Raw genomic sequence first — 56,781 nt, 5'->3', positions numbered from 1 at the left:
CGCCGGGCGGCAGCCGCGCGGGCCTGGCCGGCGGCTACCGGGTGGCGGTCTCACGGGCGGCGACCTGGCTGACCAAGGCGCTCTTCCCGCGCCGGCTGCGCGGCATCAGCGACCCGATGAGCGGCTTCTTCGCGATCCGCCGCGCCGAGGTCACCGTGGACGCGCTCAAGCCGCTCGGGTACAAGATCCTGTTGGAACTGGCCGTCCGCGACCGCCCCGGTACGGTCGCCGAGGTGCCGTTCGTCTTCGAGGAGCGGTTCGCCGGGGAGTCCAAGTCCACCGCGCGGGAAGGGCTGCGCTTCCTGCGCCACCTGGTCGGGCTGCGCACCGTCGCGCCGATGGCCCGCATGATCGTGTTCGGGCTGATCGGGCTGAGCGGCTTCGTGCCCAACCTGGCCGCCCTGTGGGCGCTGACGTCGGCCGGGCTGCACTACCTGCCGGCCGAGATCGTCGCCAACCAGTTCGGCGTGGCCTGGAACTTCCTGCTGCTGGAGCGGCTGCTCTTCCACGACCGGCGAGCGCACCGGCACTGGGCCGACCGCACCCTGCGCTTCACCCTGATCGCCAACGCCGACCTGGTGCTGCGCATCCCGCTGATCGCCCTGCTCGTCGGCCAGTTCGGCCTCGCCGTACTGCCGGCCACCGCCCTGGCCCTGGTCATCACCTTCGTCCTGCGCTTCGCCGGCACGGAGGCGCTGGTCTACCTCCCGCGAAGGCGCCGCGGCGACCGGCGTCCTCGCTAGGCCCCGTCCCGCCCGGCGTCCGCGAGGGCCCGTGCCACGATCGCCTCCAGCTGGTCGTGGTGGGCGCCCTTCCAGTACGCGCGGCCGCAGTCGCCGCACCGGGCGAACACGTCGTACGACCGCTCGGTGCCGCCCTTGAGCTGGTCGGCCACCTCGGCCTTGGTGGCCGGCGCCAGGGGGCCGTTGCACGCGGTGCACCGGGTCCACGGGCGCAGCTCGGGCCGGAACCGGGTCAGGACCTCACGGAGCTGTTCCTCGGGGCGGGTGCTGTAGACGTAGGCCCCGGCCCACAGCTCGCGGCGGCGCAGCAGGCCCCGGTCGCGGCTGAGCATGACCCGCCGCTCGGCCGCCGAGAGGGAGGCGAGGGCCGGGTCGCCGAGGTCCGCCGACTGGTACGCCGTGTCCACGCCGAGCAGCCGCAGCCGGCGGGCGAGCGTGCCGAGGTGGACGTCGAGCAGGAAGCGCAGGGGAGCGCCGGGTACCTCCTGGGGGTGCGCGACGGCCCGTACGCGCACCGACTCGCCGCCCGCGGGGACGTGTCCGGGCGGGACCTCGCGGCCGTCGACGAGGAGGGCGCCGACCTCGGTCAGCGGGACGCCGAGGGACTCGACGACGTGCCCGAGGGTGGAGACGCCGTCGGCGGTGGCGCGGGCGACGCCGGTGGGGCGGGCGCGCGGTACGAACAGGTGCAGTTCGGGAGGGAACTCGACGTGGATCTCGGGACCGTTCACCCGGTGGCCTTCCTCGTGCCGCCGGCCGCCTAGTAGGCGACCAGCGAGATCCCCACGTAGTGGGCGATGAACGCGGCCAGGGTGAACGAGTGGAAGACCTCGTGGAAGCCGAACCAGCGGGGGGACGGGTTGGGGCGCTTGAGGCCGTAGATCACGCCGCCGGCGCTGTAGAGCAGGCCGCCCGCGATCACCAGGACGAGGACGGCGATGCCGCCGGCCCGCATGAACTCGGGCAGGTAGAAGACGGCCGCCCAGCCCATGGCGAGGTAGCACGGGGTGTAGAGCCAGCGTGGGGCGCCGACCCAGAAGACGCGGAAGACGATGCCCGCGGCCGCGGCGGCCCAGATGCCCCAGAGCAGCCACTCGCCCTGGGCGCCGGGCAGCAGCAGCATCGTGAGCGGGGTGTACGTGCCCGCGATGATCAGGAAGATGTTGGCGTGGTCCAGGCGCCGCAGCACGCCGTCCATGCGGGGGCTCCAGTTGCCCCGGTGGTAGAGCGCGCTGACGCCGAAGAGCAGACAGGCCGTCAGGATGTAGATCCCGCAGGCGACACGGGCCTGGGTCGACTCGGCGAGGGCGGTGAGCACGAGGCCCGCGACCAGCACGGCGGGGAACATGGCCAGGTGCAGCCAGCCGCGCAGCTTGGGCTTGACCGGATGCGGCAGGGAGATCGCCACAGGGCCGCGGCCGTCGGCCGGCGTGTCCCTGGGCTCGTCGGGGACGGACGCAGTCATGAGCGCATCGTACCTACGGTTCCGTAAGTTACGTATCAGTACGGACGTATGACGAACGGCGAGTGGCCATCGTCTCACGGGCCTCCCTGCCCCGCATCCCCGCCGCGTGCACGTGGCGATCCTCACTCCGCTCAAGTGTGACGCCCTCTGGACAGATGGGCGCTCGCGTCGGATGATCAAATGAGTGCGGTCGACACCGGATGAGCGCCCACGAGGTCAACGTCACGCGTCCGGGTCGCAGCCCCCAAGGGGCCTCCAACCACAAACCCCTCAACTAGGAGCAATCGTGGCGCGCGACATCGCTGCTCCCCCCGTCCCCACCAACCACCAGGAGCTGATCTCGTGGGTGAACGAGATCGCCGAACTGACCCAGCCGGACGACGTGGTCTGGTGTGACGGATCCGAGGCCGAGTACGAGCGCCTGTGCGGGGAGCTCGTGGCGAAGGGCACCTTCCGCAAACTCGACCCCATCAAGCGGCCGAACTCCTACTACGCCGCCTCCGACCCCTCCGACGTCGCGCGCGTCGAGGACCGGACCTTCATCTGCTCCGCCAAGGAGGAGGACGCCGGCCCCACCAACCACTGGAAGGACCCCGCCGAGATGCGGGAGATCTTCAGCGGTGAGAAGGGGCTGTTCCGCGGCTCGATGCGCGGCCGCACCATGTACGTCGTGCCCTTCTGCATGGGCCCCCTCGGCTCCCCGCTCTCCGCGCTCGGCGTGGAGATCACCGACTCCGCGTACGTCGCGGCCTCCATGCGCACCATGACCCGCATGGGACAGCCGGTCCTGGACGAACTGGGCGCGGAGGGCTTCTTCGTCAAGGCCGTGCACACCCTGGGCGCCCCCCTGGCCGAGGGCGAGAAGGACGTGCCCTGGCCCTGCAACAGCACCAAGTACATCTCGCACTTCCCCGAGGACCGCGAGATCTGGTCCTACGGCTCCGGCTACGGCGGCAACGCCCTGCTCGGCAAGAAGTGCTACGCCCTGCGCATCGCCTCCGTCATGGCCCGCGACGAGGGCTGGCTGGCCGAGCACATGCTGGTGCTGAAGCTGACCCCGCCCACCGGCGAGCCCAAGTACGTCGCCGCCGCCTTCCCGTCCGCCTGCGGCAAGACCAACCTCGCCATGCTGGAGCCCACGATCTCCGGCTGGACGGTCGAGACGATCGGCGACGACATCGCCTGGATGCGCTTCGGCGAGGACGGCCGCCTGTACGCCATCAACCCCGAGGCCGGCTTCTTCGGCGTCGCACCCGGCACGGGTGAGCACACCAACGCCAACGCGATGAAGACCCTGTGGGGCAACTCCGTCTTCACCAACGTCGCGCTCACCGACGACGGCGACGTCTGGTGGGAGGGCATGACCGAGGAGACGCCCGCCCACCTGACGGACTGGAAGGGCAACGACTGGACGCCCGAGTCGGGCACCCCGGCCGCGCACCCCAACGCCCGCTTCACCACCCCCGCCGCGCAGTGCCCGATCATCGCGCCGGAGTGGGAGGACCCCAGGGGCGTGCCGATCTCGGCGATCCTCTTCGGCGGGCGCCGCGCCACCGCCGTACCGCTGGTGACCGAGTCCTTCGACTGGAACCACGGCGTCTTCCTCGGCGCCAACGTGGCCTCCGAGAAGACCGCCGCCGCCGAGGGCAAGGTCGGCGAGCTGCGCCGCGACCCCTTCGCCATGCTGCCGTTCTGCGGCTACAACATGGGCGACTACATGGGGCACTGGATCGACGTGGCCAAGGACAAGGACCAGTCCAAGCTGCCGAAGATCTACTACGTCAACTGGTTCCGCAAGGACGACGAGGGCCGGTTCGTCTGGCCCGGCTTCGGTGAGAACGGCCGCGTCCTGAAGTGGATCGTGGAGCGTCTGGAGGGCCGCGCGGAGGGCGTCGAGACGCCGATCGGCGTGCTGCCGGCCAAGGGCTCCCTCGACACCGAGGGCCTCGACCTCCCCGACGCCGACCTGGAGTTCCTGCTCAGCGTCGACAAGGAGGTGTGGCGCGAGGAGGCGGCGCTGGTGCCCGAGCACCTCAACACCTTCGGCGACCACACGCCCACCGAGCTGTGGGACCAGTACCGGGCCCTGGTGCAGCGCCTGGGCTGATCTTCCGCCTCTTCTGCTTCGCGGCCGGTTCGGCTAGCCCTGACCAGTGAAGTCGTCACGAAAGCCGGCCGCGATGGGGTTCTGCCCGCTCCTGTAGCTCGATGTCCTGGAGCCGGGCGGACACCCCGCTCGGGCCGGGTCCCCGCACAATGGCGTGCGATGGACCCGGCCCTTCGGCGTACGAGGGCTCCGTCCATCGGCGTACGTCACGAGGCCGACGCGTACCGCGGGGCGAGGGCGGCGGCGTGTACGTCCATGCGCTCGGCGGTCAGGATCGCGGCCGCCGTGTCGGCGCGGGAGGCCGCCACCACCAGGGCACGGCCCGCCAGCGTGTGCGCGCGGCGGTGCAGGGCCGGCGGGTGCGGCTCGGGGTGGGCGGCGGTCACCGGCACGCGGACCGGCGCCCGGCCGCCGCGCAGCCGGGCCACCTGCCCGGCGAGCCGCTCGGCCGCGGCGTCCAGGTCGGCGTCGGGGGTCAGCGCGCGCAGCTCGTCCGTGACGGCGAGCAGGGCCGCGAGATGGCCGGCGAGCTGGATGTCCAGCTCTTCCTCCCGGGACCGGTGCGGGAAGTCGGAGGTGGTGCCGGCCGCCGTGCTGTGGACCGACTTGCTGCGGATCGCTTCGTACATGGGACGGCCTCCTGTTTGCTCCAGGAAGCCATCCTACATTGGAACCAATCTAAAGTTGAGAGAGTTCAGGATCTGGCTGGGCTCAGGGCTGGCTGTAGCCCTCCAGGAAGTTGCCGATCCGGTCCACGGCCTCGCGCAGGTCGCCGGCCGTGGGCAGCGTCACCACCCGGAAGTGGTCCGGCTCGGGCCAGTTGAAGCCGGTGCCCTGGACGACCATGATCTTCTCCTGCCGCAGCAGGTCCAGGACCATCCGCCGGTCGTCCTTGATCTTGAAGACCTTGGGGTCGAGCCGCGGGAAGAGGTACAGCGCGCCCTTCGGCTTCACGCAGGTCACGCCGGGAATGCTGGTCAGCGCCGCGTGCGCCGCGTCCCGCTGCTCACGCAGCCGCCCGCCCGGCAGCACCAGCTCGTTGATGGTCTGCCGCCCGCTGAGCGCCGCGACCACGCCGTGCTGCCCCGGCATGTTGGCGCACAGCCGCATGTTCGCCAGCACCGTCAGGCCCTCGATGTAGGACTCGGCGTGCGCGCGCGGACCGGAGATCGACATCCAGCCGACCCGGTAGCCGGCCACCCGGTACGCCTTCGACATGCCGTTGAAGGTGAGGGTCAGCAGGTCGGGGGCGATCGCCGCGGTCGGCGTGTGCGTGGCCTCGTCGTACAGGATCTTGTCGTAGATCTCGTCGGAGCAGATCAGCAGGTTGTGCCGGCGCGCGATGTCGGTCAGGCCCCGCAGCACCGCCTCGTCGTAGACCGCGCCCGTCGGGTTGTTCGGGTTGATGATCACGAGCGCCTTGGTGCGGTCGGTGATCTTCCGTTCCACGTCGGCGAGGTCCGGCATCCAGTCGGACTGCTCGTCGCAGCGGTAGTGGACCGCCGTGCCGCCGGAGAGCGAGACGGCGGCCGTCCACAGGGGGTAGTCGGGCGCCGGGACGAGGACCTCGTCGCCGTCGTCGAGCAGCCCCTGCATCGCCATCACGATCAGCTCGGAGACGCCGTTGCCGATGAAGACGTGCTCGACGTCCGTCTCGATGCCGAGGGTCTGGTTGTGCATGACGACCGCGCGGCGGGCGGCCAGCAGACCCTTCGCGTCGCCGTAGCCGTGCGCCGTCGAGACGTTGCGGAGGATGTCCTCCAGGATCTCGGGCGGGCACTCGAAACCGAAGGCCGCCGGGTTGCCCGTGTTCAGCTTGAGAATGCGGTGCCCGGCCGCTTCCAGCCGCATCGCCTCCTCGAGCACCGGGCCCCGGATCTCGTAACAGACGTTGGCGAGCTTGGTCGACTGGATCACCTGCATGTCCGTGAGCTTACGACCCGGTTACGTTCCATGGGTCGTGTTATCCGCCACTTGAGACGGTCGGTATGGGCGGGTTTGGTCACTCACCGGGAACTCCGCCGCACCGAGCGCCCCGCCAGCACGTCCGTACGCCGGCCGTCCGCCATCACGAACCGTCCGTCGACCAGCACGTACGGGATGCCGGTCGGCAGTACGCGCGGGTTCTCGTAGGTGCTGCCCGCCGCGACGGTCGCCGGGTCGAAGAGCACCAGGTCCGCGCGGTACCCCTCGCGGACCAGGCCCCGGTCCGGCAGCCGCAGCCGGGCGGCCGGGCGCGAGGTCAGGTGGGCGACGCACTCCTCCAGGGACAGCACGCCCAGCTCGCGCACGTAGTGGCCGAGGTAGTGCGGGAAGGTGCCGTAGGCGCGCGGGTGGGGCTTGGTGCCCTGGAGGATGCCGTCCGAGCCGCCGGTGTGGACGCGGTGCCGCATGATCGCGCGCACGTTCTCCTCGTGACCGACGTGCTGGAGGATGGTCGGGGCCAGCCGGTCGGCCAGCAGCAGGTTCCTGGCGACCGTCCACGGGGCCTCGCCGCGCGCGGTGGCCGACTCCATGACCGTGCGGCCGACGTACTCACCGAGCGCCGGGTCGCCGGTGCCGGAGATCTCGATCCTGTCCCACTCGATGGGCACGCCGTGGCAGCCGTCGGCGCCGATCTCCTCCATGTGGTGCCGGATGCGTTCGGCGGTGTCGTCGTCCGACAGCCGCTTCATGATCTGCTCCGGGCCGCCCTCGCTCGCCCAGCTCGGCAGCATCGCCACGAGGGTGGTGCAGCCGGGGGTGTAGGGGTACGTGTCGAGCGTGATGTCGGCGCCGGCGGCCAGCGCCTCGTCGAGCAGCGTCAGCAGCTCGGGGGCCTTGCCCTTGTTGACGCCGAAGTTCATGGTGGCGTGCGCCAGGTGCAGCGGGCAGTCCGCCTCCCGGGTCAGCTCCACCATCTCCTCGTACGCCTGGAGCGCCCCGGCCCCGTACGAGCGGTGGTGCGGGCAGTAGTAGCCGCCGTACGACGCCACCACCCGGCACAGCTCGGTCAGCTCCGCGTCCTTCGCGTACATGCCCGGCGTGTACGTCAGCCCGGACGACATGCCGACCGCGCCCTGCTCCATGCCCTCGGCGACCAGCCGCCGCATGTGCTCCAGCTCGGCGTCGGTCGCGTCCCGGTCGTCCCAGCCCACCGCGAGGGCGCGGACCGTGCCCTGCGGGATCAGGTACGCCGCGTTCACCGCGATGCCCCGGTCGAGCCGGTCCAGGTACTCGCCCACCGACCGCCAGTCGAAGTCGATGTCGTCGCCGGGGCCGTTCCACCCGGCGATCGCGCGGCGCACCTCGCCGAGGGTGCGGTCGTCGACCGGCGCGTACGAGAGCCCGTCCTGGCCGATGACCTCAAGGGTGACGCCCTGCGCGGCCTTGGCGCTGTGGTCGGGGTCCCGCAGCAGCGCCAGGTCGCTGTGGGCGTGCATGTCGATGAAGCCGGGGGAGAGGACCAGGCCCTCGGCGTCCAGCTCGCGGCGCGCCTCGGGGCGCTGGCAGCCCGCGGCCGCCGCCTCCTTGACGATCGAGACGATGCGGCCGCCGTCGACCACGACGTCGGCGCGGTAGGAGGCGGCGCCGGAGCCGTCCACGACCTCCGCGTCCCGGATGACCAGCTCTTCCATGTCCCGGTCCCTTCCTGAAAGAACGTGCTTCTAGAAGAACGTGCGGATGTACTCGACGACCGTCCCGTCCGCCTCGGCGACCGGGATGAGCTGCCACTTGTCGAACGACGTGCAGGGGTGGGACAGACCCAGGCCCAGCCAGTCCCCGACCGCCAGCTCCGCCTCCGGGGCGGTGCGCAGCCACGCGTGCTGGTCGGACAGGCCGGTGACCGTGATGCCGGCGGCCGGGCGCTCGGGCCCGCCGTCCGCGGGGCGTACCACCTGGGCGAACGGCAGGTCGAGGTCGTACGCCGCGTCCCGCTTGCCCGCGTTGGCGAAGGCCTGCTCGGGGGAGGGGCGGGAGACCACCTGGGTCCACAGCCGGAACGCGGGCTCCAGGGCGCCCTCGGCGGGCACGCGGTTGAAGGGGGTCACCTCCCGGTAGTGCCCGTCGTCGTGGGAGACGTAGGCGCCCGAGCGCAGGAGCTTCAGTACGGGCAGGGACAGGCCGGGGACCTCGGCGAACACGTCGGCCACCGCGTCGAACCAGGCGCTGCCGCCCGCGCTCAGCACGATCTCGTCCAGGCCGCCCGCGCCGAACCGTCCGGCCTTGTCGAACTCCGCCGCCAGCGCGACCAGCCGCCGCAGCCAGGCGTGCACGCGCTCCGGGTCGGCGTCGGGCACCTCGCCCTCGTACCCGGCTACCCCCGCGAGCCGGAGGGTCCGGGTGGCGGCCACCGCGTCGGCGACGGCCGCGCAGTCCGCCTCGGTGCGGGCCCCGGTCCGGGCCCCCTCACCGGCGGCCAGCTCGACCACGACGTCCACCGGCCGGGCGGCCCCCGCACCGGTGAGCGCCGCGTCCATCAGCTCGACGCCGCGCACGGAGTCGACGTAGCAGACGAAGCGGAAGTCCGGGTCGGCGTCCAGTTCGGCGGCGATCCAGCGCAGGGCGGCGGCGTCGACCAGCTCGTTGGCGAGGAAGATCCGCCCGATGCCGAAGGCACGCGCCACCCGCACCTGGTGCGGCACGGCCAGGGTGATGCCCCAGGCGCCGTGCTCGATCTGGCGGTGGAAGAGCTGCGGGGCCATGGAGGTCTTGCCGTGCGGCGCGAAGGCGAGGCCGTGCCGGGCCGCGTACGTCTCCATCAGCGCGAGGTTGTGCTCCAGGCGCTCGGCGGACAGGGCCAGCACGGGGGTGGCGAAGCCGTCGGTGAAGAGGTTCCGGCGCCGGCCCGCCAGCTCCGCGACGGTCAGGCCGTCGGCGTCCGGCGGAAGGCCCTTGAAGCGGTGGTCGACGTGCTCCTCGGCCAGACGGGCGAGGGCATCGGTGCCGGTGTCGAGGGCCATGGAGCCTCCATGAGTTGCAGTGTTGCATTGTGTGCAACGGTCATTGCGTATGTCGCTTACTGGTGTCTAACATCTCGGCCAACGCGGGGTCAACGGATCCCCCGAGACCCGAGAGGCCCGCGCGAGCCGCGGACCCGCGGACCCCGAAGACCCACAGAGCCGCAAGGGAGCCCCCACCATCGTGACCGCCACCGGACCCACCAGCACCGCCCCCGACGTCGTGGACGTCGTCGCGCTCGGCGAGTCCATGGTCACCTTCCTGCCCTCGCGGCCGGGGCGCCTCGCCGACGTCCCCTCCTTCGACCGGGCCATCGGCGGCGCCGAGTCCAACGTGGCCTGCGTGCTCGCCGCAGCCGGGCACACCACCCGCTGGGCCGGCCGGGTCGGCGCCGACGGCTTCGGCGACCACCTCGTCGAGGCCATCGGCGCCTGGGGCGTGGACGTCTCCCTCGTCCGCCGGGACCCCGGCCGCCCCACCGGGATCTACTTCCGCACCGCCGGCGACCGCGCCACCGACGCCCACGAGGTCGCGTACTACCGGGCGGGCTCCGCGGCCTCCGCGATGTCCGTGCACACCATGGACCTCGACGCCCTCCGCTCCGGCCGCGTCCTGCACGTGTCCGGCATCACGCCCGCGCTCTCCGCGGACTGCCTCGGCCTGATGCGCGAACTCACCGCCCGGCACCCCGGTCGCGCCCGGGGACCCCTCGTCTCGTTCGACGTCAACCACCGCCCGGGCCTGTGGCGCGAGTCCGGGGAGGCCCCCGAGGTACTGCTCGAACTGGCCCGCGGCGCCGACATCGTCTTCGTCGGCGACGACGAGGCCTGGGGTCTCGGCGGCCCCGAGGCCGTGCGCGCCGCGCTGCCCGAGCCCGCCGTCCTCGTCGTCAAGCAGGGCGCGACCGGTGCCACCGCCTTCCACGGCACGGAGGCCACCTCCGTCCCCGCCCTCACCGTCGACGTCGTCGCCGCGGTCGGCGCGGGCGACGCCTTCGCCGCCGGGTTCCTCTCCGCCACCCTGCGCGGACTGCCCGTGCGCGAGCGGCTGCGCCACGGCCACCTCATGGCCGCCGCCGCCCTCACCGTCCCCGGCGACCTCGCCACGCCCCCCGCCCGCGACCACGCCGACCGCCTCGCCGCCCTCGACGACGCGGCGTGGGGGAGACTGCGACTCGGCCCCGGCTGGACCCAGGCCGGCGAGAGGGCCGACGAGGAGGCACGCACACCATGAGTCAGACCGTCGACCGCGCGCTCAGCATCCTGCCGCTGCTCGCCGAGGGCCCCGCCGACCTCGGCCGGGTCGCCGACCGCCTCGGCGTGCACAAGTCCACCGCGCTGCGCCTCCTGCGCACCCTGCACGACCACGGCTTCGTCTACCGCCAGTCCGACCAGCGCTACCGCCTCGGCGCCCGGCTCATCTCCCTCGCCCAGGAGGCGATGGAGAACCTCGACGTCCGGGAGATCGCCCACCCCCACCTCGTACGCCTCAACGAGCAGGTCGGACACACCGTCCATCTCGCCGTCCACGAGGAGGGCGAGGTCCTCTACATCGACAAGGTGGAGAGCCGCTACCCGGTCCGCATGTACTCCCGGATCGGCAAGCCCGTCGCCATCACCGTCGCCGCCGTGGCCAAACTGCTCCTCGCCGACCTCCCCGAGAACGAGCGCCGAGCCGTGGTCGAGCAGCTCGACTACCCCATGTACACGGCCCGTTCCACACCGAACGCCGACGGCTTCCTCAAGGAGCTGGCCAAGGTGCGCGAACAGGGCTGGGCCACCGACCTCGGTGGCCACGAGGAGTCCATCAACTGCGTAGCCGCCCCCATCCGGGGCGCCGACGGCAGGGTGGTCGCCGCGATGTCGGTCTCCGCACCGAACGTCGTCGTCACCGCCGACGAACTCCTCACCCTGCTCCCGCTGGTGCGCCGTACGGCGGACGCCATCAGCGGCGAGTACTCCGGCAGGACCCCAGTCAAGGAAGTCACCACATGACCGACAAGATCGCCCTCACCCCGGCCACCCACACCACCCCGCCGGCCAAGTTCTCCCACGGCGTCCGCAAGGGCAACATCCTCCAGGTCGCCGGCCAGGTCGGCTTCCTCCCCCACGAGGAGGGCAAGGCCCCCACCCCGGCCGGCCCGACCCTGCGCGAGCAGACCCTCCAGACCCTCGCCAACGTCAAGGCGATCCTGGAGGAGGGCGGCTCCTCCTGGGACGACGTGATGATGATCCGCGTCTACCTCACGGACGTGGACCACTTCGCCGAGATGAACGAGATCTACAACGCGTACTTCGCGGAGCAGGGCCTCACCCAGCCGCCCGCCGCGCGCACGACCGTCTACGTCGGCCTCCCCGCCGGCCTGCTGATCGAGATCGACGCGCTCGCCGTCCTGGGCTGACCCTCCCCTCGGCCCTCCGCGTTCCCGAACCGCCTGTCGCACGGCACGGCGCTCCCCGTCCCCAGGGGGCGCCGTGCCGCGCCCCGCCCTGCCCGAAAGCACCATGTGTTTAGCCAGAGGACCCCCGAATGCCCCCTGTGTCCCTCCAGCTCGCCGCCGCCGAGACCCCACCGCACACCGGCGGTCTGCTCACCCTGATCGACGGCACGGCGGGCCTGCTGACCGTCGCCGCGATCGGCATCGTGCTGCTGCTCTTCCTGATCATCAAGGTGCGGCTTCAGCCGTTCGTCGCGCTGCTCGCCGTCTCCATAGCCGTCGGCCTGCTGGCCGGCCTCTCGGTCACCGAACTCTTCGGCACCGTCCAGAAGTCCGACGCCGTCTCCACCATCGAGTCCGGCATGGGCGGCATCCTCGGACACGTCGCCATCATCATCGGCCTGGGCACCATGCTCGGCGCGATCCTCGAAGTCAGCGGCGGCGCACAGGTGCTGGCCTCCCGCCTGCTCGGCCTCTTCGGCGAGAAGCGCGCCCCCCTCGCGATGGGCCTCACCGGCCTCATCTTCGGCATCCCGGTCTTCTTCGACGTCGGCATCTTCGTCCTCGCGCCGATCGTCTATGCCGCCGCCAAGCGCTCCGGCAAGTCGGTGCTGATCTACTGCCTGCCGCTGCTGGCCGGCCTGTCGATGACCCACGCGTTCCTGCCGCCCCACCCCGGTCCGGTCGCCGCCGCCGGGCTGCTGAAGGTGGACCTCGGCTGGGTGATCCTCATGGGCATCGTCTGCGGCATCCCCGCCGTGCTCGCCGCCTGGGTGTTCTCCGCCTGGGTCGGCCGCCGCATCTTCGTGCCCGTCCCGCAGGACATGGTCGAGGCCGCCGACGAGGCCAAGCAGGCCGTCATCGACGAGCAGCGGGCGTCCGGCGTCGAGCCGCACGAGAGCCCGGTCGCGCTCGGCACGGTCCTCGGCATCATCGGCACCCCGCTGGTGCTGATCCTCGCCGCGACCTTCTCCTCCATCGCCCTGGACCCGTCCACGCTCCGCTCGGTCATCGAGTTCTTCGGCAACCCGTTCGTGGCGCTGACCATCGCGCTCTTCCTCGCCTACTACCTGCTCGGCATCCGGCGCGGCTGGTCCCGCAAGTCCCTGGAGACCGTGTCGACGGCCTCGCTGAAGCCGGTCGGCAACATCCTGCTGGTCGTCGGCGCGGGCGGGGTGTTCGGTGCCGTCCTCAAGGGCAGCGGCGTCGCCCAGGCCCTCTCCGACACCTTCAACGACGTCGGCCTCCCGGTGATCGTCCTCGCGTACCTGATCTCCCTGGTGCTGCGGGTCGCGCAGGGCTCGGCGACCGTGGCCATCGTCACGACGGCGGGCATCGTGGCGCCGCTGCTCGCGGAGGGCGACCACTCGCAGGCGTTCGTTGCGCTGGTCATCATGGCCATCTCGGCGGGCTCGATCTTCGCCTCGCACGTCAACGACGGCGGCTTCTGGATGGTCGCCAAGTACTTCGGCATCAGCGAACGGGACACCCTGAAGACGTGGACCGTCCTGGAGAGCGTGCTGTCGCTGGCGGGCTTCGCGGTCGCGGCGGTTCTCAGCCTGTTCGTGTAGGCGCGTGTGTAGGCGTCTGATAACGAAGTCGGGGCCGACTGTGTCCGGCACAGGTTTGTCGACCATACTGCCCGCTGTGGAGCAGCGCAGAGGATCGAGCAGCCAGCCCCTGGAAGGCGCCGGATTCGACCCGGCATTCATCCCCGGGCTCACCGCGCCCGTGTCCGGTGGGCCCGAGGACGTGAGAGGCGAGAAGCCGGACGCGGACGCCGAGGCGGACGCGGACCCGGAGACGGACGGCGTCGAGGACGCCGTACCGTCCGCCCGGGAGTCCGCCGAGGACCTGGCGGAACCGGAGGAGGAGGCGGCCCCGGTGGACGGCCCCGTCTTCGAGGCCGCCGACCGCCGCGCCCGGATCGTCGCCGACCACAAGGGCGTCCGCCTCTCCCTCGACGACCAGGCCTGCGAGTTCCGCTGGGACGAGGTCGGCGCCGTGGAGACCGAGACGGGACGCTTCGGGAAGCGGTTCACCGTCACGGTGCACACGCCGGACCGGCGCTGGTACCCGATCGAGATCGAGGCGGACTCCCGCGGCCGCTTCGCGGAGTGGGAGTCCGCCCTGGACGAGGTCCTGGACGCGTACTTCGAGGACGGCGAGGCGGCAGCGGACGCGGAGCCGGACGCGGAGTCCGACGAGAAGCCCGGCGCGGCCTCGCTCTCCAAGTCCGACGCGAAGCCCGAAGGAAAGTCCCCGGCGGAAGCCGAGGAGTAAGCGCATCGGGTGAAGATCCGCGCACGCCCTCTTGTCCGACCGGCGGCCATGGGCTTTCTTGACCCTCATGGCGGACCTCACGGGCAACACCAGAGACGCGGGCGTGGCGGGCGGGACCGACTCGGCTCCGCGTAAGTCCAGTTGGCGCTACATCGGCCCCGGCATCGTCGTCGCGGCGACCGGGGTCGGTGCCGGCGACCTCGTGGCCACCCTGATCGCGGGCAGCAACTTCGGCTACACGCTGCTGTGGGCCGCGGTCATCGGCTGCCTGGTCAAGATCTCCCTGGCCGAGGCGTGCGGCCGCTGGCACCTGTCCACCGGGACCACGCTCTTCGAGGGCTGGGCGAGCCTCGGCCGCTGGACCACGTGGTTCTTCGCGATATACGCCGTGATCTGGGGTTTCGTCTACGGCGCGGCCGCCATGTCGTCCAGCGCGCTGCCGCTCCAGGCCCTCTTCCCGGACGTGATGGACCTCGAATGGTGGGGCATCGCCTGCGGTCTGGTGGGCCTGGTGTTCGTCTGGTTCAACAAGTACAACGTCTTCGAAAAGGTCATGACGGTCCTGGTGGGCGTCATGTTCGTCGTGACCGTCTACCTGGCGATCCGCGTCACCCCCAACCTCGGCGACGCCTTCGCCGGCCTCCTCCCGGTCCTCCCGGACGAGAAGGACTCGATCCTCAACACCCTCGGCCTGATCGGCGGCGTGGGCGGCACCATCACGCTGGCCGCGTACGGCTACTGGGTCAACGCCAAGGGCTGGACCAACACCGGCTGGATGAAGGTCATGCGCCTGGACAACCGGGTCGCGTACGCCACGACGGGCATCTTCGTCATCGCCATGCTCTTCGTCGGCGCGGAACTGCTGCACTCGGCGAACATCGCCATCGCGAGCGGCGACAAGGGCCTGATCCAGCTCGGCGACATCCTGGAGCAGCAGTACGGCACGGCCACGGGCAAGCTCTTCCTGATCGGCTTCTTCGCCACCTCCTTCACCTCCCTGATCGGCGTCTGGCACGGCGTGAGCCTGATGTTCGCCGACTTCCTGGCGCGCCTGCGGGGCGAGCGCGAGGCACGCGGTGACGAACTGGCCTCCGGCCGCCGCGAACGCTCCTGGGCGTTCCGCGCGTACCTGCTCTGGCTCACCTTCCCGCCCATCGTCCTGCTCTTCCAGGACGAGCCCTTCCGCCTGATCATCATCTACGGCGTCCTGGGCGCCGCCTTCATGCCCTTCCTCGCCCTGACCCTCCTGTGGCTCCTCAACTCCGCCCGCACCCCGCGTGAGTGGCGCAACGGCTGGCTGAGCAACGGCATGCTGACGGTCGCGGGGCTGCTGTTCCTGGTCCTGTGCGTGAAGCAGGTCTGGGACCAGCCGTGGTCGGAGTTCTTCTAGGGGCGCAAGGGGCTGTGGTCAATGCCCGCGAGCACCGTCCGGCACACCCGTAACTCCTTCCAAGACGCCGGGAACGGGGGGAGGATGGCCTCAACCACCGTCCTTGTGGAAGGAATTGCCGTGCACCACCGTGACGCACACCCCTCGCACGCGGCTGACCGGGCCCGCGCCCACTCGACGGCCGCCCGCCCGTCGGCCAGGACCGGCGGGCCCGCGACCGTCCTGCAGAGGCTGCAGCGCGATGCGGGGAACGAGGCTGTGGCTCGCGCGGTGACAGCTGCCAGGACGGACGGGCAGCGGCCCATGGCGGCCGCTCCGCCGGTGCAGCGGGCGGAGTGGAACATGCAGGCCGCGCCCACGGGTGAGTCGACAGGCTTCGGCGGGGCGCTCGACGACACCGACGTCGGGCTGCTCACCGCGGCGGCCCAGAAGGTCCAGGACATCATGGCCAAGGCGCAGGCCAGTGAGAAGAAGGTCCTGCTGTTCATCGGTGTGGGAACGGGCAACCCGGCGGAGGCCTGGGGCAACCCCACCTCCGGCGGCACCGGCGGAATCACCGACGAGAGCCAGCGCTCCCCCGGCTTCCTCTCGAAGGCCGGAGAGGGCTACACGGTGATCTCGGTCAACTTCAACGTCGGCTCCAGCAAGGAGATATCTCAGTCGGGCGACTCCGGCCCCGTCGTGAATCTGACGGTGCCCGCCCGGTTCCCGCTCGACGCGGACGGCAAGAAGAAGGCGGGCGACGCCATGCAGCGCCTCCACCAAGCGGCTGGTATGGCCACCCGTTTCGCCGTCATGAACGCCGTCACACAGGCCGACTACCAGCCCCTGATCGACCTGGTGAACGAAAAGAAGAAGGGCGAGTCCGCCTACCTCAAGTCGTACATGCAGAACGGCGAGACCAGCGCCTTCTCCCCGATGACCAAGAAGAAGGGGATGCACCTCCAAGGCAGCGCGTTCGCGTCCATGGGCGACGTCTTCGCCGCGGACCAGGAGTAGTAGCCAGGCACCCCGGGGGGCGGGCGCACTACCCGGTCACATTCAACGCTTGTTCCACTTATGGCCCGCCCCCTGCCAGCCGGCCTTGTCGGGCGGGGACAACAATGCGCCGTTGTTTGTCGACCGGTGGAGATTCTGTGCCTCGCGGAGGGCATCCGCGAGCTTTTTCCAGTCGATCGCCGCCGCGTTGCCGATCTCCCCGGCCTTCTCGAGATGGGCCGAACGAGGCGTCAGTGAGCCACTCTCAGTCCTGTTGAAGTCGAAACCTGCTCCCGGATCATCTGTCCGATGCTCTCCCAGAGGGCCGAACTCCAAGTTCGCGGGTATGTTCTGCAGGACCTTCGTGAGCGACGCGGTGGATCCGTTGAGATCTCCACGAATCTCATCCACGAAATCGATGAAAGGCCTTGCGGCGGGGTCACCCTCTGCCTTCTTGGCCAGTTCGGCAAGCCAGCTTCGTGAGAGCTTGTGGTGGAGCGAGGTGTCGCTTCCCCACTGGTTGTCCTTGTGCTGCCTCAGTTCCTTGTGAGCGGTACTGACCGAACCGGCGGCCCAGTCGCTGCTGCCGCCGCCGGTCACATCGAACTGCGGCCCGTACTGACTCTTCTGGATTTCCTCGCTGATGTCTTCATTGCAAGCGCCGCCGCGGATCTCCGCAAGGGAATAGACCAACTCCCCGCCCGCGTGGACCCCTGCGTCAGCCAGGATGTCTTCCACCGCGTTGGCGCTCAACTTCCCGAGGGAAGGGAATTGCTGAACGAGGTAGTCCAGGGCCTGCTCGTAGTCGCTCTTCGGTGCGGGCTCGCTGCTGGATTTCGAGTTTTTGGGAGCCTTCTTCTTGGAGACGCGCTGAATCGTGGTTCCCGCAGAGAGCGGGTGACCAGGCTGGCCGAGCATCTGGGCGACTGCGGCATTGCCCGCGTCGGCCTGCAGCGCTGCCAGTCCCGTTGACGGTGCACCGGCCCGAACGGGAAGGGTGGCCCGGCTGCGAGGATGCTCAGCCTGTGTTCGTCCTGGGTCGCTGTGGAAGTGCCTGGTAGTCACGCATATTCCCTTCAGTGCACCATGGAACTGTCGTGCAGCGCTGCTGACTTGTCCAAGGCCTCCGCCGCCTTACGGGGAAGGCACTTTGTGCGTGCACACTACCGGGTCACGTCCCCGGCCCGTCGTCTCGACCGCCGGTCGTGGGGCGGTTGGCCACCACACTCCAGCCACCCGGCCAATTTCCCAGCTCAGGGCCGTCGGCGCCCGGAGAGAAAAGCGCCGCCAAGGCTGTTCTTCCGGGCAGACGGCCATGCCCCGGGGATTGCTCTTTCGGCCCTTGAGAACCTCGCGGTCACCGCGCTATCGCAACGCGTCCCATTCCTCGCTGAGCGCGATCTTCCGCAGCTGCTCCATGGTCAATGCGGGGGCGTCACGGGTGGCGTCCTCGTTCTGGTCGCCGGTGTTGAAGGCGCTGACGACCACGCGGAAGCCCTCCGAACCGGCGCGCAGTGTGTCGGCGGTCCACATCACGACGCCTGAGCCGCCCTTCTCGCCGGGGCTCTGCCGGGTGGCGACGCGAGTGCCGTCGGGCAGGGTCTCGCCGTCGCCGTACAGCTCGCCGGCGACGTCGTCCATGCCGTGCTGCACGTTGATCTGGACGAGGCTCGCGCCCCGTCCGTCGTCCACGACGACGTACGCGTACTCGGACTCCTGCCCGCCCCGTGCGACGACGTTCAGCTTCTCGGGGAGCAGCCGGGCGAGGAGGTCGGCGACGGCCTTCCCGGAGGCGGCCCGGGGCTGCTCGGCGCTCGGCGTGGCCGACGGCTTGCCGGCCTCCGGGATGGCGTCGGCCACCTGGCGCCACACCCCGGCGGTGACGATCCCCCGCAACTGCGCGTTCGTCAGGGGAGGTTCGTCGCGGCTGACCGGGGCGCCCTTCTGGGCGGGGGAGTTCCACTCGGACAGGGTGACGTGATGCCCCTCGGCGGTCACCAGGTCGGCGGTCCAGAGCTTGGTCTCCGCGCGGCGGTCCGGATACTCGTAGCCCCGGTACAACCGGAGCAGTGAGCCGTCGGCCAGCCGGTCGGTGACGCAGTCGTCGTAGTCCGTGAGGTTCTTGTCGGGGCACTTCCCCAAGTCGCGGACCTGTTCGCTCCCCGGCCGGAGCCGCTCGACGCCCAGGGAGATCGCGACGGCCCCGGCGCTGTCGTCGAACACGAGCGCCGCGGTCGGTCCGGACCGGTCGTGCGTCCCCCTGGCTGCCTCCTGGCTGGTCACGCCCTTGGGCAGTTGAGCCTTGAGTTCCCGCAGCAGGTCGTCGCCCGAGTAGGCGGTCGTGGCGGCGGTCGGCGCGCCGTTCGAGGAGACGCTGGACCGCGCGGGCCCGGCCGGTTCGTCAGCCGGCAGGACCAGGGCCCCGCCCACCCCGGCCAGGGCGACCCCGGCCACCCCGCCCACCACGGCCGTCCTGCGACGCAGACGCGCCCGCCGCCCCCGGACCCGCCCGGCGGTGACGAGGGCACCCCGGTCGGCCTCGAAGCCGTCACCGGCGTCGCGCAGGGCGGCGGAGAGCCGGTCCTCGAACGCATCCCGGCCATCTTTTCGGGGCATGGCAAAACCACCCTTTCCACGAGGTGAGAAGAACCGAACGGCGGCGGCCGCGGCTCTCAAGGTCTGGCGTACTCCGACAGGTCCTCGCCCAGCAGCTCCCGCAGCCGCGCGAGCGCCCGCGAGCACCGGGTCCGCACCGCCGCCGAACTGACGCCGAGTACGTCGGCGGTCTGCTCGACCGACCGGTCCTCCCAGTACCGCAGGACGACGACGGCCCGGTCCTTGGCGGGCAGCCGCGCGAGCGCGTCCAGCAGCGTCACCCGCAGCGACGCGTCCCCGTCACCGGCGCCCGGCAGATCGGGGAAGACGTCGGTCGCCCGCTCCCCGCTGCTGCGCCGCCGCTGATGGGCGAGAAAGGTCCGCGTGAGCACGGTCTGCGCGTACGCGGCGGGGTTGTCCACCCGCGCCACCCGCGCCCACCGCAGGTACAGCCGGCCGAGGGCCTCCTGCACCAGGTCCTCGGCCAGATGCGTGTCCCCGGCGGTGAGCAGACAGGCGGACCGGTACAGATGCCCGGCCCGCGCCCCCGCGAACTCGGCGTACTCGTCCGCCCGCCCCTGCCTCATGAACACGTTTCCCCCGGCCCACCGCTGTAGCGAACTGCCTTCACCTCATTGATGCGGCGGACCCCGGGAAATGTTTCATACGAACCTCACAGCAGGTGGGTCGCTCTGCCCGGTGGTCCCACCACATGGGAAGGCCCCTGCCCGCGGTGACGCGGGCAGGGGCCGGAGCCGGATCGCCGGATCGGTCGCCCCTACGGGAGGCCGTCCACGTGCGGGCCCACCGCGTTCGACCACGCGTTGCCCGACGTCGCGTCCCAGTTCGTGGACCAGGTCATCGCGCCGCGCAGGGCCGGGTACGTCCTGGACGGCTTGAAGGAGCCGCAGTTGGTCGCCTTGGTGAGGCAGTCCAGGGCGGCGTTGACCACCGACGGGGCCACGTAGCCGCCGCCCGCCGCGCGGGTGGAGGCCGGGAGGCCGAGGCCCACCTGGGACGGGTCGAGGCCGTTCTCCAGCTGGATGCAGGCCAGGGCGGTGAGGAAGTCCACCGTGCCCTGGGCGTAGACCTTGCCGTCGCAGCCGAGCATCGTGCCGCTGTTGTAGTACTGCATGTTGACGACCGTGAGGATGTCCTTCACGTTCAGCGCCGTGCGGAAGTAGCCGCCCGAGGTGGACTGCATGTCGATCGTCTGCGGGGCCATCGTGAGGATCATGTCCGCGCCCGCCTTCGCCGACAGCGCGCGCAGGGCCTGCGTCATGTAGGTCGCGTTGAGGCCGTTCTCCAGGTCGATGTCGACGCCGTCGAAGCCGTACTCCTGCATCACGCCGTACACCGAGTTCGCGAAGTTGGTCGCGGAGGCCGAGTCGTTCACCGAGACGGTGCCCTTCTCGCCGCCCACCGAGATGATGACCTTCTTCCCCGCGGCCTGCTTTGCGCGGACGTCCGCCTTGAACTGGTCGACCGTGTAGCCGCCGAGCCCGGCCGAGTCGAGGTTGAAGGTCACCGCGCCCGGCGTCGTGGTCGCGTCGGCGAAGGCCACCGCGATGATGTCGTACGCGGCCGGCACGTCGGAGATCTTCTGGACCGCCGCCCCGTTGTTGAAGTTCTGCCAGTAGCCGGTCACCGCGTGCTTGGGCAGGTCGCCGCCCCCGCCGCCCTGCTCCGTGGTCCGGGCCGTCACCGCCGCCGACTTCGCCGACTCGCCGGCCGCGTTGACCGCCGTGACCTGGAAGGAGTACGACGTCGAGGCCGCGAGACCGGTCACCGTCGCCGACGTGCCGGTCACCGCCGTCACCTTCGTACCGCCGCGGTAGATGTTGTACCCGGTGGCGCCCGACACCGCGTTCCAGGCCAGCGACGCGGTCGAGGACGTCGTGCCGGAGACGCTCAGGCCGGCCGGGGCCGACGGGACCGTGGGCTCGGGGTCCGTGCCGCCGCCGCCGTCGGGGCCGAAGACGGACAGGTCGTCCACGTGATAGGCCGACTGCCCGTACCAGCCGTGCGTGTACACGGAGACCGAGGTCGTCGAGGACCCGGTGGTGAAGCTCGTCGTCAGCTGCTTCCAGGAGGCCGAGTCCGGGGTCCAGGTGGACACGTCCGTCGTGCCCGTGCCCGTCACGCCCAGGTAGGAGTACCCGCCCTGCACCCACGCGCTCAGTGTGTACGTCGAGTTGGGCTTGACCGCGACGCTCTGCGAACAGCGGGCGTTGTCCTGACCGGCCGGCGTGGCCTTCAGCGCCGCGGAGCCCGTGCGTGCGGGGGAGGAGACGGTCGTACCGCTGTTCGCGGAGCAGGTCCAGTTGGACAGACCGGCCTCGAAGCCGGCGTTCTTCGCGTTGTTGACGTCGGCGGCGGACGCCTGGCCGACGGCCGTGACCGAGAGGGCGAGCGCCGCGGTGACGGCTCCCGCCCAGAACTTCGTCCGTCTGCCGAGCCGTCTGCCGAGCGGTCTGCGTACGGGCTCCACTGGGGCCTCCGGTGGGGGAGTGGGGACGTTGACGTACAAGTTGGTCCAGACCAATTGCGGTGTCAAGAGGTAGGTCCGGACCAGGCCCGTGGTCCAGTGGCTGCCTTGTGGAAATGCTCAACCTGTCCCGTTTTAAAGCGGCTTGTGCAACATAAGTTGTTCTACAGCTACACAAACGCTGTTCTCCGGTCACAGGCGCGTGGTTAGAGTGCTCACGTAGTCACGCAGTGAAGTCATCCGGGTCTGCCGGGGCACCGCCGACGGACCGATCGGGCAGGGGAGACGGGGAGCCGCGCGTGCCAACCGCCATTGCCGTGACCAGTGCCGACATGGCACTGCCGCCACAGGACGAACGGACCCTGCCCGCGGTCGTGCTCCAGGACGTCGATCAGCGTCCCCTGGAGCACGTGCTGGCCGAGTTCCAGTCCCTCCTCGACCAGTACGGGCACGTCATCGTGGTGTGCTCGCAGGCCGCCCCGGCGGGCGTGGAGCGACGGCTGCACACCGTCCGCGGCCTCCTGGAGAGCGACCGCATCGCCCTGTTCCGGCCCTCCCTGCCACCGCTCGGACTCGCCGTGCTGGCGCGGCAGTTGCGCCAGCTGGCCTCCTGCGACCTCAGTCCCGGCGTGCTCGCCTCGGCCGGCCGCCTCCTCACCCACTACATCCACGCCGGTGCCGTGCTCGGCTCGGTCGCCCGGCTCGACCACGTCCCGGTGGGCCTGAAGACGCACGCCAGGTCCTGGATGCCCGGCAGCCAGTTCGGGGTCGTGGCCCACCCCGTGCCCCAGCTCGTGCGGATCGGCCCCGAAGCGGGCCTGGACGGACCCGAGTTCGGCACCTGGCTGCTGGTCGCCAAGGGACAGCACCCCGCCGACTGGGTCACCGGCACCCTCGCCCCGTCCTGGCGCGTGCAGGGGCTGCGGGAGATGCCGCTGCCCGCCGAGTCGCCCGGCTGGTGGGGGACCGGCCGGCTGACCGAGTTCTGCGCCTACCTGCCCGACCTCTCGGTCCTCTACCAACTGGTCACCTCGGTGCGGCAGAGCGTCTGCCACTGGTGCGGCATCGACGTCATCGGCGACCGCTGCGTGTTCTGCTCGGCCACACCGCCCGTCTACGACGCCCCCGGCGCCAGGGCTCCGGGCCGCGGCGCCGATCCCGCCCTCGGCCACCGCCGCGATCCCGCCCTGGGCCGCCGCCGTGAGAGACGGGCCCTCACCGGGTAGGTCACCAGCGCCCCGTCCGCCCCGCCATCCGATCCGGTCCGACCGATTCCCCCAATGAGGTTGCACGGCTCATGAACTCCCGTCAGCGCCGCGGCATCATCCTGCTGATCCTCTCCGTCCTCTGCGCCCTCGGTGCCTTCGCCGGCGTGCTGTCCGTCGTGAACGACGTGAAGTCCAAGGTCGGACCGGAGGTCGCCGCCTACCGGCTCAAGTCGGACGTGGAGCCCTACACACCGCTGAGCGAGGGGCAGTTCGAGGAGACCGAGATGCCGGAGCGCTGGCTGTCGAAGAACGCCGTCACCGACCTCGACCAGGTCCGGGGCAAGATCGCCGTGACGAGACTGAAGGCGGGCTCGCTGCTCCAGACCGACATGATCGTCGACCAGCCCGCCCTGCGGCCCGGGCAGCAGGAGGTCGCCATCATGATCGACGCGGCCACCGGCGTGGCCGGCAAGATCACGCCGGGCTCGGCCGTCAACGTGTACGCCACCTTCGAGGGCGAGCGCGAGGGCGACCCCGCCCAGTCGAAGATCATCGTCACCAACGCCAAGGTCATCGACGTCGGCGAACTCACCTCACTGGAACCCGACGAGAACAGCCGCGACCGGGAGCCCACCGACGCCGTCCCGATCACCTTCGCACTGTCCACCATCGACGCCCAGCGCATCACCTACGCCGAGTCGTTCGCCCAGCGCGTCCGGCTCGCGCTCGTCGCGCCCGGCGGCTCCACCACGGTCCCGGACAAGGACCGGACGTACGAACTCGCGAAGGACAAGTGAGAGCCCGTATGGCCACGAGGATCCTCCCCGCAGTCGGCGACGTGGACGCCGTACGGTCCCTCACCACCCTGCTCAGCCAGCTCCCGGACGCCGAACCGGTCGCCCCGGTGGCCGACTCCACCCAGCTCGTCGACACCCTCGCCCGCCTCGCCGCCGAGTCGGTCGACGAACTGCCCGAGGTCGTGATCGTCCACGAGCGGATCGGCCCGGTGCCGGCCCTGGAGCTGATCCGCGAGGTCGCCCTCCGCTTCCCCGCCGTCGGCGTCATCCTCGTCACCTCCGACCCCGGCCCCGGCCTCTTCCAGGCCGCCATGGACTACGGCGCCCGCGGCCTGGTCGCCCTGCCGCTCGGCTACGAGGAACTCGCCAGCCGCGTCCAGGCGGTGGCCCAGTGGTCGGTGGGCGTACGCCGGCACCTCGGCAGCGGCGGCGACGTTTTCACCGGCGCCGGCGGCACCGTCGTGACCGTCAGCGGCGCCAAGGGCGGCGTGGGCACCACCCTCACCGCCATCCAGCTGGCCCTGGCCGCACAGGCGTCGGGCCGCCCCGCCGCGCTGCTCGACATGGACCTCCAGGCCGGCGACGTCGCCTCCTTCCTGGACGTCCAGTTCCGCCGCTCCGTGGCCGACCTCGCCGCCATCACCGACCTCTCCCCGCGGGTCCTGGCCGACGCCGTCTTCCGGCACGACAGCGGCCTCGCCCTGCTGCTCGCCCCCGGCGAGGGCGAACGCGGCGAGGAGGTCACCGACCGCGCCGCCCGCCAGATCGTCGGCGCCCTGCGCCAGCGCTACGAGGTCGTCGTCATCGACTGCGGCGCCCAGCTCGGCGGGGCCGGCGCGGCCGCCGTGGAGATGGCCGACACCGCGCTCCTGGTCACCACCCCGGACGTGGTCGCCGTACGGGGCGCCAAACGGGCGGTGCGGATGTGGGACCGGCTCCAGATCCGCAAGGCGGAGGAGACGACCGTGGTCGTCAACCGGTACACGCGGGGTACGGAGATCCAGCCCCAGCTGATCCAGCGGATCACCGGCACCGCGATCGCGGGCACCGCCGTCCCCGCCAACTTCAAGGAACTCCAGGGCGCCGTGGACGCCGGCCGGGTCCACGAACTCGACTCCCGGAGCACGGTGAAACAGGCCCTGTGGGCCCTCGCCGGTGAACTGGGCCTGGCCGGCGCACCGGAGGAGGCCCGCAAGGGCCACGGCCGCTTCCGCGGCGACCGCGGCTCGGCGAGCTTCCGGCGCCGGAAGGACGGTGCGGGATGAGCGGGTTACGGGACGGATCGGCCGGGTCGGTTGGATCGGCCGGGTCGGTTGGGACGGCCGGGTCGGTTGGGTCGGCCGGGTCGGTTGGGTCGGCCGGATCGGTCGGGTTGGCCGGATCGTGTGGATCGGTCGGGTCGATCGGATCGCGCGGGTCGGGTCGATCGGCCGAATCGGGCGGATCAGGCCGATCCGGGGAATCCGGGGACTCCTGGGACTCCGGTCAGGTGACCATCGAGTTCCTCGGCATGATCCCGGCGATCGTCGCCACGCTGGTGGTGCTGTGGCAGCTCGTTCTCGTGGGATACACGTACACGCTCGCGGGGAATGCTGCGGACGAGGCGGTACGGGCGGCCACGGCGGCCGACCGCGGGGCGAGGCAGGGAGCCTGCCAGGACGCCGGCCGGGACAAGCTGCCGGGCGCGTGGGAGGGGGGCGCCGGAGTGGACTGCGGCACCGCGGGCGGCTACGTCACCGCCGACGTGCGCATCGAGGTCCCCATCCTCTTCCCGGGCACCGTCAGCTTCCCGTTCACCGTGCACGGGCACGCGGGGGCGGTCGAGGAGGAGGACGACTGAGATGGCGTACTCCACAGGCTCGTACCGCAGAGGCTCCTACCGCAGGGGCCCGTACTCCAGCGGCCCGGGCGGCGGGCGAGCGAGGGACCGGGGCCAGGCGGCCATCGAGTACCTCGGCTTCGTGCCGATCCTGATCATCGTCGGCATGGCCGTCGTACAGCTGGGCCTGATCGCCTACACCGCCCAGCAAGCCGGCACCGCGGCCCGCGCCGGGGCCCGCAGCGCCTCGCTCCAGGAGAGCGCCCAGGGCGCCTGCGCGGCGGCCGTCAGCAGCTGGCTGGCGGACGGCACCTCCTGCCCGCCCTCGTACGGCGGCGACGAGGTGACGGTCACCGCCACCGTCGACATCCCCTCCATCGTCCCCGGTTGGGACTTCGACCCCGCCACCCGGACGGCCACCATGCCGCTGGACCACTGACCGAGGAGCCGAGGACGCATGAGCCTGCGCGCACGCATCCACTCGCCCGAGGAGCACGGCGGCCGGGGCGAGGACGGACACCTGGTCGCCTCCTACCGGGCCAAGCTCCTGGAGGAGATCGACCTCGCGGAGATGAGTTCCCTCGCGATGGCCGAACGACGGGCCCGGCTGGAACGGGTCCTCGGCCACATCATCAGCCGCGAGGGCCCGGTCCTGTCCACGGTCGAACGCTCCCAGCTGATCCGCCGGGTGGTGGACGAGGCCCTCGGCCTCGGCATCCTGGAACCGCTCCTGGAGGACGCGTCCGTCACGGAGATCATGGTCAACGGCCCCGACGCGATCTTCGTCGAGCGCGGCGGCCGCGTAGAACAGCTCCCGCTCCGCTTCGCCTCCCACGACCAGCTGATGCAGACCATCGAGCGGATCGTCTCCACGGTCAACCGCCGCGTGGACGAGTCGAACCCCATGGTCGACGCCCGCCTCCCCTCCGGCGAGCGCGTCAACGTCATCATCCCCCCGCTCTCCCTCACCGGCGCCACCCTCACCATCCGCCGCTTCCCGCGCTCCTTCACCCTGCACGAGCTGATCGGCCTCGGCTCGCTCGACGAGCACATGCTGTACCTGCTGGCCGGCCTCGTGCAGGCCCGCTTCAACATCATCGTCTCGGGTGCCACGGGCACCGGGAAGACGACGCTCCTCAACGCCCTGTCCGGCCTGATCCCCGAGTCCGACCGCATCATCACCATCGAGGACTCGGCGGAACTCCAGCTCCAGCAGGCCCACGTCATCCGCCTGGAGTCGCGCCCGCCCAACGTCGAGGGCCAGGGCCGCGTCACCATCCGCGACCTGGTCCGCAACTCCCTCCGTATGCGCCCCGACCGCATCGTCGTCGGCGAGGTCCGCGGCGGCGAGTCCCTGGACATGCTCCAGGCCATGTCGACGGGCCACGACGGCTCACTCGCCACGGTCCACGCCAACAGCGCGGAGGACGCCCTGATGCGCCTCCAGACCCTGGCCTCGATGTCGGACGTGGAGATCCCGTTCGTCGCCCTGCACGACCAGATCAACAGCTCCGTCGACGTCGTCGTCCAGCTCACCCGCTTCGCCGACGGCGCCCGCCGCATCACCGAGATCGCCCTGCTGGCCAGCCACGGGGGCGAGCCGTACCGCCTGGCCACGGTCGCCCGCTTCAACGCCCGCCCGATGACCGCGGACGGCCGCGTGCACGGCGCGTACGAGTACTTCCCCCTCCCGCACCGCACCGCCGAGCGCCTCTACATGGCCAACCAGCCCGTCCCGCAGGCCTTCGGCGTCGCCCACTCCCTGGACCAGCTCACCACCCGAGAGGCCAGGTAGGACGCCCGATGGAACCAGGTATGACGCAGAGGACGAAACCAGCTAGGACCGCCCGATGAAACTGGAAACGCTCGTCACGCTCACCACCGGCATCACGCTGCTGACCTGCGTCCTGGCGGTCGTCGGCCTGCACTCCTACGCGGCCGGCCGGGCCCAGCGCGCCGCCCTGGTCGACCGCCTCGCGGCCACCGGGCAGATACCTGTCATCGGCCGGCGGCGCCGCTTCCCCACCCTGGACCGCCGCCTGCGCCGCACCAAGCTCGGCAGGAAGCTGGAACTGCGCCTGGCCGCCACCGGCCTGGACGTCACGCCCGGCGAGTTCTTCGCCTGCATGGTCGCGGCGGTGGCCGGCCTGTGGCTGGTGGGCCAGGCCGTCCTGGCCCCCTTCTTCGGCCCGCTCGCCGGACTCCTGGGCATCGGCGCCGCCGTCCAGTTCCTCAACTGGCAACGCCAGAAACGCATCGAGAAGTTCATCAACCAGCTGCCCGAACTCGCCCGCATCCTCGCCAACGCCACCCAGGCCGGCCTCGCCCTGCGCACCGCGATCGGCATGGCGGCGGAGGAGCTGGAGGCTCCGGCCGGCGAGGAACTCGGCAAGGTCGCCGACCAACTCGCCATCGGCGCCTCGATGGACGACGCCCTCGGTGAACTCGCCGAGCGCCTCCCCTCCCGCGAACTCGTCGTCCTGGTCACCACCCTCGTCCTCTCCAACCGCGCGGGCGGCCAGGTGGTCAGCGCGCTGCGCAACCTCACGGAGACGCTGGAGGAGCGCAAGGAGACCCGTCGGGAGGTCCGTACGCAACTCTCCCAGGTCAACATGACCTCGTACGCCGTCCCCGTCCTGGGCGTCGGCTCGTTGTTCCTGATGAACGGCGTGAAGGACGGCGCACTGGAACGCATGACGGGCTCCTCGATCGGCCAGGCGGCGGTGATCACCGCCTTCGCCCTCTACGCGGTGGGCTTCGTCCTCATCCGCCGCCTCTCCCGCATCGACGTCTGAGGGGAGCTGGAATGGGACCCGGAATCGAATGGCTCCTCGCCCTCCTCATGGGCGCCGCCGTCTGGGGCGCCTTCGCGGGCGTCCGCATGTACCGGGCGGAGGCGAAACTCCCCGACGACCTCGCCCTCGCCCTGGAGGTGGGCTCCACCCGCACCGGGCCGGTGGACTCCCTCATCGACCGCATGGGCATGCGCTACGCCCCCGCCGTGCTGCGCCTGATGGGCCCGGCCCTGGTGGCCAGGTACCGCCGCAGGATCGACCTGGCGGGCAACCCCGGCGGCCTGACCATCGACCGCTACGCGGCCCGCCGCGCGGTCTACGGCTTCCTGGGCGCGCTGGGCTTCCTGGTCTTCCTGCTCCGCGGCCAGTTCGTGGTCGCCCTCCTCCTCCTGGCCTTCGGCGCGTTCTGGACGGAGGTCGGCATCTGGTCGGCGATCCGCATCCGCAAGGACGTCATCGAACGCACGCTCCCGGACTTCCTGGACGTACTCGCGGTCGTGGTGAGCGCCGGCCTCGGCTTCCGCCAGGCCTTGGACCGCGTGGCGATGCGGTACGAGGGTCCCTGGGCGGACGAACTCCGCATCACACTCCGCCAGATGGACCTCGGCATGAGCCGCCGCCAGGCCTTCGCGGAGCTGCGCCGGCGCAACGACTCCGAACAGGTGGCGATGTTCGTGACGGCGCTCCAGCAGGGCGAGGAACTGGGCGCCCCCATCGTCGAGACCCTGGTCTCGCTGGCCAAGGACATGCGCCGCACCGACGCCCAGAACGCCCGCCGCAAGGCCGCGCGGGCGGTGCCCAAGGCCACGATGATGATCACGACCTTCATGGTCCCGGCCACGATGATCCTCCTCGGCGCGGGCCTGATCCTGGGTTCGGGGACGGACTTCGGAACGATCACGGGCGAGTAGGGAGGGAGGAGGACGCCATGTCGGACACGCGGTCGGTGAAAGGGGGCGGCGTAAACCATCACGGTGCGACTGCACACGAAACGATGACGTCAACAACCAATGATCTATGGCCCAGTCGGGCTACTTCCGTGCAATACCTTTCGCACTTGCAATCTGCTGTGGGAGAGTCGTTGTCTGGTACTCCCGACAGGTCGGGGTCCCAACGGAGCGCGAGGGGGGGGGAGTTCGTGGACGACACGGCACCCGGCACGACCGGCCGGCGACCCGCTCCCCACATCCGCCGCGCACCCGGGGCGACCTCGATGGACCGACCCACAGCAGCCGTCCACCCTGGAGGGGAACACCATGACCAACTGGCTCCACACCACAGCCGCCTACCTGCACTCCCGCGCCGCCGCCCGCAACGACAGGGGTCAGACGGCGGTGGAGTACCTGGGGATCATCGCGGTGGTGGTGGCGATCGTGCTGGCGATCACGGGGACGGATATCGGGCAGACGATTTACAACGCGATCACGGACAAGATCACCGAAGTCACTGGCGGCTGATGGCCGACCGTGCGCGTGGCGACGCAGGGCAGGCTTTCCCCATCTACATCACGGTGGTGGGAGGCCTGCTCCTTCTCGCGCTCGCGTACTTCGCTGTGGGCCAGGCCGCAGCGACTCGTAGTGAGGCCCAGACGGCGGCGGACGCCGCGGCTCTCGCCGCGGCCCTGGAAACGCGGGACCAACTTGCCGACCTATGGCTCACCAACGTAGTGGAGCCCGACTCATGGCAGGACATCTTCGACGGTAAGGCATCCGTGCCCAGCGCTTGCTGGCGTGCTCATGAACTCGCGGCCCGCAACGACGCGAGTGTCACGTGCAGCCCGGACGGCCTCTTGGCGTACAAGGTCGTCGCCGAGACCAATGAGACCGTCGGGGACTCCATTGTTCCGGGCACGGAGAACCAGAACGCCACAGAGTCAGCCACCGCAGTCATCGAGGCCCGTTGTTCGTTCGAACTGCCGACTAAGGACGCCGGCGACGACCAATTGCCCAGGCTCTCGTGCGAGGGCGAGGACTGGGACCCGAATCCGGACGACCTCTTGGATCTGCCAAAGCCGGAGGATCTCTTCGACGTCCACTTGGCCGACTGACATGGGAACGACGAGTTCGAAGGAAGCGAAGTCATGAGTATGGGGTTCACCACCAAGACCCGCAGGGGGCTGGTCGCCGTACCCGTTGCCATCGGCCTGGCCTTCGGCGTGGCTGCCTGCGGTGGGGGTGGCGATAATGACAAGCCAAAGGAATCGGCATCCTCATCCACGAGCAGCGACTCCAAGCCGGATGCTCAGGAGGGGAAGTCGGAAGAGCCGCTGGCCGAACTGAAGGGGCCCTCGGCTCTGATGCTCAAGATCATTTCGGCGGAGCGAGACTCCGGCGGTTTCGTAACCGTGAGCGGCGAGTTGAAGAACGACGGAAGCAAGACAGTCACCGTGCCTGCGCAGCTGAGCGGCAACGAGACGGAAATCATTCGGAACGGAAGGTCGCTCGGCGGGGCCACATTGGTGGATGCCAAGGGAAAGAAGCGCTATTACGTACTGCGAGACACCGATGGGCGGCCCCTCACCACGACCAACCTCTCCGCGGTGAAAGCAGGCGAGTCGGTTCCTGTCTTCATGCAGTTTCCCGCGCCCCCCGCCGACGTGACAGACGTGACGCTTCAGCTGCCCATGTTCTCGACAGCTCCCATCGAGATCTCCGGGTGAGGTGCACCATGACCCCAACTCCCCGCCTCACCCTCGCCATGACCACGGTGACGGTCATGCTCACCACGACCCTCTGCGCCACCACCACGGCACACGCCGATGACGACCCGAACGATCCTCCAGGTACGGATGCCGCCCCCTCCGCCCCCGTGGAGGTCGACCCCGCCGACCCGGACCTCAAAATCCCCGACGGCGCCACGCTCGCGCAGGCGAAGGTGCTGGACATCAAATCCGTCGTGGAGGAGCAGAGCGGCGACGAACGCCGCGAGGACACCAACACCAGCGTGACCCTCGCGCTCCAGGCGGAGGTCCTCTTCGGCAAGGACAGCGCGAAACTCGGCGCGGAGTCGAAGTCCCGCATCACCGGAATCGCCGAGGAGATCAAGACCCAGAACGCCACCCGCGTCCGAGTCTTCGGCTTCACCGACAACCTCGGCTCCTCGGCCCACGGCGACGTCCTCTCCAAGAAGCGGGCCAACGCGGTACACGACGTCCTGTCCCAGACCCTGAACGACGCCGGCATCACTTACGAGGTCCGCGGCTACGGCGAGCAATACCCCATCGCCGACAACTCGACCGAGGCCGGCCGCAAGAAGAACCGCAGGGTAGAGGTCTCCTTCCCCCGCACGGAGGGATGAGCCCCCGATGCCGGACCACAGCAGGAAGAGGGAGCTCCTCGGAGGAGTCGCAGGCGGTCAGCGTGAGGACGGCCGGACGGCCCGGGACGGCAGTCCGACAACGCTGTCGGTGCCCTACCCCTCCCGTCCCCCCACATCCCCCAGCACCTCCACCCGTACCCCCGCGCGCACCCCCCACCCGGCCATCACCCCGGCCTCGGCCTCCAGCACATGCCGGGAACGCACCCGGGGCAACCCCAGCCGGCCCGGCCGCATGGTGCGTACGGCGATGACACGGAGCCGCCGGTCGAGGTAGGCCACGTCGATGGGCATCCGCATCCGGAAGGTGTGCACGCCACTGGCGGGAGTGAGCAGCATCGCCCCGTCGAGGGACTCCCGCCCCAACAGCCCGCGAGCACGCGCACGGTACGACCGGGCGACCTCCAGCGGCACCCGCACTCCAGGGCCCCCGTCCGCCCCCTCCACCACCAACACACCCGTCCCGTCCCGCCACAGCCGCCGCCCCATCCCGACACGCCTCCCCGCTACGTCCTGAGCCTTTGCTGCTTCCTCTACGAAATGTTCCGGAACACCACGGGGACCCTGCAACCGGAGTGCGGACCCTCTCGTGTTACGGAACCGTTATGGCCGAAGAAGCCACACGTAAGGCCGATTTGGCCCCATAGGGCACCGCGGGTGCACCGGTTTCACCCTGGTGCCGCCGCAGCCCGATGGATAGCGTTGCTTCGCTGAAGAGAACCCTCGTCCCACCCAGGAGCCCACCGTGACTCGCCGCCGCCCCGCCATACTCGCAGCGCTCACGCTGACCGCCGCTGCGGCCCTGACGCTGTCCGCATGCGGAGGCGACGACAGCGCGTCCGACAAGAAGGACAAGATCGCGGGGGCGGACACGGGCGGTTCGACCCCGTCGGCCTCACCCACTGCGTCCGACCCGACGACGGCGGACCGTCCGAAGATCGAACTGCCCTCGGACCTCTCCTACAAGTTCGAGTGGCCGAAGACGGGCGACAAGGACAAGGACGCGGTGCTTGCCGACAGTGAGCAGTCCATCAAGGCCGTGGACCTGGCCATCGTGAACCAGGACGCACTCGACAAGGCATACCTCTACTACTACGAGGGCGAGGCCGCGGCCGGTACGCAGGAGTTCATTCAGAACTACGTTGATCAGAAGGCTGGGCTCACTGGGAGTTACCGCTTCTATGCCCCGGAGGTAGCGGTCGACGATGACGGTACGGCGTCCTTCACCTACTGCGAGGACCAGGGCAAGGCGTATGTGAAGTACCTCAAGACCAACAAGGTCAGGAAAACCGAGGTAACCGCAAAGAGTTACGTTATCTACCACACCTCACTCCGGAAGAACAGTGAAGGCGTGTGGCAGCTTCAGAAGGTCGTCTCGCAGAGTGGGAGTGCCAAGTGCCAGCCGTGACAAGTGCGATGAGAGTGCTACCGATCGCCGTCGTGGCCGGCGCCTGTTTCTCACTTCTCGCTCTGCCTGGCTCGGCCCGGGCGGACGACATTCTGGACGGCACGCAGAACACGGAAACGGAACAGAGCGCGGAGACCGACTCCGAGGGCACGGTCGGGGTCACCGTCGGCGGTGTGGTTTTCGATCGCTCCAAGAACGGCAGCGGTGATTCTGCGGGGGCGTTGACCTCGTCCACGTCCTGGACGCCGCCACCGTGCTGGTACGCCCCTAAGTACACACCCGAGCAGTTGCAGAAGTACCTGGAACCGATCTGGGAGGTCGGCTCTACGGGATACGAGTGGGACGCCAAGCAGCGGGAGAAGTACAACGCGAACGACGAGAAGAAGGGCTTCAACAAGGACAAGACCGGCAAGGGGTTCTGGTGGGGCTCGTACGTGGACAAGAGCTACCCGCCGGGCTGGGACGCGTGTAAAAAAGACTACTTCTGGGTGGATGCCGGCGACCCCCCGCCCGCCGACATCGAGAACGCCGTAACCCCGGAGGTCCTCGCCGAACTCGCCTACGCGGAGATCCGCGTCCCGGGCACCGAGGTGACGCTGGCGCCCGCGGCGGCGACCAAGGTGAACCTCCCGACGTGGGCGTGGCTGGACGTTGCCGAGTTCAAGCCCGTTTCGGTCACCGCGTCCGTGGAGGTCCTCGGTATCAATGCGACGGCCACGGCGGAGCCGGTCTCCCTGGAGATCAAGCCGGGCACCCCGGATGCCGAGACCTACCCGGCCTCTGGCGTATGCGAAATCAACGACGGCCGGATCGGTGAGCCGTACGCGAAGGGCAAGGCGAACGCCACGCCACCATGCGGAGTGAAGTACCTGCGTTCCTCGGGCGACGGCACATTCCCGCTTCAGGCGACGGTCACGTGGGAGATCCACTGGACCGGCAGCGGCGGCGCGGGAGGTGATCTCCCCGACGGTGCGTTCGGCGCAACGCAGAACGTCGTCGTCCAGGAGATCCAGGCCGTGAACCGCTGACTCGAGGCAACATCCCACTCAGGAGCCGACCGCGATCCGCCGCCCTGCTGTACTTGCAGCGCTTTCACTGACCGCCGTCGGAGCTCTGACGCTGTCCGCATGCGCAGGCGACGGCGGTGCATCGCAGGAGGACAGGAAGGCGGGGGCTGACAAGGGTAGCGACGCGTCGGGGTCCCCCCGGCCTTTCTGAGGCTGGCGTTCGAAGATGGGACGACGGGGGACGCGGTGCTCGCCGACAGTGCGGAGCGGATGCGGGCTGTGGACGCCGCGATCGCCGGAACAGACCCCGCCGGCGAGGCGGTCGGCTTCTACAACAGGGGCAAGGCATTGGGCGCCGCGGTGTCCTGGGTCGCGCAGTTCGAGAAGGCCAATGCGACCTTGACCGGCGAGGTTCGGTACTTCGATCGGAAGGTCGCGCTCAAGGACGCGGACTCGGCCGTCCTCACCTTCTGCGCGGACGAGAGCAAGGGCTTCAGCAAGGACAAGGCGACTGGTGAGGTCGCCAAGACGTCCGTCACCCGGATCTGGCAGACCTCTCAGATCCTCTCGACGCGGCGCGCCGGCGAGTGTCAGGCGGAGTGAGGGTGTTGTCGTGCGCGGCCTGCCGGACCCCCACAGCCGGTGGCTTCCACGACCTCCGGCCCGCTCTCCACCGTCAACCGCTCACACGGGTCGACAGCCGTCAGTGCGGAATGTCGCCCCCTGGCGAGGGGCGACGGGCGTAGCCGCGCCACGAATCCTGGATGACGTCGTTCCTCACATCGGTGCGGGTGGGCCGGTGAGAGGGGACGGGGTACGTGGCGGAGCGGCTGGTTGTCGATGGGGACGAGCTCGGGCGGTTCATGAAGTCGCTGAAGCGGTCGTCGAGCTCGCTCAGGGGTGTGCGCAAGGCGTTGTCCGACGCCACGATCGTTGGGCTAGGTACGGATGATCTCGACTCCGCGTGCGAGTCCTTCCAGGAGGACTGGAAGTACGGCTCCGAGGAGATCGGCAAGCAGACGGAGGACCTCGCCGAGATCATCGGCAAGAGCAAGGACAGCTACCTCGAGGTGGACAAGGCGCTCGAGGAGGCGGTGCGGGCCTCGCGCGACGGCAAGGGCGGCGGCGCCAAGTGACCGCGACGGCCGGGAACGACCCGTACGGCGCCGCGCTCGATCCGCGGTCGCGGGCGGATCTGGACAAGCCGCAGGGGTTGAAGTCCGCGCCGCGCATGCCGAACCCGAGCTATCCGCATCTCGGGTTCAATCCGGTGCCGGGCGACACGGAGGCCGTGCGGGGGCTCGAGAAGAAGCTCAGCGGGTGCGCCAAGGTTCTCCAAGAGGCGTACGACCTCGTCACCAAGCTGCTCGACGGCAGCTACTGGAAGGGCGACGCCGCCGTCGCCTTCCGCGAGCAGCTCGACGGTGGGCCCCTTCCGCTGAACCTCAAGAACGCGGCGCACTCCATCCGCAAGGCGGCCCGGCAACTCGACCGCTGGGAAGGCGAGCTCGGTGACCTCCAGCGGCGGGCCAGGAAGCTGGAGGAGGACGCGAGGGACGCGCGGGCGGCGGTGGAGCGGGCGCAGGGGCGCGTGGACAAGGGGGGTGACGACGCCGACCCGAAGGTCCTCACGCGTGCGAAAGGTGACCTGGACGATGCCCAGGACGAGCTGAACAAGGTCATCGGCAAGGCGAAGAGGCTGGCCGGGGAGCATGAGGAGAGGGCGGGGCACCGGGCGCGCAAGATCCGTGACGCCACGAAGAAGTTGGTGCCGCATGAGCCGGGGTGGTTCGACGAGGCCCTGGACTGGCTGGGCGACAACCTGCCGGACATCCTCAGCTTCACGGCGGGGTTGGTCGGGGTGGCGGCGCTGCTTTTGGCGGGGCCGATGGGGTGGGGGGTCGCGACGGTCGCGGCGCTGATGCTGGGTGCCTCAGGGCTCAGTGCCTCGGCGCTACTCCTTCGACTGAGCGATCCCGAAGTTCGCGCGTCGTTGTTGGACGGTGTTGCCAAGGGTGAGTTTGATGCCGAATTCTGGAGTAACGCTGTCTCGGTCGGAGGAGACGCAGCAGGGGCGTTGCCTGGCCTCGGCTCCGTAGCAAAGGGCGGTATCAAGGCAACACGTGCTCTCGGGGCAAGTAGTCACTCGCTCGACTTTTGGCAGAGGGCAGCCACCTACGGGTCGAAGACCTTTGAAGAAGCGCAACTTATTGTCGGACTGGACAATCAGTTGATCGCGCGAGCGGTACGTGGCTTCAGTGAACCCGCGAAGGTGGCGAATCGCGTTGCCCTGGCGTCGGGCGCGACTGGTGTGGCGACCGCGGGTTTTGGGCTGTACAACGCAGTGGTAGATGCAGAGGATGACGGAATTAAGGACGGTACTGTCGCAGGAATCGACGGGTCACGTCTCATCCTCGATAACGGCGGAATCATCGGCCTTGTTCGGCATGTCTTCTGACACGACATCGAAGGAGCTACGCATTGGATCCCGCCCTGTGTCCCACTGCCTGGGATCACGCCCCAACTCGACGGGCTTGGGGTCTTCACGTGGTGGTAGCTGTGGCCTCAGGTCTCTGCTGGGTTGCCGGCTGGGTTTTGCTTCTTGCGGTCTCCACCTACACGGCTCAGTGGGTGGCGTGGTTGTGTCTTCCGTACTTTCTCTATGCTCCCTACAGGGTAGCCGTTCAGGTGAAGACCGTTTCGACGGCCTTCCTGATGCTTCGAGTGCTTCGCGCGTACCCATGGAGCTTCGTGCGCGATATTCCACGAGGTCTTACCGACCGTCCAGAGGTGTCGAGCGGCCAGTACGGCTGGTTCGAGTTTTCGAACCCGGCTCGCCCTGACCATCGGTTGCCTCTTGTTTTTGCCTCGCATCTCCGCACGCGATGGTGGGCAAAGCGCATGGACCCACATGCCGACCCCAACTTGAAGGCCCAGATTGACACGGTCTGGTTTGCGGGAGACCCGCGTTTTATTGGAGTTATCGGGGCGCTTGCGCGGCACACTACCGCTCCGCGGCGTCTACATGTAATTGAACAACGAATCGCTGAAGGGAGCGGGCAGAACTTCACCGACTGGTGTGCGACTCCTGACGACATCGAACGTGGTCGACGTGCAGGTGTTTACCCCATCCGACCCTGAACAGTACCGAGAGGCCTTGGGTGAGCACCCCAGCGATTGTTCTTCACGATTCCGTCGACGATCCGTACGCCGAGCTATGGTTCGCCGAACCGCCCGGCTTCATCGCCCTGCCGCTCGACGCCCTGCTCGCCGAACCCTTCGCCGGCCGCCGAAGGGTTGCGGGTGGCCGTCGCACCGTTGCTCGATGCCGTGCCCAGTGAGCTGGCTCGGCAGGGGTTTGTCGCACAGTTGGCGCAGGGACAGCAGATGCTGGCGGCGTTGTGCCAATTCGGTACGGTCCACTGCTCGGTCGGGCTGCATCGCGACGACGTCGATGCGTCGGGTGCGGCCGCCCATCTGCTCTCCTTCCTCACCATCACCTGGCACGCCACCGCGGCAGCCCCCCGAGCGGCGACCGCGGCCCGCGCAGTGACCGCATCCGTCGGGCACAGCCGCATCGAGTACGTCGATCTGCCCAGCGGCCCCGCCACCCTCAGTGAGACCACCCTGGGTCCCACCCCCGGCAGCGGCCTCCCCCAGCTCCCTCTCCTTCAAGTCCACGCCCACCTCCCTCACCCGGACTGCAAGCGCATGGCCGTGTTCACGTTGAGTACCACCGTGCCGGCGCGGCGGGGTGAGTACCGGGCGATTCTGCGGCAGGTTGTCGAGACCGTCAGGTTTGCCGATCCGCTGGCGGCGGAGGCGTAATGCTGTTGTCCGGTGGGGCGGGGCGCGGGTAGGAAGAGGGGCATGACTGGACTCGGTGCCGTATTCCGCCCCCAGCTCGCCCCCGAGCGGCTGCGTTCCGTGGCTCGCGTCGCCGAGGAGGCCGGGCTGGAGGAGCTGTGGCTCTGGGAGGACTGCTTCCGTGAGGGTGGGATCTCCACCCTCGCCGCCGCGCTCGCGTGGACCGAACGGGTCCGGGTCGGGGTCGGACTGCTCCCCGTCCCCCTGCGCAACGTCGCCATCACCGCGATGGAGGCCGCCACCCTGCACCGGCTGTTCCCCGGCCGGGCCGTTCTCGGCGTCGGGCACGGGGTGCAGGACTGGATGGGGCAGGTGGGGGCGCGGGTCGAGTCGCCCGTGACTCTGTTGCGCGAGTATCTGCTGGCTCTGAGGGGCCTGTTGGACGGACAGCGGGTAACGACCGAGGGGCGCTACGTCCGGCTCGACGACGTCGCGCTCGACTGGCCGCCCGCCGGAGCCGTCGACGTGTTCGCCGGCGCCACCGGACCCCGTTCGCTGCGGCTGGCCGGTGAGGCCGCCGACGGGACCGTGCTCACGGCGTCCACCCCGCCCGACGGGGTCCGACGGGCCCGGCGGCTCATCGACGAGGGGCGGGAGGCCGCCGGGCGGACGGACGCGCACACGGTCGTCGTCTATCTCCTCACCGCCACCGGGTCCGGCGCGGCCGAGCGGCTGCGGGCCGAACTGGTCGCCGAGGGCGACGCCGACGTCCCCGGCCTCGGGGTCGCGGGGGACGCGGAGGCCGTTGCCGAGGCCGTGGGGCGGTTGGCCGAGGCCGGCGCCGACACCGTGATCCTCCAGCCGACCGGGGACGAGCCCGACCCGGAGGCGTTCGTGCGGTTCGCCGCCGAGGAGGTCCGGCCCCTGGTGAAGTAGCCAGCCCGCCCGCCCTATCCTCGTAATCCTCTGATACTTCGCAATTCCTCTCAGCGCATCGAACGGATCCGCCCGCATGTCCTCCCAGCCTCGCCCCCGTACCTTCGACGAGCTCCTCGCCGAAGGCGCCTCCGTGTCCACCGAGGGGTGGGACTTCTCCTGGTTCGAGGGGCGGGCCACCGAGGCGCGGCCGTCCTGGGGGTACGCGTTGTCCATGGCGGGGCGGCTGACCGAGGCCACCGCCGTGCTGGACGTGCAGACCGGGGGAGGGGAGGTACTGGACTTCGCCCTCCAGAAGGGCGGGGTCGAGCGCCGGCCCCCGCTCGTCGTCGCCACCGAGGGCTGGGCGCCCAACGTCGCCAAGGCCACCCGGCTGCTGCGGCCCCGCGGTGTTCCCGTCGTCGCCTCGCCCGACGACGTGCCCCTGCCCTTCGCCGACGGTGCCTTCGATCTCGTCGTCAGCAGGCACCCGGTCCAGCCGCACTGGGGCGAGATCGCCCGCGTACTCGCGCCCGGCGGCACCTACTTCGCCCAGCACGTCGGTCCCGCCAGCGTCTTCGAGCTGGTCGAGTACTTTCTCGGGCCGCTGCCCCGGGAGAGCTACGGCCATCGCGACCCCGAGCGCGAGCGTGCCGACGCCGAGGCCGCCGGGCTCGAGGTCGTCGGTCTGCGGGCGGAGCGGCTGCGGATGGAGTTCCTCGATGTCGGCGCCGTCGTCCACTTCCTGCGCAAGGTCGTCTGGATGGTCCCCGGCTTCACCGTCGAGGAGTACCGCGACCGGCTGCGCGACCTGCACGAGCGCATCGAGGCCGAGGGGCCGTTCGTGGCGCACAGCGCGCGGCACCTCTTCGACCTGCGCAAGCCGCTCGGCAGCTGAGTCCATCGGCGACGGCGGAGCCGGCCTTCATGCGTGCGCGCCCACCCGTACCTCTCCGATCACCAGCTCCGCACGCGCCTCCAGAACCTCCCCCACCCGTTCCGCCCGCGCCGCCAGTTCCCGTTCCTGCCGTGCCGTCAGGCGGCCGAGCGGTTCCACCGTGACCGTCGTACGGCGGCCCCGGCGCAACTGGTGCCAGACGCCCGCCGCGACGCCGTCGACCAGCAGTACGGGGAAGTTGCCGGCCTGCCCGCCCGCGAGCGCCCGCTCGTAGGCCGCGCCGGGGAAGAGCAGCTCCCGCGGCTGGGCGGCGATGACGTACGCGTCGAAGTACGGGAGCAGGCGTACCCCGCGTACCAGGTCCTCCCGCTCCGGGGCGGCGGGGAAGTCGGTGTCGCCGGCCGCCACCCACGACGGTGTCCCCTCGAAGTCGACCTCCTCGATCTCGCCCGCGCCGGCCAGCTGCTCGTACAGGCTCCTCGCCCAGGCGGGTGGCGCGGCCAGCCAGCGGGCGAAGTGCTGGGGTGTGGCGGGGCCGTACGCCCGCAGGTGGCGGAGGGCCAGGAGGCGCGTCGCCTCCTCGGGCGGGAGCGGGGTGAAGTGCGGTGGGCGGGTGTACGTCACCTTGCGGCCGCGGTTGGGGCCGAACGCGAGGGCGCCGCAGTGGCCCGCCCGGTGCAGGACCTGGCGCCAGCGTGGCCACATGGTCTGGAAGGCGGGCATCACCAGGTCGCCGGCCCAGGGACCGGTGCGGGCGACGACCTCCTCGCCGAGTTCGTCGATGGTCAGGAACCTGCCGTCGAGCGCGTCGCCGATCGCCGCCACGACCTGCCCGGCCTGGTCCTCGGTGAGGCGTACGTCGGGCGCGAAGGGGCCCGAGCCGTCGGGGACCGCGGGCAGCGCGGCGCACCACATCGGGAGGTCGCGGGCCGGGAGCAGGTGCACCGTCCCGCGCGGGCCGTGCGTCTTGACCAGTGACGGGGCCGGGCCGGGCGCGGTGGGTGAGGCGGGCGGCCACAAGGCGTTCCGTACGTCCACCCGGGTGATGTCCTCGGTCCGCAGCCCCACCGACAGTTCGGCCGCGGACAGGACCTGGGCGTGGACGCCGAGCATCGCGGCGGCGACGTCGGCGGCCGGGGTGCCCGTTCGGGCGGACTTGGCCAGGAACTGTCGTTCGAGGCGCCGTGCGCTCGCGGCGGCCCAAGTGATCCGCGTCGTCTTCGTCATGAGGTGACGTTAGGGGAGCAGTAGGACGGGTTTCGTCCCAATGGGCGTGGTGGGGTGGGAGCTATCCGGGCGTATGGGGCGTGCCTTCGCAAAGGTCGTGGTGACCGGAGTGAGGGTGCGAAATCGCCCCCTGATCCTCACAGGGTTTCCACATCGTTATTCATCGTTGTCCTCCTCGGGTCCGTTCCATGCGAGCGGGTCACGTAGATTCGGGCCAACTGATTCGCGTGAGCAAAGCTGCGCGTGAGGCACCGCGCAGTGGAGGGGGCTGCGCGGTGCCGGGTCAAGCGGGCGTGCACCCCACGCGTCACCCGGTCGGGGGATGGGGGCCGGCTCCGGGATCGGCCCTCTCGTCACTCCATCCACCTGTGAATCCGCGGTGTATTCGCTGTGTATCCGGTGTGCGCCCGGGGGACGGCTGTGTTTTGGCCATGATTCAGGGCGGAATGGGCGCTTCCGGGGGCATCCTGGCGTCGCGGTCCGACTCCGGAGAGTAGTTGTGGCACGCCGATGCACGCAGCATCACTTACAAAGGGTTATGGTGGAAACCCCCCCTCGGGCCGGTCCGTATCCCCCCCACGGACCGGCCCGTTTTTTCTGCCCGGCCGCGGGTCCCCGCCCGGGGGCCGGCCCGCCCGCCCCGCCCGCCCGTCGGCCGCGCCCCCGTCGCGGGCCCCCAAGGGGTCCCAATTGGCTCCATGCGAGGTCCGAGCGGGCTCCGTACGGGATCCCTGCGGGACTCCCGTAACGAGGAGTTCACCGGTGCGCCCTCCTGGGTCGTGGCATGGCCGCGCTCGTTCCAGGGCATAAGGCAAGCAGGTCGACGCCCGAACCACGGGTGTCGGATCCTCAGCGGACGGCACGGAGCCGTCCGCCCGGGAGGCCCTTTGCACCAGCCCCACCGTGCGGTCACGGCACGGAAGTCGCGGCGGAGGACCGGCCCACGGTCCGCGCCAGTGCAGGGCGGCCCCAAGGGTCTGCGTCCGCCAGGTCCTGGACCCGTCGGCTCATTCACGCCCTCCCGGCCCAGCGTCCACTCCGTCGCTCCCCGACCTCATCCGAGGGGGTACGTCCTTCCGTGGTGACCAGCACAAAGCGCCACAAGCCAGATCGGCGCACCTACGTTCTCGACACCAGCGTCCTGCTGGCCGACCCGAACGCTCTGTCCCGCTTCGACGAGCACGAGGTCGTGCTCCCCATCGTCGTGGTCACGGAGCTGGAGGCCAAACGGCACCATCCCGAACTCGGCTACTTCGCCCGGCAGGCCCTGCGCCTGCTCGACGAGTTCCGGGTCCGGCACGGTCGCCTCGACGCCCCCATTCCGATCGGGGACCTCGGCGGCACCGTCCGTGTCGAGCTCAACCACTCGGACCCCAGCGTGCTGCCCAGCGGCTACCGCCTGGGGGACAACGACTCCCGCATCCTCGCGGTCGCCCGCAATCTGCAGGCGGAGGGGTTCGACGTCACCGTCGTCTCCAAGGATCTCCCGCTCAGGATCAAGGCGTCCTCCGTTGGCTTGCTCGCCGAGGAGTACCGCGCCGAGCTGGCCATCACGGACGCCTCCGGCTGGACCGGGATGTCCGAACTGACGCTCCCCGGCGAGCAGGTGGACATCCTCTTCGAGGAGGGGCACGTCTACGTCCCCGAGGCCGCCGAGCTGCCCGTGCACACCGGTCTGACCATCCAGTCGGAGCGCGGCAAGGCCCTCGGCCGGGTCACGCCCGACGGCAACGTCCGGCTGGTGCGCGGCGACCGGGAGGCGTTCGGCATCAAGGGCCGCAGCGCCGAGCAGCGAATCGCGCTCGACCTGCTCCTCGACCCGGACGTCGGCATCGTGTCGATGGGCGGCCGGGCCGGCACCGGCAAGTCGGCGCTGGCGCTGTGCGCGGGCCTGGAAGCGGTCCTGGAGCGCCGGCAGCACCAGAAGGTGATGGTCTTCCGTCCCCTCTACGCGGTCGGCGGGCAGGAACTCGGCTATCTGCCGGGATCCGAGGCCGAGAAGATGAGCCCCTGGGCACAGGCGGTCTTCGACACGCTGTCGGCGGTCACCAGCCGCGAGGTCATCGAGGAGGTCACCGCGCGCGGGATGCTGGAGGTCCTGCCGCTCACCCACATCCGCGGGCGCTCGCTGCACGACGCGTTCGTCATCGTGGACGAGGCCCAGTCCCTGGAGCGGAACGTCCTGCTGACCGTGCTGTCCCGGATCGGCGCCAATTCACGGGTCGTACTGACCCACGACGTGGCCCAGCGGGACAACCTGCGGGTGGGGAGGTACGACGGAGTCGTCGCCGTGGTCGAGAAGCTGAAGGGGCATCCGCTCTTCGCGCACGTCACCCTGACGCGCTCCGAGAGGTCCCAGATCGCGGCGCTGGTGACCGAAATGCTGGAGGACGGTCACATCTGACCCGTCTCTGAACCATCCGCGAACTCCGACCCGTGACGGGTCGGTTGTCCGACAATCGGCGCCGTCCGGAAAGGCCAAGAGCCTAGCCGGGCGGCGCCGCGGCGTGTGTGCGTTTCCGAGAATCCCTTGGGCCAAACGGGATGTGAGCTTTCACACGCAACACAGAATTGCCTCACCCCGTCGGGTTACGGCAGAGTCTCATTCCTGTCAGGCCCCGCATACGACACACCTGTACCCCCAGCGGTACGGCACCACAGAAGCACCAGCCTCAACTCCATAGCAGCGTCGTATGCCGCCCGAGCACCACACGGCGCTCTCCGCGAGGAGAGTTGTCCACCGGGCCCGTGCCTCCCGTGACCAGTAGTTGGGGAGGCCAGCGCCAGGGGCACGATTGCGTCCGCGAGGGTCACCGAAGCGGGCGATGCTGGAAGGAAACCGTGTGAGCCGGATCTCGGTCCGGGGATTCGCAGTGGCCTCGGCCACGGCGGTCACCGCTGTCGGAAGCGTCGTCGGAGTTGCCTCGGGCAGCACCGCGCAGAACAACGACGCGGAGGCGACGGCAGCAGGCACGACGCTGCTCGCCGACATCCCCATGGGTGAGCAGGCGCAGGTGCAGACCGCGTCCCTGACTCAGCAGGCCGACGTGCAGGCCATCGCCGCGGACGCGACCGCCAAGAAGGGCGCGGAGGAAGCCGCCCGCAAGGCAGCCGCCAAGACCGCCGTGGCCAAGCAGGAGAAGGCCAAGCAGGCTGCCGAGGAGGCCGCCAAGAAGCGCCAGGAGGAGAAGGAGGCGGCCAGTCGCGACGCCCAGCGCGACTCCACCAGCTTCGCCGTCCAGAGCTCCTACAGCACCGGCCAGATCCAGGCGATGGCCCGTCAGATGGTGCCCAGCGGTCAGTTCCAGTGCTTCAGCAACATCGTGGACCACGAGTCCAGCTGGAACTACCAGGCCGTGAACCCCTCCTCCGGTGCCTACGGCCTCTTCCAGGCCCTCCCCGCGGGCAAGTACGCCTCCGCGGGTGCCGACTGGCGCACCAACCCGGCCACCCAGATCAAGTGGGGCCTCAGCTACATGGACGGCCGCTACGGCAGCCCGTGTGAGGCCTGGGCCTTCTGGCAGGCCAACCACTGGTACTGAGCCCGCCGGTCCGCCCGGCGCGGACACCGCTCAACCTCGCGCAGCCCCTCTCCGTCCTACGGTGAGGGGCTTTCGCGTTGCCGCCATGTACGGTCGGACCGGACGACTCCGGGGGGAGTGGTGGGGAAAGACGGGGGAAGAGGACGGATCATGTCGCGAGTGCCAGGGTGGCTCGGCCGGCTCGGCGCCGGACTGACCCAGATGAGCGGGCGGTTGGAGCAGCGCCGCCAGGAGGCGCGGCGGGACGCCGCCGACGACACGGGAGTGGGTGCCTCCGACCAGGGGCGGCCGACCCCCGAGGAAGCGGCGTACGAGTACGCCGCCACGCACCACGCGGTCGTGGTCCGTGACCGCCCCGACCCCGCGCAGGCCGTGCCCTGGGGCGTACGGGTCGCCGCGGAGGCCGGGTGGCGGCTGCTGGTCCTGGCCGGCACCGTGTGGGTGCTCATGCGGGTCATCAGCGCCGTGCAGCTGGTGGTGCTGGCGTTCGTCGCCGCCCTGCTGATCACGGCGCTGCTCCAGCCGGCCGTGGCGTGGCTGCGCCGGCACGGGGTCCCGCGCGGGCCGGCCACCGCCCTGACCGCGATCCTCGGGTTCGTGGTGATGGGCCTGATCGGCTGGTTCGTCACCTGGCAGGTCATGGAGAACATCGACAACCTCTCCGACCAGGTCCAGGACGGCATCGACGAACTGCGCAACTGGCTGCTGAACAGCCCCTTCCACGTCACCGACAAGCAGATCAACGAGATCGCCAAGAACCTGCGCGAGGCGGTCGGCGCCAACACCGACCAGATAACGTCCGCCGGTCTGGAGGGCGTCACGGTAGTCGTCGAGGCGCTCACCGGCATCCTGCTGGCCGCCTTCTCGACGCTCTTCCTGCTCTACGACGGCAAGCGCATCTGGCAGTGGACGCTGAAGCTGGTGCCCGCGGCGGCCCGGCCGGGCGTCGCCGGTGCCGGCCCGCGCGCCTGGCGGACGCTGACGGCGTACGTGCGGGGCACGGTGATCGTGGCGCTGATCGACGCCATCTTCATCGGCCTCGGCATCTACTTCCTCGACGTGCCGATGGCCGTGCCGCTGGCCGTGTTCATCTTCCTGTTCGCCTTCATCCCGCTGGTCGGCGCGGTGATCTCGGGGGCGCTCGCGGTCGTCGTGGCGCTGGTGACGCAGGGCGTGTTCGCGGCGGTCATGACCCTCGTGGTGGTGCTGGCGGTGCAGCAGATCGAGGGGCACATCCTCCAGCCGTTCATCCTCGGGCGCGCGGTGCGCGTCCACCCGCTGGCCGTGGTGCTGTCCGTGGCCGCCGGCGGCATGATCGCCGGCATCGGCGGCGCCGTGGTCGCCGTACCGCTGGTGGCGGTGACGAACACCGTCGTGGGCTACCTGCGGGCGTACTCCCGCGAGGCCGCCCTGCGGCAGACGCCCAAGCCGCACGGGGCGACCGCCGCGGACGCCTCACCGGCGACGGATCCGCCGAAGCCGCCGCCGCCGGAGGTGGAGCCGCAGTCGGACGCCTCCCCGGCGTAGGTCCCGGCGGCTCGACGGTCCTGACGAAGCGACGGGCCCCGCCCACCCGAAGGTGGACGGGGCCCGTCGTACGCGTGCCGCCTGGCGGGACTACTGGTCGGCCAGGACCGCCTCGGCGTCCAGCGTGACACCGACGGCCTCGACGACGGCGGCGATCTTGAACGCCTCCTGGATCGTCTCGCGGTCCACACCGGCCTTGCGGAGCACCTGCTCGTGCGAGTCCAGGCACATGCCGCAGCCGTTGATGGCGGAGACCGCGAAGGACCACAGCTCGAAGTCGACCTTGTCGACGCCCGGGTTGCCGATGACGTTCATCCGCAGACCGGCGCGCAGGGTGCCGTACTCGTGGTCCGACAGCAGGTGCCGGGTGCGGTAGAAGACGTTGTTCATCGCCATCACGGCGGCGGCCGACTTGGCGGCCTTGTACGCCTCCGGCGTGAGGTTGGCCTTCGCCTCCGGCTCCAGCTCGCGCAGCACGATGGGGGAGCGCGAGGCGATCGCGGTCGCCAGCACGGTGCCCCACAGCTGCTGCGCCGGGAGGTCGGAGTTGCCGATGACCGAGCCCAGGTTGAGCTTGAGGTCCTTGGCGTAGTCCGGGACGGCGGACTTCAGGGAGTCGAGGGACACGTCAGATCACTCTCCCGAGAGCAGCGCGACCGGGTCGAGGGTCTCGTCGCCCTTGCTCCAGTTGCACGGGCAGAGCTCGTCGGTCTGCAGGGCGTCGAGGACCCGCAGGACCTCCTTGGGGTTACGGCCGACCGAGCCGGCGGTCACCATGGAGAACTGGATCTCGTTGTTCTGGTCCACGATGAACACGGCGCGCTTGGCGAAGCCGTCCTCGCCCTCGATGCCGAGGTCGCGCATCAGCTCGTGCTTGGAGTCCGCCATCATCGGGAAGGGCAGGTCACGCAGGTCGTCGTGGTCCTTGCGCCAGGCGTGGTGGACGAACTCGGAGTCGCCGGAGAAGCCGAGGACCTGGGCGTCGCGGTCGGCGAACTCGTCGTTCAGCTTGCCGAAGGCGGCGATCTCGGTCGGGCACACGAAGGTGAAGTCCTTGGGCCACGCGAAGATGACCTTCCACTGACCCTCGTAGGTCTTGTGGTTGATCTGCTGGAACTCCTCGCCCTTCTCCAGCGAGACGCAGGCGGTCAGATCGAACTCGGGGAACTTGTCACCGACAGTGAGCACGCGCTCTCCTTGCAGCGAGGAAACACCCGTTTTGCTGGTGTTTCCCATGGGTTGGACGTTCTTGATGTTGGCACAGGGTGCATTGATTAGTGAAATAGCTACACTCGGTCGAGTTGATCGGAGGTGGCTATTAGTGTCCAGTAAGAAGAGGCAGCCCAGCCTCGCCCAGCTGCGGGCTTTCGACGCGGTCGCGGAGCACCTGCATTTCCGCGACGCCGCCGCGGCGATCGGGATGAGCCAGCCCGCCCTCTCGGGCGCCGTCTCCGCGTTGGAGGAGGCACTGGGTGTCACCCTCCTGGAGCGCACGACGCGCAAGGTACTGCTCTCGCCGGCCGGCGCCCGGCTCGCGGTGCGGGCGAAGGCCGTACTGGCGGAGGTCGGCGCGCTGCTGGAGGAGGCGGAGGCGGTACGCGCGCCCTTCACCGGCGCGCTGCGGCTCGGCGTCATCCCGACCGTGGCGCCCTACCTGCTGCCGACGGTGCTGCGCCTCGTCCACGACCGCTACCCCGACCTGGACCTCCAGGTCCACGAGGAACAGACCGCGAGCCTCCTGGACGGCCTCACCACCGGCCGCCTCGACCTGCTGCTGCTCGCCGTCCCGCTCGGCGTGCCCGGCGTGACCGAACTCCCCCTCTTCGACGAGGACTTCGTGCTCGTCACCCCGCTCGACCACCGGCTCGGCGGCAGGGAGGGGATCGACCGCTCGGTGCTGCGCGAGCTGAACCTGCTGCTGCTCGACGAGGGCCACTGCCTGCGCGACCAGGCGCTGGACATCTGCCGGGAGGCGGGCCGCGCGGGTGTCCCCGCGACGACCACGGCCGCCGGTCTGTCCACCCTGGTCCAGCTGGTGGCGGGCGGCCTCGGGGTCACCCTGCTGCCCCGCACCGCGGTCCGCGTGGAGACCTCCCGCTCCACCCAGCTCCTCACCGCCTCCTTCACCGACCCGGCCCCGACCCGCCGCATCGCCCTCACCATGCGCACGGGCGCGGCGCGCGGCGCGGAGTACGAGGAGCTGGCCGCGGCGCTGCGGGAGGCGATGGGGGACCTGCCGGTACGGACGGTCGCCACCTGAGGCCCCGCCCGTTCCGTACTTCGGTCGCCGCCTGAGGCCCGCCCGTCCCGTACTCCGTGCGGGCCCGGGCGCGCGTGTGGGGCCCGCGCCCCGTGGACACGGACCCCCACACCCGCCGCCCGCGCGGCTACTCGGTGCGCAACCCCTCCGGCCGCATCAGCCGCAGCAGCGGAGGCAGACTGCACAGCGTCACCGCCAGGACGACCGCCGCGCCGATGCCGGCCATGGACAGCACGCCGGTCCAGTCGACGCGGACCGGGGTGTCCGTCATCTTCAGGAGGACCGTGCCCAGGGTCAGGCCGACCACCGAGGCCAGCAGCAGGCCCAGCGCGATGGGGATCGCCGTCTGCCACAGCACCGACAGGCTCAGTGTGCGGCGCCGGGTGCCGAAGGCGACCAGGGCCGACAGGAGCTTCTTGCGCTCGCGCAACTGCTCCAGCTGCGAGATCAGCAGACTGGCACCGATCAGCGCCAGCACACAGGTCGCCCCGACGAACAGCCCGGTGCGGATGGCGTCGAACCGGTCGGTGCGCTCCGTCGCGGACCACGTCACGGCGTCGGCCAGCGGGTGGACGGCCTCCGTGGTGTTCCGGACGTGGTCCTTCACGTCCGGCACCGACTCGTCGAGCCGGAGGTAGGCGTGCCCTTCGAGGGCGGGAGCCATCGCGGACGACATCGCCTTCGGCGTGAGCAGGAACCCGCCCCGGTCGGTCCCGGCCAGCAGTCCGAGACGCGGCTTCGCCGTCTTCACGCCCCCCGGCACCGTCCAGGGGGCCTCCCGGCTTCTCGGGCCGCCCTCGTAGGACGGGTCGACGTACAGCTTCCGGCCCGCCACCGCCATCTTCGTGGGGTCCACGTCGCCGTCCCACTCGGCACCCCGGACGGCGAACACGTCCCCGTCCGCGCACGAACCGAGCTTGGCGATCTCCCGCAGTGACGCGCAGGTGCCCACCGTCATCGTCGTGCCGTTCTCCGGTTCCCGGGCACGGTCGCCGACCCAGCCCTCGGAGTAGTCGAAGACCGCCTTCACACCCTTGGTGTTCCGCAGCTTCTCGGCGGCCGGGGCCACCGGCACGTCGCTCGGCAGCTGCACCTCCATCTGGGCCTGCGACAAGTCCTGCCCGGTGGGCTTGGTGTAGTCGCCGTCCACGCCGGTGAACAGCATTTGCAGCGCGATCGCCCCGGCGACGGCCACCGCGATGCCGTTGACCATGCGGGCCGCCGTACCGCTGCTCATCTGGAGTCTGCGTACGGCCAGTTGCCAGGCCACCCCGCCGGCGCCGAGCCGCGCCACGACCCTCTCCACGATCCACGGCAGCAGCGCGGTCACACCGACCAGGAGCAGCACCACACCGCCGGTGACCATGTACTGGTTGAAGTCACCGCCTTCGCGCCCGTTGCCGATCATCGGGTAGAGCAGCGCCAGCCCGGCCAGCGGCAGCAGCAGCCGCCACCACAGCCGGCGCCGGGCCGGCCGCCCCGAGCGGACCACGCCGAGCGGTTCGATGACCACCCCGCGCAGGGCGAGCAGCGTCACCAGCACCGCCGCCGCCGGGACCGCCACCGCGACCAGCAGCGCCAGCAGCGGAGACGGGTTCAGGTAGCTCGGGAACACGCTGATGTCGAACACCTCGGCCGAGCCCGCGAGCTGGCGCCCGACCAGGAAGAATCCGGCGCCGAAGACCAGCCCGAGCACCGCGCCCGCCAGGGCCTCGCCGGCGGCGATCCGCCGGGTCATGCGGCTGTCGGAACCCACCAGCCGGAGCGCGGCCAGGCGCCGGTCCCGCCGCTCGCCGCCGAATCGCACGGCCGCGGCGATGAACACGGCGACCGGCATCAGCAGCACCACGAAGACGACCAGGATCAGCAGCAGGAGTACCGGATCGGACTCCTCCTCGCCCGGATCCGGGTCCCCGAACCGGTCGATACGGGTGACCATGCTGCCGTCGATCCGCGGAGCGAGCCCGTCGCCGCCCCGGTAGAAGGCGAGTTCGCTCGAGCCGATCAGCCCGCTCTCCCCGATGGTGCCGACGATCCGGTCCGGCAGCCGCTCACGCAGCAGCGCGCCCGAGTCCGACTCCAGCAACTCCTTCAGCGCGGGGGAGACCGTCATCTCGCCGACCGCCGGGAACTTCTCCAGGCCCGGCGGCAGCGGAGCCCGCGGCCCCTCGGCCTCCAGTGCCCGGCCCCGCACGTTCTTGTCCCGGAAGTCGGTGTCGACGTCGGCGACCACGAGGGTGTCGTCGGCCTTCGGTATCCGCTCCAGGGAGAAGTTGAAGTCGGTTCGGTCGCTCTCCCGTTCGTGCCGGACCTCGAGCGCGTTCGGGACGGCGGTCGTCAGCAGGAGCAGCGCCACGCCGAGGCCGACGCCGACGGCCGTCAGTGCGGCCCGGGTCCACCCCTCGCGGCCGCCGGTGAAGGCGAAGCGGACGCCCAGCATGAGGTCCGCGGCCCACTGGCGCAGGTTCATACGACGCGCTCCATGTCCCGGGACTTGCCGTCCCGTACGACGATCTCGCGGTCGGAGTAGGCCGCCACCCGCGCCTCGTGCGTGACCAGGACCACGGCCGCGTTGGTGGAGCGCGCGGCGTCCGTGAGGAGTTCCATCACGCGCTCGCCGTTGAGGGAGTCCAGCGCGCCGGTCGGCTCGTCGGCGAAGAGAACGCGAGGGCTGGTGACCAGGGACCGCGCCACCGCGACCCGCTGGCCCTGGCCGCCGGAGACCTCGCCGGGCCGCTTCTTGCGCAGGTCGTCGACCTCCAGCCGCTCCATCCAGGACAGCGCGGCCCGCTCGGCCTCCTTGCGGGAGGTGCCGTTCAGGCGCAGCGGGAGGGCGACGTTCTCGACGCAGGTCAGCTCCGGCACGAGCTGGCCGAACTGGAACACGAACCCGAACTCGGAGCGGCGCAGGGCGCTGCGCTCGGAGTCGCTCATGGCGGACAGCTCACGCGCGTTGTACGTGATGGTCCCCGAGTCGGGCGGCACGATGCCGGCGAGGCAGTGCAGCAGCGTCGACTTGCCGGAGCCGGAGGGACCCATCACGGCGACGACCTCGCCGGGGTGGATGGAGAACTCCGCGCCGTCGAGGGCGAGAGTGGGGCCGTACGCCTTGCGCAGCTGTTCGGCCGAGAGCAGGGAACCTGCGGGGGGAGTCATCGGGCCACCGCCTCACGGAGCTTGTCGAGTCGCGCCGCGGTCAGCTCCAGCCACCGCAGGTCGGCCTCCAGATGGAACAGGGCGTGGTCGCAGACGAGCTGGTCGGCGAGGTCGCCCTTGCGCTTGCGGTCGGTGAGGATGCGCATGCTGCGCAGGTGCTCCGACCGCTGGGTGTCGAGGATGTCGGCGGCGTCGCGGTGGGTGAGCAGCGCGAGGACGACCTTGGTGTACAGCGTCGACTGGAGGTACGGCTCGGGCTTCTCCGGCGTGGCGAGCCACTGCTGTACGTCGGTGATCCCCGCGTCGGTGATGGCGTACCGCTTGCGCTCGGGGCCGTCGCCCGCCTCTATGCCGTCGACGACGACGAGGCCGTTCTTCAGCAGGCGGGACATCGTCGAATAGACCTGGCCGTAGTGGAGCGGCCGGTCGTGACCGAACTTCTCGTCGAAGGCGCGCTTCAGGTCGTAACCGTGGCGTGGCCCCGACTCCAGGAGTCCCAGAAGGGTGTGACCGATGGACATGCGGAGCACTCTACACACGGTGTATACGCCGTATGTATACGCCCTGTGCAGAGTCCGTGCCCGGGGGTACGGAGCCGCAGGTCGGAGCCGATTGTCACGGTTCCGAAACGACGGAAGCCGCGCCTCCGCGGGGTGCGGGGCGCGGCTCTTCGTCGGGGTCGGTCACGACTGCGGCGTGGGTCCGGGGCCGCCTCGCGGCGGGCGGCCCCTGCGTGGCAGCGGCCCCGCGTCGCCGGGCAGCCGGCCGGCCTCCGCCAGTGCCCTGCGGAGCAGGAACTCGATCTGGGCGTTGGCCGAGCGCAGGTCCTCGCCCGCCCAGCGGGCCAGTGCCTCGTACACCTGGGGGTCCAGCCGCAGCAGTACCTGCTTGCGCTGCTGCGGCCGGCGCTTCGGGGCGGGGCCCCCGGACGGGGGGCCCTCGGGCGGCGAGCCCTCGGACGGGGGCGTCACTGGTAGAGCGTGCCCGTGTTCAGGACCGGCTGGGCGGCGCGGTCCCCGCAGAGCACGACCATCAGGTTGGACACCATGGCCGCCTTCCGCTCGTCGTCCAGTTCCACGATGTCCTGCTCGCTGATCCGGGCGAGCGCGGCCTCGACCATGCCGACGGCGCCGTCCACGATCTGCCGCCGCGCCGCGACCACCGCGCCGGCCTGCTGCCGCTGGAGCATCGCCGAGGCGATCTCCGGTGCGTACGCGAGGTGCGTGAAGCGGGACTCGATGATCTGCACGCCGGCCGCCTCCACGCGCGCGTGCAGCTCGACGGCGAGCTTCTCGGTGATCTCCTCCGCGTTGCCGCGCAGCGAGAGGCCGTCCTCCTCGTGGGCGTCGTACGGGTACTCGATGGCGATGTGCCGGACGGCCGCCTCGGTCTGGGTGGAGACGAACTCGATGTAGTCGTCCACCTCGAAGGTGGCCTGCGCGGTGTCCTCCACCCGCCACACCACGACCGCGGCCAGCTCGATCGGGTTGCCGTAGGCGTCGTTGACCTTCAGGACGGCCGTCTCGTGGTTGCGCACCCGGGTCGAGATCTTGGTGCGCGAGGTGAACGGGTTCACCCAGCGCAGGCCGTCCTGCCGGATCGTCCCCCGGTACCGGCCGAAGAGCTGCACCACGCGGGCCTCGCCCGGCGCGACCATGTTCAGCCCGCACATCGCGAGGAAGGCCGCGATGGCGATCACGATGCCTCCGATGATGAGCCCGGCCTTCCCGCCGGTGGAGGACACCGCCGTGGCGGAGACGATCAGGCCGGCGCCGACGAGCAGCCCGACCAGCCCCAGCAGCAGCGCGAGGCCGCCGCCGATGCTGTGCGCCTGGTTCTCCCGTACGCGGGGTGCCGGCATCTCGGGCACATCCGCGGTGACCTGCGGGGCATCGTGCGTGGACATGGGTGGTCCCCCTTATCTTCGATCTAGCTAAGTGATATCACTTTACATGAGAGCGGCAACCTTGAACCCCCTTCGAACGTCGGTTCCTAGGGAACGGGTGCTGATTCTCACGTCCGTACAAGGCCGGATCAGTAGCCGTTTGTCATATCTCCCGGTGTTAGCTTTCTGAGCTGACCTGAGCGACGAAGCTGTGTGACGCGTGAGCGAGACGTGCACACGGATGACCGAAGCGGAGCGGATCGGACCCATGGGACGAGCGGAAGAGAGAAAAGCGCGACAGCGCGGTGGCCGCCGCGCGGCGCCCAAAAACCGCCGTTCGTCGGGCGCGGGCGGGAAGAGCGGCATACGCCGCCTGTTCACCTGGAAGAAGATCGTCGGCACGTTCTTCGGCCTCTGCCTGCTCGGCATGGGCGCCTTCATCGTGCTGTACATGGTGATCGACATCCCCGAGGGCAACCCCGAGGCCGATCTCCAGAGCAACGTCTACAAGTACAGCGACGGCAGCGTCATGGCCCGCACGGGCGAGCGCAACCGCGAGATCGTGGACCTGGCCAAGGTGCCCAAGGACGTCCAGCGCAGCTTCGTCGCCGCCGAGAACAAGACCTTCTACGAGGACGCGGGCGTCGACCTCAAGGGGACCACGCGCGGCGTACTCAACACGCTCTCCGGCAAGGGCGCGCAGGGCGGCTCGACGATCACCCAGCAGTACGTCAAGAACTACTACCTGTCGCAGGAGCAGACCGTCTCCCGCAAGCTCAAGGAGCTGGTCATCTCCCTGAAGCTGGACCGGGAGAAGTCCAAGGACTACATCCTCGCCGGCTACATGAACACCAGCTACTACGGCCGCGGCGCCTACGGCATCCAGGCCGCCGCCCAGGCGTACTACCGCGTCGACGCCGAGGACCTGACGGTCGAACAGGGCGCGTACCTCTCCGCGCTGCTCCAGGCCCCGAACCAGTACGACTGGGCGATCGCCAGCGAGACCGGCAAGAAGCTGGCCCAGGACCGCTGGAACTACGTGCTGGACAACATGGTCGAGCAGAAGTGGCTGGGCGCGAGCGAGCGCCAGGGCATGAAGTTCCCGGTGCCCAAGGAGCCCAAGGCCGCCGCCGGGATGGAGGGCCAGACCGGGTATCTGGTGGACGCGGCCAACTACACGCTCAAGAAGCAGCTCGTCGCCCAGGGCGCCGCCGAGGACATGGAACAGGCCAAGGCCCTGGTGGACCTCGGCGGCTACACGGTCACCCTCAACATCGACAAGAAGAAGCAGGCCGCGCTGGAGAAGTCGGTCAAGGCCAAGCTCACCGGCAAGCTCGACCCGAAGAAGCGCGACGTCGACGCCGACGTCCAGGCCGGCGCCGCGTCCGTCGACCCGAAGACCGGCGGGGTCCTGGCGATGTACGGCGGCGTGGACTACGTGAAGCACTACACGAACAACGCCACCCGCGACGACTACCAGCCCGCCTCCACCTTCAAGCCGGTGATCCTCGCCGCCGCCGTCGACCAGGACGCCGAGACCCAGGACGGCGTGCCGATCACCGCCAACACCCTGTACGACGGCACCAGCAGGCGCCCCGTGATGGACGGCGACCAGAAGGTCGGCTTCGCGCCCCCCAACGAGGACGACGTCGACTACGGCGACATCGACGTCCAGGAGGCGATGAACAAGTCCGTCAACTCCGTCTTCGCCCAGATGGGCATCGACGTGAGCATGACGGAGGTGATGAAGGTCGCGGCCGAACTCGGCATGGACACCGAGGGCGAGCAGGCCGTGCCCGCCCAGACCCTGGGCAGTATGGGGGCGAGCCCCCTGGAGATGGCCGGCGTCTACGCCACCCTCGACAACCACGGCAAGAAGGTCACCCCGCAGATCGTCAAGTCGGTCGAGCACAAGGACCGCACCATCGAGATACCCGAGGCCATCGGCGAGCAGGTGATCAGCAAGCAGGCCGCCGACACGGTGACCTCCGTGCTCACCGGCGTGGTCGACGACGGTACGGCCAGGACCTCCGTACGGGAGAACCCGCTGCGCGACGGGCAGCAGGTGGCCGGCAAGACCGGTACGTCCGACGACAACAAGTCGGCCTGGTTCACCGGCTTCACCCCCGGCCTGGTCACCTCGGTCGGCCTCTTCGGCGAGGACCCCAAGAGCCACGCCCAGGTCCCGATGTACAAGGCCGGCGGCGTCGACTACCGCGTCAACGGCGGCGGCTTCCCCGCGGAGATCTGGGCGGCGTACACCTTCGGCGTCATGGACGAGGTCACCAAGTTCGACCTGGACACCAAGCAGGGCGCCGCGGTGAAGCCGAGCACCTCGCCGTCGGTCAGCCAGTCGCCGAGCCAGTCGCCGACGCAGGAGGAGACCCAGGAGGAGTCGCCCTCCCAGGAACCGACGACCGAGGAGCCGACGTCCGAGGCGCCGACGTCCGAGGCGCCCTCCCAGTCACCGTCGCAGTCGCCGTCGAACAGCCCGTCCACCGAACCGCCCACGGGCGGCGGCGGGACGACGGAGCCGGAGAACCCGCTCCTCCCCGACCGCGACCGGGACTAGGAACCGCCGGCAGGTGCAAAGACACGAGAAGGGGCGCCCGGTGCTCACCGGGCGCCCCTTCTCGTACGTCTCAGCCCCGGTTCAGCTCGAACCAGACCACCTTGCCCGTGCTCAGCCGGGTCGCGCCCCAGCGCCGGGCCAGCCGGTTCACCAGGTACAGCCCGCGCCCGCCCTCGTCGGTGGCGCGCGCCTGCCGCAGCCGGGGCAGCTGGGGCACGTCGTCGCCGACCTCGCAGCGCAGCACGTCCGTGCGCAGCAGCCGCAGGGTGACCGGCCGGGAGGCGTACCGCACGGCGTTGGTCACCACCTCGCTGACGAGCAGCTCCACGGCGTCCGTGAGGTCCTCCATGCCCCAGCGGGCCAGCGCGCGCCGGGCCAGCCGGCGGGCCCGGCCGGGCGCCGCGTCCTCCGGATCCAGGAACCAGTACGCCACGTCGCTGGGCGCGATGCCGTCGAACCGGGCGGCGAGCAGCGCGATGTCGTCGTCCCGGTCGCCGGGGCCGAGCATGTCGAGGACCTCGTCGCACAGGGCTTCCAGGGGCGGCGGATGGTCCGGGCCGGTGAGCTGCGCGGTCGCCGCGAGGCGCTCCCGCAGCTGCTCTATGCCGGTCCACACGTCCCGCAGCCGGGACTCGACCAGCCCGTCCGTGTACAGGAGCAGGGTCGCGCCGGCGGGGGCGTCCAGCTCCACGGCCTCGAAGTCCACGCCGCCCACGCCGATCGGGGCGCCCGCCGGCACCCGCAGCACCTCGGCGTGGCCGCCCAGGTGCAGGAGCACGGGCGGCGGATGCCCGGCGTTGGCGACGGTGATGCGGTGCGACACCGGGTCGTACACCGCGTAGAGGCAGGTCGCCATGCGGTCGGTGCCCAGGCGCTGGGCCTGCTCGTCGAGGTGGTGCAGCACCTCCTGCGGGGGCAGGTCGAGCCCGGCCAGGGTCTGCGCGGTGGTCCGCAGCTGGCCCATGATGGCCGCCGACGTCATGGAGTGGCCCATCACGTCCCCGACGACCAGCGCGACCCGGCTGCCGGGCAGCGGGATGGCGTCGTACCAGTCGCCGCCGACCCGCGCGGTCTCGGCGGCCGGGAGGTAGCGGGAGGCCAGCCGTACGCCGGTGCAGCGCGGCAGGTTCTCCGGGAGCATCGTGCGCTGCAACTCGTCGGCGATGTACGCCTCACGCCCGTACAGCACTGCCTTGTCGATGCCGAGGGCGCTGTG

The 56,781-nt window shown here is 70.3% G+C and carries 54 protein-coding genes (2 of these 54 cut by a window edge); 34 read left to right on the top strand and 20 right to left on the bottom strand.

Going from position 1 to position 56,781, the window contains the following annotated elements; genetic code table 11:
* A protein-coding gene (locus ACZ67M_RS13650; protein ID WP_469850959.1) for a glycosyltransferase crosses the window boundary here: on the top strand, window positions 1-743 show its 3' portion. It extends 451 nt beyond the left edge of the window; the window shows 743 of its 1,194 coding nt (coding positions 452-1,194); its start codon lies beyond the left edge, outside the window; the stop codon is at window positions 741-743.
* Here ACZ67M_RS13650 and ACZ67M_RS13645 read toward each other — a convergent pair.
* Together ACZ67M_RS13645 and trhA are read right to left on the bottom strand one after the other, a co-directional pair.
* Window positions 740-1,474, bottom strand: a complete 735-nt coding sequence (locus tag ACZ67M_RS13645) for a Mut7-C RNAse domain-containing protein (RefSeq protein WP_469850957.1) — start codon at window positions 1,472-1,474, stop codon at window positions 740-742. The two genes, ACZ67M_RS13650 and ACZ67M_RS13645, sit on opposite strands and share 4 nt — an antisense overlap.
* 29 nt (window positions 1,475-1,503) lie before the next feature.
* Complete coding sequence (gene trhA / locus ACZ67M_RS13640) at window positions 1,504-2,208, bottom strand: PAQR family membrane homeostasis protein TrhA (protein ID WP_161330620.1); 705 nt, start codon at window positions 2,206-2,208, stop codon at window positions 1,504-1,506.
* A 286-nt stretch (window positions 2,209-2,494) separates the two neighbouring features.
* Between trhA and ACZ67M_RS13635 the strand changes: the two genes are divergently transcribed.
* On the top strand, window positions 2,495-4,315 hold the full coding sequence (locus tag ACZ67M_RS13635) for a phosphoenolpyruvate carboxykinase (GTP) (protein WP_392234609.1): 1,821 nt from the start codon (window positions 2,495-2,497) through the stop codon (window positions 4,313-4,315).
* Between the two features lie 206 nt (window positions 4,316-4,521).
* Here ACZ67M_RS13635 and ACZ67M_RS13630 read toward each other — a convergent pair whose 3' ends face one another.
* The 4 genes from ACZ67M_RS13630 to ACZ67M_RS13615 form a co-directional block, all read right to left on the bottom strand.
* Window positions 4,522-4,944 carry an SCO4983 family protein gene (locus ACZ67M_RS13630; RefSeq protein WP_361352358.1) on the bottom strand — a complete coding sequence of 141 codons (423 nt, stop codon included), beginning with the start codon at window positions 4,942-4,944 and terminating at the stop codon, window positions 4,522-4,524.
* Between the two features lie 82 nt (window positions 4,945-5,026).
* On the bottom strand, window positions 5,027-6,238 hold the full coding sequence (locus ACZ67M_RS13625) for a pyridoxal phosphate-dependent aminotransferase (protein WP_361352355.1): 1,212 nt from the start codon (window positions 6,236-6,238) through the stop codon (window positions 5,027-5,029).
* Window positions 6,239-6,321: 83 nt separating this feature from the next.
* Window positions 6,322-7,932: an N-acyl-D-amino-acid deacylase family protein gene (locus tag ACZ67M_RS13620; protein ID WP_469850955.1), complete on the bottom strand. Its 1,611-nt coding sequence runs from the start codon at window positions 7,930-7,932 to the stop codon at window positions 6,322-6,324.
* Window positions 7,933-7,962: 30 nt separating this feature from the next.
* The gene (locus tag ACZ67M_RS13615) at window positions 7,963-9,258 is read right to left on the bottom strand and encodes an amino acid deaminase (RefSeq protein WP_361352349.1); all 1,296 of its coding nucleotides are present in this window, start codon (window positions 9,256-9,258) and stop codon (window positions 7,963-7,965) included.
* A gap of 181 nt (window positions 9,259-9,439) precedes the next feature.
* Between ACZ67M_RS13615 and ACZ67M_RS13610 the strand changes: the two genes are divergently transcribed.
* The 7 genes from ACZ67M_RS13610 to ACZ67M_RS13580 all read left to right on the top strand — a co-directional run bounded on the left by ACZ67M_RS13610 (window position 9,440) and on the right by ACZ67M_RS13580 (window position 16,365).
* Window positions 9,440-10,489, top strand: coding sequence for a sugar kinase (locus ACZ67M_RS13610; RefSeq protein WP_392099333.1), 1,050 nt, complete (start codon window positions 9,440-9,442; stop codon window positions 10,487-10,489).
* Entirely contained in the window at window positions 10,486-11,250 is a 765-nt protein-coding gene (locus ACZ67M_RS13605; protein ID WP_122615976.1) for an IclR family transcriptional regulator, read from the top strand. Before ACZ67M_RS13610 ends, ACZ67M_RS13605 begins: the two co-directional genes overlap by 4 nt.
* A complete protein-coding gene (locus ACZ67M_RS13600; RefSeq protein WP_064729579.1) occupies window positions 11,247-11,657 on the top strand; it encodes a RidA family protein in 411 nt (136 codons plus the stop codon). Before ACZ67M_RS13605 ends, ACZ67M_RS13600 begins: the two co-directional genes overlap by 4 nt.
* A gap of 128 nt (window positions 11,658-11,785) precedes the next feature.
* Complete coding sequence (locus tag ACZ67M_RS13595; protein WP_385801842.1) at window positions 11,786-13,264, top strand: GntP family permease; 1,479 nt, start codon at window positions 11,786-11,788, stop codon at window positions 13,262-13,264.
* Window positions 13,265-13,340: 76 nt separating this feature from the next.
* On the top strand, window positions 13,341-13,976 hold the full coding sequence (locus tag ACZ67M_RS13590; RefSeq protein ID WP_469850952.1) for a hypothetical protein: 636 nt from the start codon (window positions 13,341-13,343) through the stop codon (window positions 13,974-13,976).
* 67 nt (window positions 13,977-14,043) lie between these two features.
* Window positions 14,044-15,366 (top strand): Nramp family divalent metal transporter, encoded by a 1,323-nt coding sequence (locus ACZ67M_RS13585; protein WP_392010283.1) that lies wholly within the window; start codon window positions 14,044-14,046, stop codon window positions 15,364-15,366.
* A gap of 270 nt (window positions 15,367-15,636) precedes the next feature.
* Window positions 15,637-16,365: a hypothetical protein gene (locus tag ACZ67M_RS13580; RefSeq protein WP_361352331.1), complete on the top strand. Its 729-nt coding sequence runs from the start codon at window positions 15,637-15,639 to the stop codon at window positions 16,363-16,365.
* A gap of 42 nt (window positions 16,366-16,407) precedes the next feature.
* Here ACZ67M_RS13580 and ACZ67M_RS13575 read toward each other — a convergent pair whose 3' ends face one another.
* The 4 genes from ACZ67M_RS13575 to ACZ67M_RS13560 form a co-directional block, all read right to left on the bottom strand.
* Entirely contained in the window at window positions 16,408-17,409 is a 1,002-nt protein-coding gene (locus tag ACZ67M_RS13575) for a hypothetical protein (RefSeq protein WP_469850950.1), read from the bottom strand.
* 300 nt (window positions 17,410-17,709) lie between these two features.
* Window positions 17,710-18,960 (bottom strand): hypothetical protein, encoded by a 1,251-nt coding sequence (locus ACZ67M_RS13570; protein ID WP_469850949.1) that lies wholly within the window; start codon window positions 18,958-18,960, stop codon window positions 17,710-17,712.
* 56 nt (window positions 18,961-19,016) lie between these two features.
* Entirely contained in the window at window positions 19,017-19,526 is a 510-nt protein-coding gene (locus ACZ67M_RS13565) for a SigE family RNA polymerase sigma factor (RefSeq protein ID WP_469850947.1), read from the bottom strand.
* A gap of 191 nt (window positions 19,527-19,717) precedes the next feature.
* Window positions 19,718-21,430, bottom strand: coding sequence for a chitinase (locus ACZ67M_RS13560; RefSeq protein ID WP_392234619.1), 1,713 nt, complete (start codon window positions 21,428-21,430; stop codon window positions 19,718-19,720).
* Between the two features lie 329 nt (window positions 21,431-21,759).
* Here ACZ67M_RS13560 and ACZ67M_RS13555 point away from each other — a divergent pair, with 329 nt between their 5' ends.
* From ACZ67M_RS13555 to ACZ67M_RS13500, 12 genes are all read left to right on the top strand, one after another.
* Complete coding sequence (locus ACZ67M_RS13555) at window positions 21,760-22,653, top strand: hypothetical protein (RefSeq protein ID WP_361353598.1); 894 nt, start codon at window positions 21,760-21,762, stop codon at window positions 22,651-22,653.
* A gap of 71 nt (window positions 22,654-22,724) precedes the next feature.
* Window positions 22,725-23,432, top strand: a complete 708-nt coding sequence (cpaB, locus tag ACZ67M_RS13550) for a Flp pilus assembly protein CpaB (RefSeq protein ID WP_361352316.1) — start codon at window positions 22,725-22,727, stop codon at window positions 23,430-23,432.
* Window positions 23,433-23,440: 8 nt separating this feature from the next.
* Window positions 23,441-24,697, top strand: coding sequence for a CpaE/TadZ family protein (locus tag ACZ67M_RS13545; RefSeq protein WP_361352313.1), 1,257 nt, complete (start codon window positions 23,441-23,443; stop codon window positions 24,695-24,697).
* A gap of 245 nt (window positions 24,698-24,942) precedes the next feature.
* Entirely contained in the window at window positions 24,943-25,272 is a 330-nt protein-coding gene (locus tag ACZ67M_RS13540) for a pilus assembly protein (RefSeq protein WP_260474434.1), read from the top strand.
* Window position 25,273: 1 nt separating this feature from the next.
* Entirely contained in the window at window positions 25,274-25,690 is a 417-nt protein-coding gene (locus ACZ67M_RS13535) for a TadE/TadG family type IV pilus assembly protein (protein WP_382805938.1), read from the top strand.
* A gap of 18 nt (window positions 25,691-25,708) precedes the next feature.
* Window positions 25,709-27,046 (top strand): CpaF family protein, encoded by a 1,338-nt coding sequence (locus ACZ67M_RS13530; RefSeq protein WP_122615988.1) that lies wholly within the window; start codon window positions 25,709-25,711, stop codon window positions 27,044-27,046.
* 55 nt (window positions 27,047-27,101) lie between these two features.
* The gene (locus ACZ67M_RS13525; protein ID WP_361352308.1) at window positions 27,102-28,046 is read left to right on the top strand and encodes a type II secretion system F family protein; all 945 of its coding nucleotides are present in this window, start codon (window positions 27,102-27,104) and stop codon (window positions 28,044-28,046) included.
* An 11-nt stretch (window positions 28,047-28,057) separates the two neighbouring features.
* Window positions 28,058-28,957, top strand: coding sequence for a DUF5936 domain-containing protein (locus tag ACZ67M_RS13520; RefSeq protein ID WP_361352305.1), 900 nt, complete (start codon window positions 28,058-28,060; stop codon window positions 28,955-28,957).
* Window positions 28,958-29,302: 345 nt separating this feature from the next.
* Entirely contained in the window at window positions 29,303-29,503 is a 201-nt protein-coding gene (locus ACZ67M_RS13515; protein WP_398916691.1) for a Flp family type IVb pilin, read from the top strand.
* On the top strand, window positions 29,503-30,093 hold the full coding sequence (locus tag ACZ67M_RS13510) for a pilus assembly protein TadG-related protein (protein ID WP_469850945.1): 591 nt from the start codon (window positions 29,503-29,505) through the stop codon (window positions 30,091-30,093). Before ACZ67M_RS13515 ends, ACZ67M_RS13510 begins: the two co-directional genes overlap by 1 nt.
* 33 nt (window positions 30,094-30,126) lie before the next feature.
* Entirely contained in the window at window positions 30,127-30,705 is a 579-nt protein-coding gene (locus ACZ67M_RS13505; RefSeq protein WP_361352297.1) for a hypothetical protein, read from the top strand.
* Window positions 30,706-30,713: 8 nt separating this feature from the next.
* Window positions 30,714-31,343 carry an OmpA family protein gene (locus ACZ67M_RS13500; RefSeq protein ID WP_469850943.1) on the top strand — a complete coding sequence of 210 codons (630 nt, stop codon included), beginning with the start codon at window positions 30,714-30,716 and terminating at the stop codon, window positions 31,341-31,343.
* A 114-nt stretch (window positions 31,344-31,457) separates the two neighbouring features.
* Here ACZ67M_RS13500 and ACZ67M_RS13495 read toward each other — a convergent pair whose 3' ends face one another.
* A complete protein-coding gene (locus ACZ67M_RS13495; RefSeq protein WP_469850941.1) occupies window positions 31,458-31,850 on the bottom strand; it encodes a DUF192 domain-containing protein in 393 nt (130 codons plus the stop codon).
* 256 nt (window positions 31,851-32,106) lie between these two features.
* On the opposite strand from ACZ67M_RS13495, the gene ACZ67M_RS13490 reads away from it, so the two are divergent.
* The 8 genes from ACZ67M_RS13490 to ACZ67M_RS13455 all read left to right on the top strand — a co-directional run bounded on the left by ACZ67M_RS13490 (window position 32,107) and on the right by ACZ67M_RS13455 (window position 39,396).
* Window positions 32,107-32,769 (top strand): hypothetical protein, encoded by a 663-nt coding sequence (locus tag ACZ67M_RS13490; protein ID WP_469850940.1) that lies wholly within the window; start codon window positions 32,107-32,109, stop codon window positions 32,767-32,769.
* Window positions 32,757-33,797, top strand: coding sequence for a hypothetical protein (locus ACZ67M_RS13485; RefSeq protein ID WP_392234633.1), 1,041 nt, complete (start codon window positions 32,757-32,759; stop codon window positions 33,795-33,797). Before ACZ67M_RS13490 ends, ACZ67M_RS13485 begins: the two co-directional genes overlap by 13 nt.
* A 225-nt stretch (window positions 33,798-34,022) precedes the next feature.
* On the top strand, window positions 34,023-34,379 hold the full coding sequence (locus ACZ67M_RS13480; RefSeq protein WP_469850938.1) for a hypothetical protein: 357 nt from the start codon (window positions 34,023-34,025) through the stop codon (window positions 34,377-34,379).
* Between the two features lie 260 nt (window positions 34,380-34,639).
* A complete protein-coding gene (locus ACZ67M_RS13475; RefSeq protein WP_392010316.1) occupies window positions 34,640-34,912 on the top strand; it encodes a hypothetical protein in 273 nt (90 codons plus the stop codon).
* Window positions 34,909-36,234 carry a putative T7SS-secreted protein gene (locus ACZ67M_RS13470; RefSeq protein ID WP_469850936.1) on the top strand — a complete coding sequence of 442 codons (1,326 nt, stop codon included), beginning with the start codon at window positions 34,909-34,911 and terminating at the stop codon, window positions 36,232-36,234. Before ACZ67M_RS13475 ends, ACZ67M_RS13470 begins: the two co-directional genes overlap by 4 nt.
* Window positions 36,235-37,079: 845 nt before the next feature.
* A complete protein-coding gene (locus ACZ67M_RS13465) occupies window positions 37,080-37,604 on the top strand; it encodes a hypothetical protein (protein WP_469850934.1) in 525 nt (174 codons plus the stop codon).
* A 42-nt stretch (window positions 37,605-37,646) separates the two neighbouring features.
* Window positions 37,647-38,519 (top strand): LLM class flavin-dependent oxidoreductase, encoded by an 873-nt coding sequence (locus ACZ67M_RS13460; RefSeq protein WP_469850932.1) that lies wholly within the window; start codon window positions 37,647-37,649, stop codon window positions 38,517-38,519.
* Between the two features lie 76 nt (window positions 38,520-38,595).
* Window positions 38,596-39,396: a class I SAM-dependent methyltransferase gene (locus ACZ67M_RS13455; protein ID WP_469850931.1), complete on the top strand. Its 801-nt coding sequence runs from the start codon at window positions 38,596-38,598 to the stop codon at window positions 39,394-39,396.
* Between the two features lie 27 nt (window positions 39,397-39,423).
* Here ACZ67M_RS13455 and ACZ67M_RS13450 read toward each other — a convergent pair whose 3' ends face one another.
* Window positions 39,424-40,623, bottom strand: coding sequence for a winged helix DNA-binding domain-containing protein (locus tag ACZ67M_RS13450; RefSeq protein ID WP_469850929.1), 1,200 nt, complete (start codon window positions 40,621-40,623; stop codon window positions 39,424-39,426).
* Between the two features lie 1,078 nt (window positions 40,624-41,701).
* On the opposite strand from ACZ67M_RS13450, the gene ACZ67M_RS13445 reads away from it, so the two are divergent.
* From ACZ67M_RS13445 to ACZ67M_RS13435, 3 genes are all read left to right on the top strand, one after another.
* The gene (locus ACZ67M_RS13445; RefSeq protein WP_361352259.1) at window positions 41,702-43,027 is read left to right on the top strand and encodes a PhoH family protein; all 1,326 of its coding nucleotides are present in this window, start codon (window positions 41,702-41,704) and stop codon (window positions 43,025-43,027) included.
* Between the two features lie 439 nt (window positions 43,028-43,466).
* The gene (locus ACZ67M_RS13440) at window positions 43,467-44,165 is read left to right on the top strand and encodes an aggregation-promoting factor C-terminal-like domain-containing protein (RefSeq protein WP_361352256.1); all 699 of its coding nucleotides are present in this window, start codon (window positions 43,467-43,469) and stop codon (window positions 44,163-44,165) included.
* 150 nt (window positions 44,166-44,315) lie between these two features.
* Window positions 44,316-45,692 carry an AI-2E family transporter gene (locus ACZ67M_RS13435; RefSeq protein ID WP_361352254.1) on the top strand — a complete coding sequence of 459 codons (1,377 nt, stop codon included), beginning with the start codon at window positions 44,316-44,318 and terminating at the stop codon, window positions 45,690-45,692.
* Between the two features lie 90 nt (window positions 45,693-45,782).
* On the opposite strand, the gene ACZ67M_RS13430 is transcribed toward ACZ67M_RS13435, so the two are convergent.
* Window positions 45,783-46,319: an alkyl hydroperoxide reductase gene (locus ACZ67M_RS13430; protein WP_361352251.1), complete on the bottom strand. Its 537-nt coding sequence runs from the start codon at window positions 46,317-46,319 to the stop codon at window positions 45,783-45,785.
* 6 nt (window positions 46,320-46,325) lie between these two features.
* Window positions 46,326-46,880: a peroxiredoxin gene (locus ACZ67M_RS13425; RefSeq protein ID WP_122616009.1), complete on the bottom strand. Its 555-nt coding sequence runs from the start codon at window positions 46,878-46,880 to the stop codon at window positions 46,326-46,328.
* A gap of 133 nt (window positions 46,881-47,013) precedes the next feature.
* Between ACZ67M_RS13425 and ACZ67M_RS13420 the strand changes: the two genes are divergently transcribed.
* On the top strand, window positions 47,014-47,952 hold the full coding sequence (locus ACZ67M_RS13420) for a LysR substrate-binding domain-containing protein (protein ID WP_469850926.1): 939 nt from the start codon (window positions 47,014-47,016) through the stop codon (window positions 47,950-47,952).
* Between the two features lie 127 nt (window positions 47,953-48,079).
* Here ACZ67M_RS13420 and ACZ67M_RS13415 read toward each other — a convergent pair whose 3' ends face one another.
* The 5 genes from ACZ67M_RS13415 to ACZ67M_RS13395 form a co-directional block, all read right to left on the bottom strand.
* A complete protein-coding gene (locus ACZ67M_RS13415) occupies window positions 48,080-50,422 on the bottom strand; it encodes an ABC transporter permease (protein WP_469850924.1) in 2,343 nt (780 codons plus the stop codon).
* A complete protein-coding gene (locus ACZ67M_RS13410) occupies window positions 50,419-51,108 on the bottom strand; it encodes an ABC transporter ATP-binding protein (RefSeq protein ID WP_125492687.1) in 690 nt (229 codons plus the stop codon). The genes ACZ67M_RS13415 and ACZ67M_RS13410 overlap by 4 nt, the downstream gene beginning before the upstream one ends.
* Window positions 51,105-51,629 (bottom strand): PadR family transcriptional regulator, encoded by a 525-nt coding sequence (locus ACZ67M_RS13405; RefSeq protein ID WP_122616012.1) that lies wholly within the window; start codon window positions 51,627-51,629, stop codon window positions 51,105-51,107. The genes ACZ67M_RS13410 and ACZ67M_RS13405 overlap by 4 nt, the downstream gene beginning before the upstream one ends.
* A 162-nt stretch (window positions 51,630-51,791) precedes the next feature.
* Complete coding sequence (locus tag ACZ67M_RS13400; RefSeq protein ID WP_469851340.1) at window positions 51,792-52,130, bottom strand: type II toxin-antitoxin system antitoxin; 339 nt, start codon at window positions 52,128-52,130, stop codon at window positions 51,792-51,794.
* A complete protein-coding gene (locus ACZ67M_RS13395) occupies window positions 52,076-53,014 on the bottom strand; it encodes an SPFH domain-containing protein (protein ID WP_361352237.1) in 939 nt (312 codons plus the stop codon). Before ACZ67M_RS13395 ends, ACZ67M_RS13400 begins: the two co-directional genes overlap by 55 nt.
* Window positions 53,015-53,261: 247 nt before the next feature.
* Between ACZ67M_RS13395 and ACZ67M_RS13390 the strand changes: the two genes are divergently transcribed.
* Entirely contained in the window at window positions 53,262-55,565 is a 2,304-nt protein-coding gene (locus ACZ67M_RS13390) for a transglycosylase domain-containing protein (protein WP_392010341.1), read from the top strand.
* Window positions 55,566-55,635: 70 nt separating this feature from the next.
* Here the strand turns inward: ACZ67M_RS13390 and ACZ67M_RS13385 are convergent, their stop codons facing one another.
* Window positions 55,636-56,781, bottom strand: partial view of a SpoIIE family protein phosphatase gene (locus ACZ67M_RS13385; RefSeq protein WP_392234653.1) — the 3' portion only. It continues 948 nt past the right edge of the window; the window shows 1,146 of its 2,094 coding nt (coding positions 949-2,094); its start codon lies beyond the right edge, outside the window — the gene reads right to left on this strand; it ends in the stop codon at window positions 55,636-55,638.

The sequence above is a fragment of the Streptomyces sp. NPDC107500 genome, assembly GCF_055582785.1.
Note: the sequence above shows the minus strand (reverse complement) of the source record. Positions and strands in the feature narration are given on the sequence as shown.

Bases quoted from the DNA above. Each gene is read 5' to 3' on its own strand.
- trhA (WP_161330620.1), bottom strand. From the start codon at position 2,208: ATGACTGCGTCCGTCCCCGACGAGCCCAGGGACACGCCGGCCGACGGC.
- ACZ67M_RS13630 (WP_361352358.1), bottom strand. From the start codon at position 4,944: ATGTACGAAGCGATCCGCAGCAAGTCGGTCCACAGCACGGCGGCCGGC.
- ACZ67M_RS13625 (WP_361352355.1), bottom strand. From the start codon at position 6,238: ATGCAGGTGATCCAGTCGACCAAGCTCGCCAACGTCTGTTACGAGATC.
- ACZ67M_RS13620 (WP_469850955.1), bottom strand. From the start codon at position 7,932: ATGGAAGAGCTGGTCATCCGGGACGCGGAGGTCGTGGACGGCTCCGGC.
- ACZ67M_RS13615 (WP_361352349.1), bottom strand. From the start codon at position 9,258: ATGGCCCTCGACACCGGCACCGATGCCCTCGCCCGTCTGGCCGAGGAG.
- ACZ67M_RS13605 (WP_122615976.1), top strand. From the start codon at position 10,486: ATGAGTCAGACCGTCGACCGCGCGCTCAGCATCCTGCCGCTGCTCGCC.
- ACZ67M_RS13600 (WP_064729579.1), top strand. From the start codon at position 11,247: ATGACCGACAAGATCGCCCTCACCCCGGCCACCCACACCACCCCGCCG.
- ACZ67M_RS13595 (WP_385801842.1), top strand. From the start codon at position 11,786: ATGCCCCCTGTGTCCCTCCAGCTCGCCGCCGCCGAGACCCCACCGCAC.
- ACZ67M_RS13585 (WP_392010283.1), top strand. From the start codon at position 14,044: ATGGCGGACCTCACGGGCAACACCAGAGACGCGGGCGTGGCGGGCGGG.
- ACZ67M_RS13570 (WP_469850949.1), bottom strand. From the start codon at position 18,960: ATGCCCCGAAAAGATGGCCGGGATGCGTTCGAGGACCGGCTCTCCGCC.
- ACZ67M_RS13565 (WP_469850947.1), bottom strand. From the start codon at position 19,526: ATGAGGCAGGGGCGGGCGGACGAGTACGCCGAGTTCGCGGGGGCGCGG.
- ACZ67M_RS13555 (WP_361353598.1), top strand. From the start codon at position 21,760: ATGGCACTGCCGCCACAGGACGAACGGACCCTGCCCGCGGTCGTGCTC.
- cpaB (WP_361352316.1), top strand. From the start codon at position 22,725: ATGAACTCCCGTCAGCGCCGCGGCATCATCCTGCTGATCCTCTCCGTC.
- ACZ67M_RS13545 (WP_361352313.1), top strand. From the start codon at position 23,441: ATGGCCACGAGGATCCTCCCCGCAGTCGGCGACGTGGACGCCGTACGG.
- ACZ67M_RS13540 (WP_260474434.1), top strand. From the start codon at position 24,943: ATGATCCCGGCGATCGTCGCCACGCTGGTGGTGCTGTGGCAGCTCGTT.
- ACZ67M_RS13535 (WP_382805938.1), top strand. From the start codon at position 25,274: ATGGCGTACTCCACAGGCTCGTACCGCAGAGGCTCCTACCGCAGGGGC.
- ACZ67M_RS13530 (WP_122615988.1), top strand. From the start codon at position 25,709: ATGAGCCTGCGCGCACGCATCCACTCGCCCGAGGAGCACGGCGGCCGG.
- ACZ67M_RS13525 (WP_361352308.1), top strand. From the start codon at position 27,102: ATGAAACTGGAAACGCTCGTCACGCTCACCACCGGCATCACGCTGCTG.
- ACZ67M_RS13520 (WP_361352305.1), top strand. From the start codon at position 28,058: ATGGGACCCGGAATCGAATGGCTCCTCGCCCTCCTCATGGGCGCCGCC.
- ACZ67M_RS13515 (WP_398916691.1), top strand. From the start codon at position 29,303: ATGACCAACTGGCTCCACACCACAGCCGCCTACCTGCACTCCCGCGCC.
- ACZ67M_RS13510 (WP_469850945.1), top strand. From the start codon at position 29,503: ATGGCCGACCGTGCGCGTGGCGACGCAGGGCAGGCTTTCCCCATCTAC.
- ACZ67M_RS13505 (WP_361352297.1), top strand. From the start codon at position 30,127: ATGAGTATGGGGTTCACCACCAAGACCCGCAGGGGGCTGGTCGCCGTA.
- ACZ67M_RS13500 (WP_469850943.1), top strand. From the start codon at position 30,714: ATGACCCCAACTCCCCGCCTCACCCTCGCCATGACCACGGTGACGGTC.
- ACZ67M_RS13495 (WP_469850941.1), bottom strand. From the start codon at position 31,850: ATGGGGCGGCGGCTGTGGCGGGACGGGACGGGTGTGTTGGTGGTGGAG.
- ACZ67M_RS13475 (WP_392010316.1), top strand. From the start codon at position 34,640: ATGAAGTCGCTGAAGCGGTCGTCGAGCTCGCTCAGGGGTGTGCGCAAG.
- ACZ67M_RS13460 (WP_469850932.1), top strand. From the start codon at position 37,647: ATGACTGGACTCGGTGCCGTATTCCGCCCCCAGCTCGCCCCCGAGCGG.
- ACZ67M_RS13455 (WP_469850931.1), top strand. From the start codon at position 38,596: ATGTCCTCCCAGCCTCGCCCCCGTACCTTCGACGAGCTCCTCGCCGAA.
- ACZ67M_RS13450 (WP_469850929.1), bottom strand. From the start codon at position 40,623: ATGACGAAGACGACGCGGATCACTTGGGCCGCCGCGAGCGCACGGCGC.
- ACZ67M_RS13435 (WP_361352254.1), top strand. From the start codon at position 44,316: ATGTCGCGAGTGCCAGGGTGGCTCGGCCGGCTCGGCGCCGGACTGACC.
- ACZ67M_RS13415 (WP_469850924.1), bottom strand. From the start codon at position 50,422: ATGAACCTGCGCCAGTGGGCCGCGGACCTCATGCTGGGCGTCCGCTTC.
- ACZ67M_RS13410 (WP_125492687.1), bottom strand. From the start codon at position 51,108: ATGACTCCCCCCGCAGGTTCCCTGCTCTCGGCCGAACAGCTGCGCAAG.
- ACZ67M_RS13405 (WP_122616012.1), bottom strand. From the start codon at position 51,629: ATGTCCATCGGTCACACCCTTCTGGGACTCCTGGAGTCGGGGCCACGC.
- ACZ67M_RS13395 (WP_361352237.1), bottom strand. From the start codon at position 53,014: ATGTCCACGCACGATGCCCCGCAGGTCACCGCGGATGTGCCCGAGATG.
- ACZ67M_RS13390 (WP_392010341.1), top strand. From the start codon at position 53,262: ATGGGACGAGCGGAAGAGAGAAAAGCGCGACAGCGCGGTGGCCGCCGC.